A 50,865-nucleotide genomic window follows, 5' to 3' on the forward strand; every position below is an offset into this window, starting at 1 on the left:
TGATAGCTGATAGCTGATAGCTGATAGCTGATAGCTGATAGCTGATAGCTGATAGCTGATAGCTGATAGCTGATAGCTGATAGCTGATAGCTGATAGCTGATAGCTGATAGCTGATAGCTGATAGCTGATAGCTAACTCCTCACCTATATTTTTCACAAAATGATAGCGCTGTCATTTTAGTTTTTATATGATAGGAACGAATTATTAACAAAAATGAAAAATAGTACGCAGAAATACCGTACACTCAGGGCTTAAACGAGGAGAAAGTAATGGGTTTTAAAAAGTCACTATTCGCGGTAATGCTAGCGACTGCGCCTTTAATGGCTAGTGCAGCATTAACTCAATCACAAGTTGATCAGTTTGCGAAAGGTACCGAACTGTTGTTTTCGGTAGAAGATAACTTTCGTAATAAAGATGCGGGCTTTTTAGGAAAAATTACTCTTAATAATGGCTCTGATGTGGCGTTACCTGCGGGCGAGAGCGACTGGCAGCTTTATATTCACTCAGTTCGTAAAATCTCAACCGAACATGTTGCGGGCCTAAACATTGAACACGTTAATGGTGACTTGCACCGCATCGTACCAACGAGCTCTTTTAAAGGTTTAGCAGCAGATAAAAGTTTAGAGCTGCCGTTCGATGCGCAAGTATGGATTGTTGCTTATAGTGACTTTATGCCACGGGCATTTTTTGTTTCGGGTAAGAATAAACCAGCCGTATTTGCTAATACCGACACAGAAGACTTTAAACAGTTTGTGACGCCATTTACCCGTGAGAATCAGTTACGCCGTTACAATGAGCCAAAAGATTTATCGGTTTTAGCAACGGCAAAAGTACGCTTCGAGCGTAATAGCACAGATAAGGTGTCGATCAGTAAAGAGGATGCTTTAAAGCGTATTATTCCTAAGCCTCGTAAAGTCGATTTTAACCTTGGCAGTGCGACGCTAAACAATAATTGGCAAATCAGTTATCAAGGCCAGCTTAAGCACGAAGTTATGGTGTTTATGCAAGACTTACAAGATGACTATGGCATTAGCCTTAAAGCACAGCCTGATCATATCAATGTCGGTAAAGACAAAGTAATACGCTTAAAAGTTGACCCTAAACTCAATAATGCAAAAGCTGAAAGCTACACTCTAGAGATTGATGATGAAGTGATCACCATTGTAGGTAGCGATAACGCCGGTGTGTTTTATGCGATGCAAAGCTTATTAAACCTCATTCCTGCAAATAGCCAAGGCAGTGCCAGCTTACCGCAGTTAGAACTTGAAGACTCACCGCGTTATGGTTGGCGTGGTATGCATTACGATAATGGTCGTAACTATCATGGCAAAGAAGCAATGTTCAAGCTGGTTGAGCAAATGGCTCGCTATAAAATGAATAAGCTACACTGGCACTTTTCAGAAGATGAAGGTTGGCGACTTGAGATCCCAGGTCTACCAGAGCTTACCGACGTTGGCGGCTATCGCTGCTTTGATTTAGAAGAGCGCGAGTGCTTATTAACTCAGCTTGGCACAGGGCCATTTAAATCAGGCTCTGGCAACGGTTATTTGAAACGTGACGAGTTTGTTGAGCTATTAAAGTTTGCGAAAGACCGCCACATTCAAATCATCCCTGAAGTTGAAGGGCCAGGCCATGCGCGTGCCTCAATCAAAGCGATGGAAGCGCGTTATCACAACATGTTAGAAGAAGCTGAGAAAGCCGCTAAAAACAACATTAAAACGCGCTCTGCAAACAAAGAAATTCAACACATAGATATGGGACCAGCAACGCAATACTTGCTTACCGATCCTAAAGATACCTCTGTGTACATGACGGTACAAAACTACAAAGATAACTCAATGAATGTGTGTATGGACTCTACCTACGCATTTTTAGATAAAGTAACTTATGAACTTCAGCAGATGTACCGCGAAGCAGGTGTGCAGTTAAAGAACTTGCATATTGGTGGTGATGAAGTTGGTGCTGGTTCGTGGATAGGCTCGCCAATCTGTCAGGCGCTATTTGCCGATCCAAATAACGGTGTAGCTGGCCCCGCTGATTTAAAACCTTATTTCACACAACGTGTTGCTACCTTACTTGAAAAACGCGGTATTTCTCCGGGGATTTGGGAAGATGGCATCATGTATGACCGCGAAAACTCGTTTAAACGTGATGAGTTCCCTAATAAAACCTTTACCGTAAATACTTGGGATAACATTTGGGAATGGGGCGTTGCCGATAGAGCATACCGCCTAGCAAATGCCGGTTACCAAGTGGTGTTATCACACGGTACGCATTTGTATTTTGATCACCCATACGAAGCAAGCCCTGAAGAGCGTGGTTATTACTGGGCCACTCGTTACACAGATACTAAAAAAGCCTTTAATTACATGCCAGATGACGTGTATGCCAATGCCGATTACACCCGCACTCGTGAGCCAATCGTTAATTTAGAAGCGTTGGTGGGCCGCCCATTACCTAAACTTGAAAAGCCAGAGAACATTCTGGGTATGCAAGGTCAGGTATGGTCAGAAACAATCCGTACTGAAGAGCAAGTATTAGCAATGATCTTCCCGCGTATTCTGTCAGTGGCAGAGCGTGCTTGGCATAAAGCCGATTGGGAAGGCGAAAGTGTCGATATTAAAAAACAAGCAAAAGACTGGGCTGAGTTCTCAAGTGCAGTCGGTTTAAAAGAGCTTGAGAAACTAGCTAAAGATGGCATCAATCTGCATTTACCAGTACCTGGCGGTGTGATTGAAAATGGTAAGTTGTATGCCAACAGCGCATTTGCTTATTTGAGCATTGAATACAGTCTAGACAACGGCCAAAGCTGGCAAACTTATGCCGAGCCTGTGAAGGTTGATAACAATACAAAAGTTGCGCTACGCACCCGCTTAAACGCACAGCAAACCAGCCGCGTGACCGTTGTGGGTGAGTAATGTTTTTGCGATAAATAAATGTGACGCCTATAGAAGAATGTAGGCGTCATGTTTTGCATTAAAACTACTTCTATTCACAAAGAGGATAAGAGGGCGCTTCGCTTAAGAGAAGTAATATTGAGGTTCCCTCATTCTCTTCTCATTTACTCCTCTTTGTGCAAAGACATATTGAACCACAGAGAACACAGAGGCGCTGCGCGCTACACAGAGAAACCAAATTATCACAATGAGGGTAAGAGGGCACTTCGCTTAGAAGAAAACAAAAAAGCATTATTATTACTTCCTCATTTTCTTCTCATTAACTTCTCTTTGTGAATATATTTTCGCGCGAAATAAATTTCACGCCTACATCGAAGACATCTAATCGCACAAAGAGGATAAGAGAGCGCTTCGCTTAAGAGAAAATAATGTTTTGGTTTCCTCATTCTCTTCTCATTCACTTCTCTTTGTGAGTACATTTTCGCGCGAAATAAATTTCACACCTACGGTATCTAAAATAAATATGTCAGCGCTGTCATTTTTGTTGCGATAGTGTTATAAATATTTAATATCTCTTTTATATAATCATCTGAATGAACAGCGCTGTAGAGTCGAGATGTGCTGTTATGGGAAATGTTATGTCTGAAATAAATAAACAAAGCAGTGTAGTGCCGATGGCGATTGTTGCCACGCTGTTTTTTATACTGGGTTTTGCTACGTGGTTAAATGGCTCACTGATGCCATTTTTACAGCAAATTTTGCAGCTATCACCTTTTCAGGCATCGCTGATTATTTTCTCGTTTTATATCGCGGTGACTTTTACGGCTTTACCTTCGGCGATGATCATCAGAAAGGTAGGTTATAAAAACGGTATGGCGCTGGGTATGGCGACCATGATGGTGGCAGGTTTGCTATTTATTCCTGCCGCAAAAACACAAGTGTTTGCACTGTTTTTATTTGCGCAGCTTGTTATGGGGGCTGGGCAAACGTTATTACAAACAGCGGTTAACCCATACGTAGTAAGAATTGGCCCAGAAGAATCAGCCGCGGCTCGCGTTAGTATTATGGGTATATTAAATAAAGGTGCGGGTGTTGTTGCACCGATTGTATTTACCGCACTGATACTCAGCGACTTTAAAGGCTTTGTAGGTAAAGAGCTTAGCCAAACTGATATTGATGCCATGGCTAATGGCTTAATCTTACCGTATTTAGGGATGTCTATTTTTATTGGTATACTCGGCTTTGCGGTAACTAAAATGCCATTGCCAGAGTTAATTGATGACGACGTTGATGAACAGAAACCGGGGCAGGTAAAAGAAGCATTAAGCCATCCGAGTCTTGCCTTAGGGATAGTGGCACTTTTTGTCTATGTAGCTGTTGAAGTAATTGCCGGCGATACCATTGGTAGCTTTGCGTTGTCGTTAGGTATTGAAAAATACAGTGTTATGACATCGTACACCATGGGGTGTATGGTACTAGGTTACTTTTTAGGGATTTTACTTATCCCACGAGTGTTATCGCAGCAAACAGCACTAACTATTTCAGCGGTATTGGGCTGTGTGTTAACGCTAGCGATAGTTACAGGTAGTAATGAAACTGTATTTATATCAACATTGTTTGGCCTAAAATCGGTACTGCCTGATACCTTATTGCTCATTGCTGTGCTAGGCTTTGCTAATGCGATTGTTTGGCCTGCAGTTTGGCCGTTAGCATTATCTGGTTTAGGTAAGCTAACTAGTGTAGGCTCTGGTCTGCTCGTTATGGGTATAGCTGGTGGCGCATTCGGCCCATTATTTTGGGGCCTAGCAAGTGGCGGCGTAAAAAGCGCAGAAGCACAACAAATGGCTTATATTGTGATGTTGCCTTGTTATTTATTCATACTTTTCTATGCTGTTAAAGGCCACAAGATGAAAAGTTGGAAGTAATTATGAGTTTGAGGTTGGGCGTAAAATGCACCGCCTTGAACTTTGAAAAGCATTTCTAGTAAATAGAAATAATCCCGTGTGTAATGCCACCGAAAGGTGGCATTTTTTGTTTGAAATTTAAGGTTCTCGTTACACAGAGTAAACCACTTATATTCACAAAGAGGATAAGAGAGCGCTTCGCTTAAGAGAAAGTAATATTGTGGTTTCCTCATTCACTTCTCTTTGTGCAAAAGAAATATTGAACCACAAACAAACCCGAACAGCCAAAGCTGACGGCTTTTAGATCTGAAAACAGGTTTTAAAGATAAATCTTGAAATTCAAAATAAAAAATATTTAGGAAAATATAGGGATTTACTAAGGGGGAGAAGTGGGGCGACTGATGGGGCTTGAACCCACGACAACCGGAATCACAATCCGGGGCTCTACCAACTGAGCTACAGCCGCCACTGAGATACACCTCGTTTGGTGTGGCGCGCATATTACATAATTAACTTAGGCTTGTGAACCCCCTAAATTAAAAAAAGTAAAAAAAACTTACTTGCTTCAGAAAATTCAGAAAAGCAGGTTTAGTCAGTTAGTGTTCAGTTTCGGTATTTAGACTTGCGACTTTTGCAATTGAGCAATTACTCATTTTTTAGTTTGACTGTAATTTAATGATTTTTTAACCAAAGATCATATATAATTTGAACAGCGTTATGCTAAAAATGAACTTCAGGAGAGAATATGGATACAATAATGAACTGGATCAATGAGAATTCAGGTTTAATCATACATTACGCCGTTCAGGCTGTTCTTGCGCTAATCATTTTCTTCATCGGTGGTCGTATCGCAAAATTTTGCGAAGGGATGACTGAAAAAGCATTTGATAAAAAGAAAGTAGACAAAGCCGTAGGTTCATTTGTAGCAAGCATTGTATATGCTATTGTTTTTGCAGCAACTATCTTAATGGCACTATCTCAACTTGGTATTGAGACAACATCATTCATTGCTATTTTAGGTGCGGCTGGTTTAGCTGTAGGTCTAGCACTTCAAGGTTCACTGTCCAACTTTGCATCAGGTGTTTTAATCATCCTACTTCGCCCTTTCAAATCAGGTGACTATGTAGAAGCCGGTGGTAAAGCGGGTACTGTTAAGAAAATCGAAATTTTCTCTACAGAATTACGTACACCAGATAATAAAGTAATTATCATGCCTAACTCATCAATCATGGGCAGCCCAATTACAAACTTCTCTCGTGAATCAACTCGTCGTATCGATTTAGTAATTGGTGTGGGTTACGATGCAGACCTTAAAGAAGCAAAAGCAGTTCTTAAATCAGTATTAGATAAAGAAACTCGTTTATTAAAAGATCCAGCATACACAGTCGCTGTATCTGAGCTTGCAGATTCAAGTGTGAACTTTGTAGTTCGCCCGTGGGTTAATTCATCAGATTATTGGCCAACGTATTTCGATCTAATGGAAAACATTAAGATCGCATTAGATGACGCAAATATCACGATCCCATTCCCGCAAATGGATGTTCATTTGCATAAAGAAGATTAATCACAAGTAGTAAAGGTTATTTTTTAATGAAATTAAAAGCTTTATCAATTCTAGTTGCAGCAAGTGCTGCAACTAGCGCATTCGCAGCAGATGAAACCAAAACTTGGGATGTAACCAGTGAACTAGGTGCCATTATTACAAGTGGTAACACTGAAACAACAACACTAAAAGGTGGTGTTAAGGTTTTACATAACCTAGAAAACTGGAATAACGAGTACAAGTTAGACGGTCTTTATAAAGAAGATGAGATCGAAAACGACGACGGTGTTAAAGAAACACAACGTACTAACGAAAAGTACTCAATCTCTGCACAAGGTAACTACAAGTTAAACGAAAAGCACTCACACTTATTCATCTACGGCTCGCACGTATCTGATTACTTTGGTGCATATCGCAACGAATCAGTAATCTCAGCAGGTTATGGTTTACGCGTAATCGACCGTTCTGATATGTGGTTAAACGCTGAAATCGGTCCAGGTTATAAGTATTTCCAATACCCTGATGACAGCACTGAAGTTGATGAAAACGGTAACTCACTTGCCGGCGAGCGCGAAGGTGAAGTTATCGCGTTAGGTAAAGTTGATTATAACTGGCAGATTTCAGACAGCGCACGTTTTACTCAGTTAGTATCAGTTGAATATGGTGATACCAATACTAAAACACGTTCAGAGTCTGCAATTCTTGCCAAAATCAACGGCTCACTACAAATGAAAGTAGCTTACAACATCACTCACAACTCAGACGTTGCGGATGATAAAGAAAACACAGATACAGAAACTTCATTAACACTGGTTTACAGTTTTTAACTATATAAACCGTTTTGTTGACATTTTAATGACAAAAAGGGACGAAAGTCCCTTTTTTATTTCTTTTCATTTCAGGTAGAATACACAATCTTTTTTGACTGTAGAACTATGGATATCCCTACTTGTGATGTTTTTTAAAAGACTATTCCTTACTTTTTTATTTCTTACCACTTCATCGGTATTGGCATTTACTCCTACTGCAGCTCAAATAGAGCAATTCAAAAAATTACCAAAAGCGCAACAGGAAGCGTTAGCAAGACAATATGGAGTCGATTTATCTAGTATTGGAAATCAAGGGGCTTTAGGTAATGACATTGCTGAAGAGCCTGTTGCTACAGTCAAACCTCGAAAAAGTATTGAAGCGGAACCTCTTACAGATGAGCAAAAATTCAATCCTGAATTGAATAAAGTTATGCCTTTTGGTTATGACTTATTTGCAGGCGAACCAACTTCATTTATGCCAAGTGAGAATGCCGCTGTACCAGATACTTATCTTGTAGGCCGGGGAGACACTCTTGATGTTAACTTCTATGGAAAAGAAACTCAAAACTATAACGTAGTTGTTGATAGAGAAGGGCGTATAAGTATCCCTAATTTATCACCTGTACAGGTTGCTGGGCTTACTTTTGCTGAAGTAAAAGAGCTTATCAAAGCTAAAGTTGAACAAGAAATTATTGGTGTTAAAGCATTTGTTGCAATAGGTCAACTACGTAGTATTCGAGTAATGGTATTAGGTGAAGCTTATATGCCTGGTAGTTACAGTGTTTCATCACTTACAACTGTATCGCATGCACTATTTGTTAGTGGTGGAGTGTCTGATATTGCTTCATTACGTAATATTCAAGTTAAGCGTGCTGGCAAAGTTGTTGCTAATTTTGATTTATATGATTTATTGATCAATGGTGATAGTAGTAACGATATCATTCTTAAGCCAGGCGATGTTGTTTTTATTCCACCAGTTGGTGCGCAAGTCGCTGTTGAAGGGTTAGTTAAACGACCTGCTATTTTTGAGCTGAAAAAAGGCGAAACAGCAGCACAGTTATTAAAAATGGCGGGAGGTTTAAAACCGCAAGCTTATGCGAAAAAAGCAATTGTTGAACGCTTCAATAACAATAATATGAAGGAAGTGTTGTCGGTTGATTTTAGTGGAAATGAAATAGACTATACCCCTCGTGACGGTGACCGAGTTCGATTTAATCCCATAAGCTTACAATATCAAAATAGCATCAGCTTGATTGGTGCTGTTGCACGCCCTGGGCATTATCAATGGCATCAGGGTAAACGAATTGCTGATGTATTAACTTCGGTACGTGGTGATTTACTTCCTCAAGCTGATCTAGCTTATGGTTTATTGATACGAGAAGTTAATATTTCGGGTGATATTGAGGTGCATCAGTTTGATATTGCACAAGCAATTGTTAAAGTGCCAGAGCATAACTTAGCCTTAAAAGCTAATGATAAACTCATGGTATTTAGCCGCTACGAAAGTAGATTTGATGAAGACATTGCATTAAAGAACATGGCGCTGAGCGAAGAGCAACAAATTCAGCAAACAAAAGTAAAGCAGTGGCACTCATTTCAGCAATCAAAATTTGAAAAGTTTGTTGGTTTAAAATCGACAAAAGTTAAACAAGTTGATGAAACAGAAGAAAAATCAGTTGCTGAAATCTCTAAAAAGAAAGCAATAGAGAAAAAAGAAGGCCTTCAACCTGAAGATTATGCATTATTTAGTCGAAATAACTTATTAAAACCAGTTATAGCAAAGCTAAAACAACAAGCATCTGTAAAATCAGCTATTCAGCTTGTTGAAATAAATGGTCACGTAACATATCCAGGAGTTTACCCGTTAACAGTTGGAAGTGAAGTAAATGAATTAATAGCTGCTTCAGGTGGGTTACTTGAATCATCATATTTAGAGCAAGCAGAGATAACTCGAGTGGTATCAACTGCTAATTCTGAAATTGAACATATTAAATTTAACTTAAATGATGCAATGCAAGGGAAAGTCGCTGCCAATAAAGTACTGAAAAGTAAAGATAGCATTAATATTTTCGCAATACCTAACTGGCAAGAAAATGTAAAAGTTGAGCTCAAAGGTGAAGTTAAATTCCCAGGTATCTATACCATTCGTCGTGGAGAAACATTAACTAACTTATTAGAACGAGCAGGTGGCTTCTCTGAGTTTGCAGAGCCAAATGCTGCCATTTTTACACGTGAGTCAATTCGTCAACAAGAGCAAAAGCAATTAGCTAAGCTAGCAGAGGATTTACGAAGAGATATAGCAACGAAAAGCTTCGAAAAATCAGTTAGTAGCACGCGACTTTCTTATGATGAAATGAATAAGCTATTACTTGATTTGGCAAATGTTGAAGCCGTAGGTCGTTTAGTCATTGACTTACCTCTCATTGCGGAGAATAAACAAAATCTAGTGCTACAAAACGGTGATACGCTTTATGTTCCGAGTCTACGAGACTCAATCAGTGTAATTGGTGAAGTAAATTACACCACGTCACATTTATATAAGCCTGGAGTGAGTGTCGATCAATATATTGACCTAAGTGGTGGTCTAAAAGAGCGTGCGGACGAAGACAGAATTTACATCATTAAGGCAAATGGTTCTGTAGCCATACCGAATACAGGTACTTGGTTCGCTGTGAATGATTCTAAGTTATTAGAAGCTGGCGATACGATTGTTGTACCTATGAACTCTGACTATATGGATAACTTAACACTGTGGAGCACAGCAACACAGATTGTTTATCAGTTAGGTGTAGCGTTAGCTGCAATTAGTAGTATTTAGATTTTTGGAAAATTTTAAAATGCCTGAATTTAATCTAGCTCATAAACTTGATACTCCATTACTTAGCTCTCAGTTAAAAAAAGGCCGTTCGGTAAGAGCTCCCAAATATGCATATAACTCAATAGATGTGTATGTTTTTTGCCCTGAAGATAAACTGGAGTTACTTAAAAGATCTCTTATAAATTACGATGTTAATTTCATTTTTAATGACTATTCGTTAAAGAACTTAGATAAAAAAATTATTACTCACTTTGATAATTCTTCACTATCAGATGAAAAGAGAAACTTTCTAGTTGCAGCAACTGAGCTCGGTGCTTGGGTAGAGCCACTTGTAAGCTATTTAGATAAAAGGATGGGTTATACAGAGGTCACTTTGTTGCAAAGTAGCTACTTTTTGCATCAAAAAGCATTTTCTATACTAAACACAAAAAGAACTCAAGTTGCTAAGCGCATTATAGATCTAATATTAGCATCGATACTGCTCATATTATTTTCACCTATTGCATTAATTACATATCTATTCATTAAGTTTGATAGTCCAGGCCCTGCTATCTTTAAGCAAAAGCGAGTTGGCCAATATAATGAAGAATTTAACGTTATAAAGTTTAGATCAATGCGTATAGATGCTGAGGTTAATGGTGCAAAATGGGCGGAAAAAAACGATGAAAGAATAACAAAAGTGGGACAATTTATTCGCAAAACTAGAATAGACGAAATCCCCCAACTTATTAATGTTATTAGAGGTGAAATGTCTATTGTCGGGCCAAGGCCTGAACGTGAAGTTTTTATAGAAGAACTTGAAAAGGTTATCCCCTATTATCGTTTTAGGCATGCTGTTAAACCAGGAGTAACTGGTTTAGCACAAATTAGCTATCCATATGGTGCCTCAGTAGAAGATGCAATTTGGAAACATAAATACGATATTCATTACATTAAACACCATAGCACCATAGTTGATATGAAAATACTGCTTAAAACTATAAAAGTGGTGATCTTTGGTCAGGGTAGATAGTTACCATTTAGGTGAAGAATATAATTTAAGTTAATAAAATCAATAGCTTAAAAATTGAAATTAAAAGATGATTTATAGTTAATAAAATGACAATACAATTACAGAAACATGTATCTAAATCTAAGAATGAGCAGGTAAAAGAGCTCCCTGTAACATTTTTAGACCTTCTTGAGGCTATTTGGCAAGGAAAGTGGGTAATAACTATATGTGCTATTGCATTTTTATTGTTAGCTGTTGTGTACGCAGTATTACAGCCAAATATATATAAATCTACTTCTTTGCTTACGCCATCCCAATCAAACTCAGGATCTGCTCTAGGTAATATGTCTAGTCAGTTGGGGGGGCTTGCAGCTCTAGCTGGTGTAGAGCTAGGTGGCAGCGAACAAGATCAAGCTTCATTAGCCGTACAAATTTTAAAATCTAGAGAGTTTGTATCATATTTTATTAAAAAGTATGATCTGCTAGTTCCCATTATGGCCGCGGAAGGCTGGAGTTTAGAAACGAATGAACTTCTATACGACTCAGAAATATACAATGTGAACGAAGATAAATGGCTTAGAGAACCTTCAGGGTTGGTAGGTGCAAAGCCTTCACTCCAAGAAGCATATGAAGTGTTCATGGAAAAGTACTTTTATATATCACTAGATAAAGAAAATGGTTCATATACGATTTCCGTTGAACATTACTCTCCATATATAGCTAAAGAATGGGTAGAGTTGTTGAACTACGAAATAAATGAGGTAATGAGAGAAAGAGCAAAACAAGAATCAAAGGAAAATCTTAATTATTTGAACTCTCAGTTAGATAAAACTCGTGTAGTCGAGATGCGAAACACTTTTTATGAATTAATCAAAGAGCAAACAAGAAGTTTAATGTTAGCTGAAGTCCAAAAAGATTATGTTTTTAAGGTAATAGATCCTCCAGTTGTTCCTGAAAAAAAGGTTAAACCAAGTAGAGCTCTTTTAGCAATTGCAGGACTAATCTTGGGGTTAACGATAGGGCTTATGATCGTTTTTATTAGCTTTGTAATTAAGAATGACAAGAAATATTATTCGTAACTCAAGGCTAAGTTAGTAATGTACTTATTTACTACTTTTGTTTCTGTTGTCTATCTGTTTCTACTAGAAAGGAAGTTTCATAAACTAGCTTACTTGTTGGTCATATTGCCTGTTGCGCTTTTCTTCTATCAAGTGCCTGCATTTCAACTCGATGTGGGAACTGATTACATGTCTTATGTAGATATGTATAAGTATGGGTATAACATTGAATATTATTATAGTAAAAAAGAGTATGTTTTTTATGTTATATTAAAAATAGTTACAACTTTAGGGATGGGTGAGCAATCCATATTTTTGCTAGTATCAATAGTCTATACCTTTTTTTGGGTTTTTTTTATTTTTCTGCTTAAAAAGGAAAATTATAAAGTCTGGATACTTGTATTCCTTTACTTCACAGTTACTGGTATTTATCAAAATCAATTGAACGGCTTAAGGCAGTATATGGCAATATCGGTAATGCCTTGCCTTTTTATACTTCTATACAATAGAAAGTACTGGATTTCAGCAGTTTTAGTGATATTTGCATCTCTTTGCCATGCATCATTTATTATTGTTTATCCATTTTTAGCTTTTCTATTTATTAAACCCACACCAGTTAGAGTGGTAACTATCTTTTTCTTAACAGGTGTTGTGTATGCCTTAATACTACCAAAGCTATTACCCTTATTAGTTGAATTATTGTTTGGATCATATTTAGGTTACTTTGAGAGTAAACTATCAGCTAGTGCAAATCTTTTTTCTTTAATAACAAAGTTATACTATGCACCTCTAATATTGCTTTCTATGCATTGCTACTATCAGGATGTTAATAAAGGTTTATATAATAAAAATCATGATATGCTCATGTCATTTTTTATGATTGCGGCTGCAACATATTGGCTTTTTGTTGTTAACCTATATTTCGGGTTTTTCGGAAGAGTTGCTCAGTACTTTATGATTTTTTATATTTTTCCAATGTACTATTTAATTGATAGATATATAGAAAGAAAAAAAGTTTATTCAGTGGTAATTATTTTTGCTTATATCTTAATACCATATATTTTGAAAGTTACCGTTCTAGCAACTTCTGAATATGATTATCAATCAATTTTATCTGGTTTCTAATCCCATGAGCTCAAAAAAAGTATGTATAGTTGCACCAATTCACATTTGGAATGACGTGAGGGTTTTTAAAAAACAAGCTGTATCTTTAGAAAATAGTGGATACGAAGTTTGTTTGGTCGCTAGAATGCCGAAGGAACAGGATGGTTTAACAGTCAACAATATAAAATTAATTAGATCTAAGTTATCAGATAAAGGGAAAGTTTCTAGGATATTACTTATCTATAAAGTTTTTTTTCAGGCATTAAGTTGTAGAAGTGACATCTATCATTTACATAACCCAAATACTATCCCTATTGCTTTTTTGTTGCGACTATTTGGAAAGAAGGTTATTTATGACACACATGAGGACTTTTCTCAGAGATTGCTCTTTAGAGATTGGATCCCGAATAATTTAAAAAAAATATCTTGTCATATTGTTTCTATCCTAGAAGCTATAACAGCTAAGGTTTCGAATGGAGCTATAGGCACCCAAAGTGCAGTTGTGAGAAGGTTAGGTAATAAAGCTATTTTAATTGGTAACCAGCCACGCTTTAACGAGAGTTTGCTTAAGGAAGTCGACAAAATAAAGCATAGCTTAAAGTACGATAATAGTGTTTTTAGGCTTGTTTACCTTGGTAGTATTAATAGCTCGAGAGGAATTAGCGATATAGTTAATGCACTTGAACTTATTAACAATAAAAGCCCTGTAAGATTATGGTTATTAGGTGAAATAGGTAATGATTACCTGCAAGAACTGAAAGCTTTACAAGGGTGGAACTACGTAGATTATTTAGGTTGTTTAGACCAAGAGTTAGCTTTTTCATATGTCTCAATGTCAGATTTAGGAGTTATCTATATACATGACGTCGGAGATCATGCATTTACTGATCCAAATAAGTTATATGAGTATATGACTTTTGGTAAACCTTTTATTGCGAGTGACTTTAATCATTGGAAAGAAAAATTATTAGGTTTTGAGGCTGGTAGTTTTATTACACCTAATTGCCCCGGTTTATTTGCTGATAAAGTAATAGAACTTATAGGTAAACCAAATTTACGTAAAACTATGGGGGAAACTGGTCTACAATATGTATCTCAAAATAATTGGGATATTGAATTTAAAAAGTTAAAGAAGTTGTATAGTGAAATTGTTTAAATGAAAATATCATCATTATTTAAGATAGCTAAAACAAAGTTAACTACTATTGTGAATTATCATAAAAATATTAGCCTTTATGGTAAAGATAACTGTATTTTGGTTAACTATTTTAAAGGGGTTCCTAACTGGGGGGACGATCTTAATGAGTATCTAATTGAGAAAGTTTCGGGAAAAAAGGTTGTTATATATCCTTATTCTAAGAAAAAGCATATCCTAGGAATTGGCTCTATCTTACATCGTGCTAAAAATAACAGTGTCGTATGGGGTAGTGGATTTATTTCTGAGAAAAGTAGTACCCAAAAAAATCTCGATATTAAGCTTCTAAGAGGTCCCAAGACGGCCAAAAAACTAAATTGGTCTGGTTTAGAGTTTGGAGATCCAGGTATCTGCATTAGAAACTTTTATTTTCCAGATATAAAGAAAAAATATCGTTATGGCTTAATACCGCATCATGTGGACAAGATGCACCCAGCTGTCTTAAAGCTAACTAAACGTGAAGATGTATTGCTAATAGACATTCAGCAAGATATTGAACCATTTATTGATCAGTTACTTTCGTGTGAAAGAATTATTTCTTCATCTTTGCACGGGTTAATCGCTTCAGATTCATATTCGATTCCCAACTTACATGTAGTTTTTTCCGATAAGCTATTAGGTGGAAAGTATAAATTTGATGATTATGCGCTTGGGATATCCGGAAAAGTGCGAGAAGCTCATACAATAACAGAGGACTCTGATATTGAAAGTTTTGATAAAGAGTTTTACTTTAATGCTGTTTCAGATGAAAAGATAGCTCATATATTGAATCTTTTTCCGAGAAACGTTTAAACATGCATTTAATCAAACGGATCTTCCACGATTCCTTTTTCAAACAAACACTAGGCGTGTTCTTAATAAAGATAATCTCTTCTATTCTAGGATTTACAACTACAGTCTTACTTGTAAAAAAGCTGGGAGGAGAAGAGTCTAGCTCTTATTTTTTTCTAATAGCTTTAGTATCAGTTTGCACTGCTATAACAACTTTTGGTTCGCCTGATGCGATTTTAAAGTTTTCAGCTATAAATAGAGGAGTAGGAAAACTTGTTAGGCTAGTAATAAGAAAAACATGCATGTTCGCTTTTTCGGCATCAATACTAGCTGCTGCTGTTATATATTTTGTTAACAATATTGAATTGTTATCATCAGAAAAGCTGTTTGTTTTAACCGTTTTTATAATTTTACCTTTAGCTTCAGTTAACCTAGTACTCTCAGCAGCATTGCAAGGTATAGGAAGAGTTGTTTATGCCATGGTTGCATCTGGAGTCTTACAGAGTGCGTGTGTACTTTCAGCTATCTTTTTATTTGAGCTAGATTATTTAGGTGTAGTACTTGCCTTGGCTTTTGGATATTTTTTATCCTCTATCTTTTCAATCTACTTTTTAAAAATAGATTTGAATAACAAAGATAAAAAACACAATTTAAGCGGATTTAAATCTACATGTAAATCAATGTTTGTTAGTCAATGTGTCATTCAGTTTAATAATCATTCAGCTATTCTTCTTTTAGGGCTATTGTGGGTAGGCACCGATATATCAGTCATGGCTATTGCTATGAAACTTACTACATTAATATCTTTTATAATAATTGCTGTTAATAGAGTTTTAGCTCCACAAATCGCTTCTAAATATGAAAAAGCAGATATTGCTGACTTACAGTTGATTATAACTAAATCTGCACGTTTTATGTGGCTGTTTTGTCTACCCGCCATTCTACTGATAATAGTCTTTAGTAAAGAATTGTTAATTCTAATAGATCAGGCTTACGCCGAATATTCGAAGGTATTAATCATGCTTGCTATAGGGCAAGTAGTTAACGTCTTAACCGGAAACGTTGGCTTATTACTTTCAATGACTGGTCATGAAAAAGTCCAAAAGAATATACTAATAGTCAGTCTTTTAGTGTCGTTGGCTATGGGTTTTATGTTGGTTCCTGAATACGGCCCCTTCGGTGCATCAATCATGATGACCACAAATATTGCTTTGGTTAATCTTTCTTCTTATTTTTACGTTTTAACCAAGTTAAAGTTAAATACAATGAAATTGTTATAGGTTTTATGAAAGTTAAGGTTAGTGTACTCATTCCTGTATATGGTGTGGAAAAATATTTAGATACTTTTCTGCAAAGTTTAACAGAGCAAAGCTTGTTAGAAGCTGAGTTTATAGTAGTTAATGATGCTTCTCCCGATAAATCACACGAGATAATTAAAAAGTATCTCAAGAAAGACGATAGATTTATCTACATAAATAAAAAAGAAAATGAAGGACTTTATAAAGCTCGTCAGGATGCTTTTGATAAGGCAAGGGGTGAGTATGTCATTAATTTAGACTCTGATGACTACATATCTTCATGCTTTTTAGCTGATATGTGTAATTTTGCTGATGAAAATAAGCTCGATATAGCAGTTTCTAATGTATCCTTGGTAGATGATGACGGAAACCCTATAAATAACTCAAAGGCTAAAAACTATTCAAAAGATATTATTTTTTCAGATAAAAATATGACATCATTACTCACTTTACCTTACGCCACTTGGTGCAGATTGTATAAGCGAGAACTTTTAGTTGAAAATAGCTATCAGTATGAAAAGGGTGAGCTATTCTTAACTAACTTTCACTTTATAAATAGCATTCGCTCAGGGCTGGTTGCTAATGCAGTTTATTTTTATAGAATAAGAAACAATAGTATGTCATCTGCATCAAACTCTTCAAAAAAATTACAAAAAAATATGACAGAAGAATCTATCCTTAACTTTAAAAACGAATTGATTAGTCTAAACATTCAACATTCAAGAAAGCAGGTTTTTAACCTTTTTAATTATTTATCATTCGCAAAGCTAAACTTTATATCCTGTGTTTATGGCTGTGAAATAAAAAGGTATAAGCTGTTGAAAAGTAGGATAAGTAATTGTTTTCCAGTAGAGTCTTTTGAACTATCACAGAGTATAGGGCTACTGCCAAGAGAGTTAATGATTTTTTTAATATGTGAAAAGTTAAGGCTAACTCCGATATTGTTGTATATAAAAAGTAAAATGACAAAATAGTAAAAGGCTAATGAAGTTTTATGGTAGAAGAAAAGGCGTTAGTCTCGGTGATCATGCCGACCTACAATGCAGAAAGCTATTTAGCTGAGAGCATTAATTCAGTAATAGCTCAAACTTACAATAATTGGGAGTTATTAATAACAGATGATTGTTCGACAGATGATACAGTTGCTATTGCTAAAAAATATGCAGACTCTGATTCTAGGGTTAAGTTATTTATTCAGCCACAAAACCAAGGAGCAGGAGCAGCTAGAAATAATTCTATTATGAATGCTAAAGGGAAATATATTGCATTCTTAGATGCGGATGATTTGTGGTTACCTGAAAAGTTAGAAAAACAAGTCGCTTTTGCAACGAAGAACAACTACGCATTTACATATACAAGTTACCAAAAGTTTTCTAACGGTAAAGTTTCTACAGTTGTACACCCTCCTAAAAGCACGACATATAGCAAATTAATGTACAGTAATGTAATTGGTTGCTTAACTGCTATGTATGATGCAGAAAAACTAGGCAAAAAATATATGCCATTAATTCGTAAGCGGCAAGATATGGGCTTATGGTTAGATATTCTCAAAGAAACACCCGCAGCTTATTGCCTAAAAGAACCTCTTGCATATTACCGTGTAGGGGTTGGAATGAGCGCTAATAAAATTAAGATACTTTCATATCAATGGCGGTTTTATAGAGATGTAGCAAAGCTTAACTTTTTTAGAGCTATGTTTACCTTTAGTGTTTATGCACTCAAAGGATTTAGCAAACACCGTCAATAAAGCTGCTTTAGGAAGCAAGTTATTAGTGGGTGACATCAGGCCCGCTCAAGCAATCATTGCCAATGAAAAGCTTATTCAGCTTGAAAAGACATTGCTAAAAAATGAAAAAATTATAAATCTATAAATTAGTGGTTTGTTCTCGTAAAGGGTAATAACAATTTTGTAATAGACACGCTTAAATTCTCTGCGTATAATCGCCGGCTCATAAAAACCAATCCTTTAGGGTTGGTTTTAGGGAAAATGAGCATTTCAGGTGTGACTATGGAAAGTTGGTACTTACTTTTTTGTAAATCAAAACAAGAGCTAAGAGCTCAAACTAACCTTCAAAACCAAGGTTTTGAAGTATTCTTTCCCGAACATAAAATTGAGCGAATCGTAAAAGGTCGCCGATCAATTCGTACGTCTCCTCTTTTCCCTAATTATATATTCATAAAGTTATGTACGAAAAACTGTAACTTTTCTGCGGTAAAAAATACTCGAGGCATAAGTGGCTTTGTTACATACGGTCAGCAATTTCAGCTTGTTTCAGAACAGTTGATTGCGCAACTCAAATCTATGAATGATATGTGTGAGATAACTTCTGCGTTACCAAAAACGGGGGATGTTGTTTATTTGAATACAGAGTCATTTAAAAACGTACAGGCTATTTACCAAGAGCCAGATGGCGATATGCGCAGCATACTTCTCATTAATTTGCTGAATAAACAAATAAGCGTAAGTGTAGAAAATAAAGAAATCAGTTTATAAATCGTGCTCCAGCGCGATGTTTATGTAGGATCGGCTTTAGCCGTGAACATGCTTTAAATGTTCGGTGTTAAACCACCTCCTACAGAACGGGTAATACGTAGGAACGGCTTTAGCCGTGAACATATTCAAAATGTTCGGCGTTAAAACACCTGCTACAGAACGGGTAATACGTAGGAACGGCTTTAGCCGTGAACATACTCAAAATGTTCGGCGTTAAAACACCTCCTACAGAACGGGTAATACGTAGGAGCGGCTTTAGCCGTGAACATACTCAAAATGTTCGGCGTTAAAACACCTCCTACAGTGTAGGCTTTGTGCTTTAACATGAAAAAATAACAATAAAATCAGTACGTAGGAACTGCAACCTAGGGGCGGAAGCGTGCCCGAAGGGCTAGATAAGCAAATAGTTTTGCTTTCAAGCTGAAGCGAGAGGAGCTCTGCGACGAACTGGAACGGAAGCGTGCCCGAAGGGCTAGACAAGCAAATAGTTTTGCTTTCAAGTTGGAGCGAGAGGAGCTCTGCGACGAACTGGAACGGAAGCGTGCCCGAAGGGCTAGACAAGGCGTAGGCGTCACGCTTGCTTGACGCGTCTCAAACACGGCACTGCTGCGAACATTTCGCGCGATTTAAATTTCACGCCTACAAAATGATGAATGCCGAAGGGCTAGACAAGGCGTAGGCGTCACGCTTGCTTGGCGTGTCTCAAACACGGCACTGCTGCGAACATGTCGCGCGAAATAAATTTCACGCCTACATCAAAGACATTTAATCGCACAAAGAGGTTAAGAGGCGCTGCGCTGAAGAGTAAACAAAGAAATATCTGTCTTACTCATTTACTCTCGTTTCCTTCTCTTTGTGCTAAAAAGAACTAGTAAAGGATATTCACAAAGAGGCTATGAGACGCTGCGCTGAAGAGTAAACAAAGACGTTTTGGTTTTCTCATTTACTCTTATTCACTTCTCTTTGTGCTAAAAAGAACTAGTAAAGGATATTCACAAAGAGACTATGAGCTGCTGCGCGGAAGAGTAAGCAAAGAAGTTTTGTCTTACTCATTTACTCTCGTTTCCTTCTCTTTGTGCTAAAAAGAACTAGTAACGGATATTCACAAAGAGACTATGAGACGCTGCGCTGAAGAGTAAACAAAGAAATATTTGGTTTTCTCATTTACTCTTATTCACTTCTCTTTGTGCAAATTAGGTTTTAATGATTTACTTACAGAAGGCTTAAAAGTCATTCATTAAAATGAAGCGGGATGTTTTATGATAAATATGGATATTGATCATCTAACGCAAACAGTTATCGGGTATGCAATTGAAGTGCATAAACAACTAGGCTCTGGCTTGTTAGAGTCAAGTTACGAGGCTTGCTTGATGTACGAACTTCAGCAAGCAGGTATAAAAGTTGAACGTCAATTAACTTTACCAATTCGTTATAAGAATTTAGAGATAGAAGCTGGCTATAGATTGGACTTGTTTATACCTAATAAATTAGTTATTGAGCTGAAATCTGTTGATAAATTATTGCCAATTCACTCTGCACAGATTCTAACATATATGAAGCTCTCTAAAGTCAACGCGGGGCTACTTATAAACTTTAACGCGCTTAAGCTTGTTGATGGAATAAAACGGTTTAATTTAAGTTTATAAAAAACAATAATGAAGTAATAAGCCTCATTCATTTCTCTTAGTGCAACTAGAAACTAGTAAAGGATATTCACAAAGAGGCTATGAGACGCTGCGCTAAAGAGTAAACAAAGACGTTTTGCCTACTCATTTACTATCGTTTACTTCTCTTTATGCCAATAGGAATTAGTAAAGGATATTCACAAAGAGACTGTGAGGCGCTGCGCTAAAGAGGTAAACCAAGTATTTTGGTTCTCTCATTTACCCTCATTCATTTCTCTTAGTGCAACTAGAAACTAGTGATGAATATTCATAAAGAGGCTATGAGACACTGCGCTGAAGAGTAAACAAAGAAGTTTTGACTTACTCATTCACTCTCGTTTACTTCTCTTTGTGCTAATAGGAACTAGTAACGGATATTCACAAAGAGGTTAAGAGGCGCTGCGCTAAAGAGGTAAACCAAGTATTTTGGTTCTCTCATTTATCCTCATTCATTTCTCTTAGTGCAACTAGAAACTAGTAAAGGATATTCACAAAGAGACTATGAGCTGCTGCGCTGAAGAGTAAACAAAGAAGTTTTGTCTTACTCATTTAATCTCGTTTACTTCTCTTTGTGCTAATGAAAACTAGTGATAAAGCCTTAATTAATAGGCAGCTTAGAAGTCAACATACAAATTGTTCAGTTAAAGCTTCTTAGTTTCTCGTTTATACAAATAGGACTTCTAGACTAGTACTAAGTGAATGAGCCAAGAAGTACTTATTAACTATTTTGCAAAAAACTGTCACAAGTGAGCGTTTACTAAACACTCAGTCTTGCGAACATCTGGTTGCCATGCTTTAATTAGGCAGCAAAAAAATAAACAGATATGGTTTTATTTAAACTGGACGTTTTAAGAAAAAATTATTTGGGAAATAACAATGGCGCTTAGCTGTAAAACAATTGTGACGTCATTTGCGTTACTAGCAATGACAGGCTGTACAATCATCCCCGGCAGCCATTTCGAAGGAATCGAGTCGGGCGAACAAGTAGATAATGTAGAGAAGGAACTCGAAAAGGTTAATATTCAAATCATTGACTCTTCTTTAATAAATCAACAAAAGCAATCTCAAGTTAAAAACTTCACGCCTTCCAGTTTAGATGGCATAGATACATCTAATTATCAGTACAAATTAGGTGTAGGTGATGTACTTACAATTGGTGTTTGGGATCACCCAGAGTTAACCATTCCAGCAGCAGTGCAACGTACAGCTGAGTTTGATGGCTTTCGTGTACAAGCCGATGGCACAATTACCTATGCATACGCGCCTAATATTCAAGCCGCTGGTAAAACAGTACAACAAGTTCATAAAGAGCTTGTAAAGCGCCTAAGCCGAGTAATTGAAGAGCCACAGGTTGATGTAAAAGTGGTTGGCTTTAGAAGCCAAAAAGCTTATGTAACAGGCGAAGTAAACAAGCCAGGTGTATTACCAGTTACAGAGATCCCATTAACTTTAATCGATGCTCTAAACCAAGCCGGTGGCCTAACAGAAAGTGCTGACTGGCGCACCGTGACATTTACTCGCGGTGATAAAACAGAAATTATTAAGCTAGATGACTTTTATGCCCATGGCGATATTTCGCAAAACCGCTTATTGCAGCATGGTGATATTGTGCACGTAAGCCGTAATGATATGCAAAAAGTGTTTGTACTTGGCGATGTAAAGCGCGCTGGTACAGTGGGTGTTAATCGCTATGGTTTAAATTTAGCAGAAGCATTAAGCGATGCTGGTGGCCTAAACGAAAATACAGCCGACGCTAATGGCGTGTTTGTTCTTCGCAAACGCAACTTAAACACTGATGGTGTAATTGCTGATGTATACCAGCTTCATGCGAAGAATGTTGCTGCATTAGTGCTAGCTGAACAATTTGAACTTGAACCGCACGACATTGTATATGTAACGTCAGCGCCGCTTGCACGTTGGAATCGTGTAATTAGCTTATTACTACCATCAGTAAGTACGGTTGATTCAATCAACGACGTTGCAAACACAAACTAAAGGTAGGCTGTATGTTTGATTCTGTATTAGTAGTTTGTGCAGGTAATATATGCCGAAGCCCTACTGCCGAATATGTTTTAAAAAGTAAGCTAGAAGGTAAAAATGTAGCTGTTTCATCAGCAGGGTTGACTGCCCTTGAGGGTAAACCTGCCGATGCTCAAGCAAAGCAAATAGCCAACGCACATAATATTGATATGAGCGCGCACCAAGGCAGACAAATAACCTCAAATTTGGTGGCAAATAATAGCGTTATTTTAGTGATGGAGCAGCGCCATGTTAACGATTTGTGCGCACGTTACCCTCAAGCACGCGGCAAAACATTTTTGCTAGGCAAGTGGATTGGCGATAAAGAAATCCCCGATCCTTACCGCCAAAGTCAAGAAGCCTTTGAGCATGTTTACGCATTAATCGATAGCGCATGTAGCGCTTGGCAAAAGTATTTATAAGGAAAGGCTAGTACATGAATGCTCAGCCCACTGCATTAGCAGCAAACAATAAACAAAATAAAACAACGCAAGACCAGACCAGTCAAGAAATCGATTTAATGGCTTTATTAGGTGCATTAATCGACCGTAAGTATTTTATTGCAGCCGTCACTGCAGTATTTATGGCTGTAGGTGTGTTTTATGCGGTGTTTGCAACACCTGTTTACCAAGCAACAGCCATGATCCAAGTTGAAGACGGCGGCGCATCAGTCCCTGGCTTTGATGATATGGCCGGTATGTTCGAAAGTACCTCAGCTGCTGTAACCGAAATAGAGCTGCTTAAATCACGCTCTGTGATAGGCGAGGCCGTTGATACCTTAAAGCTTGATATAGTCGCTGAACCTAAACTATTCCCGGTGATTGGTAATAGAGCGTTTCGTAAATTTACCCCAATGGAAGCTGGCGATTTAGCAGAGCCTAGTGTAGGCGCATCGAGTTACGCTTGGGGTGGCGAGAGCGTTGATGTATTTAGGTTTGATGTACCTCGCTCAGCGATTGGTGCTGGTTTTACACTCGTTGCAGGTGAGGGCACTGATAAAAATAAAAGCTTTACTTTATTAAATGGTGAAGACGAAGTTATCTTACAAGGTAAAGTGGGTGAAGAGCTAAGTAATGGCAAGTTTAACTTAACTATTCGCAGTTTAGTTGCTCGATCTGGAACTGAATTTACATTAGTACGTAAAGACCGTTTAAATACTATTTTAGACTTACAAGCAGCTATTGACGCAAGTGAAAAAGGTAAAGACTCAGGTATAATAAACCTGAGTTTACAGAGCGAAAGCACACAATTTGCCGAAAAAGTACTTGATAAAGTAGCTGCTATTTATGTGCGCCGTAATGTTGAGCGAAACAGCGCAGAGGCACAAAAGTCACTTGAATTTTTAGAAGTACAACTACCTGAAGTTAAAAAGCAGCTTGAGTATGCTGAGCAGCGCTTTAATAACTACCAAATTAAACGCCAATCAATCAACATTACTCTAGAGACTCAAGGTGTGCTTGAGCAAGTAGTAGAGCTTGAAACTAAATTACAAGAGCTTGAACTAAAGCGCTTAGAATTGAGTCGTAAATTTAAAGAAAGTCACCCAACCTACCAAGGCGTACTTGAACAAATCGAAGCCGTACAAAAACAAAAGCAAAACTTAGTGGGTGAAGTGGGCAACCTGCCAGAAACACAGCAAGAGCTACTTCGTTTAAAGCGTGATGTAGAAGTAAGTAACCAAATTTACACATTACTTTTAAGTAAAACACAAGAGCTAGATATTGTTCGCGCAGGCACTGTAGGTAATGTACGTATAATTGACCACGCTGAGGTAAACACATCAAAGCCAGTTAGGCCAAAGAAAGCGCTAATTGTTGTAATGGCAACCATGTTAGGCAGCATGTTAGCGGTAGCAATTGTACTTATTCAAAAAGCAATTCATAAAGGGGTAGAAGACCCTAACGAGATTGAGGCTCTAGGCTTGCCAGTTTACGCGAGCGTACCTTATTCAGATTACCAAGATAAACTAACCGGTTTTAGCCGTGCGCGTAAGGGTAAAGACAAACCTAAGTCAATACTCGCGGTAGATAACCCAGCTGATTTATCGATAGAGGCGCTACGCAGTTTACGAACAAGCTTGCACTTTGCGATGATGGAGGCAAAAAATAACGTCATAGCAATATCTGGACCAAGCCCTGGTGTTGGTAAATCGTTTATATCGGTTAACTTGGCAACAGTACTTGCACAAAGTGGTAAAAAAGTATTGATTATCGATGCAGATATGCGCAAAGGTTACTTACAAACGCAATTTGGTATGAAATGGGACGATGGCTTAAGCGATTTGCTATCGGGCAGGCTTACGCTTGAGCAAGTAACTAAAACATCACAAGTACAAGATTTAGATGTGATAACTCGTGGCCAAATACCGCCAAACCCGTCTGAGTTATTAATGCATAGCAACTTTACTAAATTGGTAGAGCAGGTAAAAGATAAATACGACATTGTAATAATAGATACACCACCAATTTTAGCGGTAACAGACCCTGCTATTGTTAGTGCTCAAACAGGTACTACATTACTTGTAACACGTTTTGGGCAAAATCATTCCCGTGAAATTGAGCTAACACGGAATCGTTTTGAGCAAAACGGTATAGATGTAAAAGGTGTAGTATTTAATGGTGTAGTTAAAAAAGCCAGCAATGTATATGGGTATTATGGTTATTATAATTATGATTATAAATCATGATGTGTGGGGGTTATAGTAAGTGCTTATTAAAGTATGTTATATAATCTATAAGTGGTGTTTGGTTAAGAGCTTTTTATTTTGAAAGCTTTGGTTTTGGAGTCGTTAGGCTTTTATTTTGAGGGGTTTGACTTAGAAGAGCATGGAAATTGTTAGGTTGTGACTTTATTCTAAATTAAATGTGCTGATTCATAATCTTTAAAAATAAGTGGGATGTTAAACTAAAGTTTTATAAAATAAAGTTGTAGGTCTGCATATGCATAAAAATAAGAGAATTGTAAAGAATACAATGTTTCTTTACTTCAGAATGATATTAACTCTTATAGTTAGCTTATATACATCCCGTTTAGTATTTAATGCATTAGGTGTGGATGATTATGGTATATATAATATAGTTGCAGGTGTTGTAACTATGTTTAGTTTCATAAACGGTGCTATGTCATCATCGACTCAGCGTTTTTTAGCCTATGAAATTGGTATGGGGGATGTAGAGCGATTAAAGAAAGTATTTAATATCTGTTTTAATATACATCTAATTTTATCGATATTAATTGTTTTATTATGTGAAACTGTTGGTTTATGGTTTTTGAATTATAAACTTAATATACCGTCTGATAGATTAATGGCAGCTAACTGGGTATACCAATCAGTTGTATTCGGATTTATGTTTACAGTTATTAGTGTTCCTTTTAATGCTAACATAATAGCTCATGAAAGGATGCAGATATTTGCATATATTACAATTGTGGATGTTTTTTTGAAGTTAGCTATTTCATACTTATTATATCTAAATGTAGGTGATAATTTAATAGTTTATGCCATATCAATTTTAACAGTAAATATTTTAATATTTTTTTGCTATTTTATTTATAATAAAATTTTCTTTGATAATACAAAGTATTGTTTTTGTTGGGATAAAAGTTTATTCAAACAGGTGGGCAGTTTTACAGGGTGGAGTTTGTTTGGTAATTTATCATCAGTTGCTGCTAATCAGGGGGTGAATATCATATTAAATATATTCTTTGGACCTGCGGTTAACGGTTCTAGAGCGATTGCATATCAAATTAATAATGCTGTTGTAAACTTTATTTCAAGCTTACAAGTTGCAATAAATCCACAAATTATCAAAAACTACTCAAAGAATGATTATTCGGAAGTGAATAACTTGGTATTTAAAGGTGCGAAATATTCATTTTTTTTGTTGTATTTATTGTCTTTACCTGTTCTTATCAAAACTAATGAGGTTTTATCTTTTTGGTTAGGAAATGTCCCCGATTACGCAGTGGTTTTTTGTAGGTTAGCACTAATTGATGCATTAGTTGTTTGTTGGTCTGGGGGGTTAATGGCAGCTATACAAGCAACAGGAAAAATTAAAAAATATCAAATAGTAGTAGGTGGTATTTTGTTACTAAACATGCCAATTTCCTATTGTTTGTTAAAACTTAACAATGAGCCGTTTGTTGTTTTCATTGTTACAATAATACTTTCATTAACTTCGCTTGTAGCGCGACTGTTTTTTTCGAGGAAATTAAATAATTTGGATGTGATAAGTTTCTTTAAAAAAGTTATTTGTAGGTGTCTTACTGTTATTATAATAACAGTTTTAATGTTTTACCTATATGTTCCAAATACTAAAACTATATTATCAGAGTTGATTTTAACAGTTATCTATACTAGTTTTTGCGTATCTATAGCCATATTCTTTGTAGGTTTGGAAGGTAAAGAAAAAACTTGGGTATTTAACTTTTTAAAAAATAAAATTGTTGTAATAAAGAGAAAAGTATGTCGATAGAAAAGGCCATTGAAAATGGATTTTGTGTGGGTTGTGGTGTTTGTAAGCTTGCGCTAAATAATAATATAAAAATTAGTATTAATGAAGAAGGCTTCTACTCTGCTAACACGAGAAATGGTGAAAAACTAAATCTAGCATCAAAATTATGCCCTTTTTCTAATGACTCTCAAAATGAAACGGAACTTGGAGATAAAATTTATGAAGACGCTAAATTAAAGATAGATAGTAGGGTTGGCTATTATTCAAATGTTTATGCAGGAAGTGTTAAGGATATAAAGAATAAAGAAAATTCAAGCTCTGGGGGGTTAACCTCATGGTTTATACGAAAATTACTAGAAAACAAAGAGGTAGATGCTGTTATACATGTAGGCCAGTCAGAGTCTGATAGTAGTTTGTTTGAATATAAAATTACAGAGTCAATAGAAGGCGTTGAATTAAAAGGAAACAAAAAATCAAGGTATTATCCTGTCTCACTTGAATCCATAGTTGATATTATAGATTCAAGTGAAAAAAAATATGTGTTCGTTGGAATACCATGTTTTGTCAAAGCAGTTAGATTAGCGCAAACTGCTGGATATCTTAAAAATATTAAGTTTTGCTTATCACTGTTGTGTGGACACATGAAATCATCTGCATTTGCAGAAAATCTAGCTTGGCAAGTTGGTGTAAACCCAAAAAACCTTAGGGAGATAGACTTTCGCGTTAAAAGCCCTGACTTAAATGCTAATAATTACCTAATAGAAGTTATATCTGATGATGAGCGAAGGGTGTTAGAGCGAAATTTTAAGCTATTTGGAAGTGATTGGGGATATGGTTTTTTCAAGCACAAAGCTTGTGATTTTTGTGATGACCTGGCAGGTGAATTAGCAGATGTTACATTCGGAGATGCTTGGTTGCCAAAATACATAGAAGATTACCAAGGTACAAACATAGTTGTGTCCCGTAATAATATTTTTGACTCTTATTTATTAAAGTATAGTGATGAATTATTTATAGATACTCTAAATGTGGATGATTTTTTTGATTCCCAGGCTGCAAATTATAGACATAGGCGTGATGGTTTAAAAACTAGGATAGATAAAACTCCGGGCTGGCATCCCAATAAAAGATTAGAGCTTTCTAAGAGTAATATTTCAGAGAAGAGGGCTGATATTTATTTATATAGATATAACCTATCTAGAAAAAGTAACTTTGCATTTAGAATTGCAAAAAAATTAAATACTTATCTTGTGTTCAAGTTAATTATGTATCCTCTAGTTACAAAATACGAATATAAATTACGAGGATTCAAGTATAGCTTGAAGTATTTTTTAAGTCTTATCTTACCAAAGTTCATCTTGAAAATAGTTAAGAAATAAAACCGCTTTTATAAAATTTTTGCTTGGAATATTAGATGAAAAATAAAACTGTTGGAATTTTAACTTTACCACTAATTAATAATTATGGTGGCATTTTACAGGCTTATGCATTAAAAGAAGTATTTTTAAAACTTGGCTACAAGACATTAATAATTGACTATAGAAAATATCCACCAAGTAAGTTGCATGTATTTAACATGTCTATTAAAAATTTCATTAAGAGAACAGTACTTAAGTCTAGAAAATTAGAACTTGCTGTAACGCCAAAGATTGAAAGTGAAATCTCAATTAATGCAAGTAATTTTATTGAGAATGAATTAGGTCCAAGAACTAAACCAGTTTATAATTTTAGTGATTTAGTGGGACTTAATGACGAAGTTGATATTTTTATCGTGGGTAGTGATCAAGTCTGGAGACCCGAATATACTCCTAATATTAGGCGCTATTTTTTTGATTTTGTAAAAAAGGGTAAAAAGAAAATAGCATATGCAGCATCATTTGGAAGTGATAATTTGCGGTTTAGTAAAGATGATTTTAAAGACTGTAAGGTGTTAATTAATAAATTTGATGCTATATCAGTTAGAGAAAAGTCGGCTGTAAGTATTCTCAAGGAGCGGTTTAGTGCTAATAGTGAATTTGTATTGGATCCAACTTTATTGTTATCAAGAGAAAATTATTTAGAACTTATTGATAGGTATAATGAAAATAAATGCGATGGTAACCTTTTCTGCTATATTTTAGATAAAAATGAGTTCAGTCGATCACTTATAAATGATGTGGCTGAAGCTCTAAAATTAGAACCATTTGAAATTAAACCAAAGCCTGTTGACTTTGCATATGATAAGTCAAAAGAATACTACATTTATCCATTTATGACGAAATGGATTAGAGCTTTTTTGGATTCTGAATATGTTATAGTAGACTCATTCCATGGATGTGTTTTTGCGATAATTTTCAATAAGCCCTTTATTGCAATAGGTAATGCAAAAAGAGGTTTAGCTAGGTTTAAATCATTATTATCGGCTTTTGACTTGTCTGATAGATTGATTTTAAATGATGAGAGTTTTGATAAGAATAAAATAACTCGAGATTATGATTGGAACACTATAAATAGTAAAATTTCGTATTATCAGTCCCTTTCCAAAGAATTTATTTTAAATAGTATTAATGATAATGAATGATTGTTTTCTCTTTTCCGTAATTATTCCTGCTTACAATGCTGAACTTTACATTGAAAGAGCTGTCGATAGTATATTAAACCAGGGTTATAATAGTTATGAGGTTATCATTGTTAATGATGGCTCTACTGATAAAACTTTTCAGATAATTAAAGATAAATATGAGTTTCAAGGTAATGTAAAAGTTATAAATAGCAGTAACAATGGGGTATCTTCTGCTAGAAATTTAGGTGTAAAGGAAGCAATAGGAAAGTATATTATATTTCTAGATTCGGATGATTGGGTTGAACATGGGTATTTTAATTATCTAAGTGAGTTGCTAGTAAATAACGACTATGATGGAATTTTATTGGGGCATAAAAAAGATCTTGGTTCTCAAAGCACTTTTATTAATAATTTTAAAAATGATAGAATAGTTAATAATACAGAATATTCAGAACTGTTTGTCAATGGAGTTATAACAAATAATCCTTGGGATAAAATTTTTAAAAGAGATATTTTTGTTAACAATAATATTTGTTTTCCAGAAAAAGTGAAAATGGGTGAAGATTCTGTTGTATCTGCTTTATTAGGCCTTTACTCTAAATCTGTGTTTATTAGTGAGCGTGGCTTTGTTCATTATATGCAAGACACTGATGGAGTAACCCAGAAGAAAATTACTAACGAGTATATTATTGATTTAGATAAAGCTCTTACTACGATAATTGAAGAATACTCAGGGTTATTTCCAAGAGAAAAACTTAGTAAAATGTATGCCATAAAAATGGCTAACCTGTGTTCTAAAGATGATTTTGAAACTTTAATTATCTCGCCATGTTATAAATCTTACATTGAACATGTAAATATTGTAACGTTAAAAGATTTTGATGGGTGCAATGAGTTTTTTAAAATTTATCCTCTGTTCGTTTTTTCTAAACTTTCCTGGTTTAGGTTTTATAAAATTTATAATAGTTTTATAAGGTATATTTATAAAATATTTTCCTTTTTAAAAAATAAACTTCGAATATTTGCTTAAATCATTTCTGGGGATTTTTATGGGTTCTAAACCAATAGTCAATAATACAAGTCAAAAAAAAATAAGAATTGTTTTTAATTCCCGGATGGATGAAAAGCAAGGCAGTGTGAGAATATCACAACATGGAATTAAGTCAGAATTTGATCGTTTTGATGATTTTGAAGTATTTAAAAATATTTTTTCAAGGTATGACGAATTTGATGTTGCTATTTTACATGGTGATGAAGATGAAATTAAAGTCGCGAGAGAACAAAATAAAAATATCATTATTGGAGTTGTTAAGCCACACTTGGAAAGGACTGTTCATACTTTATTCCACCAGTTCAATTTAAAAAGTTTATTATATCAGCTACGTATGTTTAGATCAGATGAGAAGTCTAGGCTTATGTCTGCTAGATATCAAAAAATTTCTTTAGCTGATTTTGTAATAGCTGACACAATCCACTTGAAAAACTTATTTGAGTCAAGAGGTATTATGTCTATATATCTGAAACTATTAGAGTCACCAATAAAAATTGATAAATCGGATAATTTGAACTCCAATAGAAAAGAGGTTGTATTTGGCTACCATGGAAACGAACGGCACTTTCTTGAAAGTACAGAATATATATTTCCAGCTCTAAATTTATTATCACATGACTATGATGTTAAGTTAAAAGTAGTAAGCAATATCGGTTTGATAAAAAAAATACCTAAACATACTTTTAAATTAGAAATGTATGAATATTCTTTTCCAGGTATATATAATATTCTTTCTGATATTGATATTGGCTTAGTACCTAACCAAATAACGTTAAAGTATAGCTTTTTAAAAACGCTTTTTATAAGGTTTGGAGCATATTTTTGGAATACAGATCGTACAGTTGATTTGTTGTTTAGATATAAGCAGAGCGTTAATGCTGGGAGGGCGTTTATATTCTCTCAATTAAACAAGCCCTTCATAGCATGCCCTGTTCCAGAGGTTGTTTCTATATTCGGACCTGAAATGGAGGATTATTTCCCCTATACGCATGAAACTTGGGAATATGCTATAATTAAGTTAGCTAAAAGTAAAAAAGAACAACTTCGAATTAAAGAGTATTTGTATAATAAAAATGAGACTGATTTATCAATCAGTATTGAAGCATTAAAGTTAAGAAAATTTATTAAACAGCTTTTGGTAAAAAAGAAAGGGGTAGATATTAGTAAAAATTCGGTTCCTTCTCATGATTAAGAAGTTTTTTCTTTTTATACTTTTTTTCTGTTGGATATCACCTTTAAGTTTTAGTTTTTTTCCAATTAGTAGTGGGAATTTATCGGCTTTAATTTTTTTAGGTTATATTTTTCTGGAAATATTAAATAAATCATTGAATAAAATATATTTTAATATAGCTATAACGGCTCTCTTTGTAGCAATATATTATAGTTCAATTACTACTTTTAATGGTAATAATGATTACTCCTTAACTTATCTACTTTTCTTACATGTAGTACAGTATGCTGCTGGTGCATATTTTTTTTATGATTTGTTCAAAAAAAATCATATTAAAATCGAAACAATTTGTTACTACTTAGTTTTTTCAGGTTTAATATTATCAATTTCATCAATATTATCTTATTTATCCTATGAATTTAAGCTTTTTCTCTCTGAAATCCTACCCCAAGCAGGTAATATAGATCCATTACGATTAAACAGAGTCAGAGGGTTGTCAAATAGTGGTGGTGCTGATCATTCTATGCAACTCGCTATTTGTGGACTTGGATACATTTATTTTTATATATCCACTAATAAAATCGTACATAGGATAATACTGCTTTCTTTGTATAGTATTTTAATGTTTTCAACTATGTTTATAGCTCGAACTGGGTTTCTAGTTGAAATGCTAGCTTTAATTTTTGCAATTATATTTTTTGATAGAAATAAAGTTTCTACTTTATTTATTCTTTTTTCAGCTATTTCAATAGCTATATTTTCTATATTAACTTTTTTACCATTAATAGACTATATAACTAATGATGTTTTTTCTAATGAAACTTTACCTTGGTTTATTAGTCTTTTTTCGATTGTTACAGATGGTAAACTTAATGATTCAAATGTGGACTTATTACAGATGCTTTACTTGCCGGATGACTTTTTTTTATTGCTGTTTGGAACAGGTGGGTATGAATTTTTCTTAAATTATAATAGATCTGATTCTGGTTATGTGAAATTTATTTTCTCTGTTGGTTTAATTAATAGTTTGTTGTTTGTTTCTTTTGTTTTTTACTCTGCTTTTAAATTGTTTAATGCTCGAGGTGATAGTCTTTTTTTTGGAGTTTTATCTATATTTATATTTCTAGCAATTGCTTTAAATATTAAGGAACCTTTTTTGATTAAAATAGGAACGGTTAATATGGTTTATTTGAGTCTTTTTTTTGCTTGGTGTAGTACTCCGTTTAATCACAGTAAGAAATATACTTTACCATGAATTTAATGGTAGGTATTTAATGATTGTCAATGAATTGTTTATAGAAAAGGAACTATTATGAATTATGGCTTTGTTATCCCAGACTTCCGCGGTGGTGGAGCTGAACAAGTACTCATAAACATAGCAAATTTCTTGGCCATGAATAACGATGTATATTTATTTGTAGGTTCTAATTCTGGTAAATTACAAAACACAGTTTCTAACTGTGTAAAAGTTGTTGAGTTAAGTGGCTCCTCTTCGGGTTTACGTAATTTGTATAGTTTAATTTGTGCAGTTAAAAATTATAGAATTGGTTATTTGTGTGGTACGCTTTCAATGGCTTTCCTTGTTCCTTTAATTGGTCTGTTCAATAGGAAACTATTTACCGTATCAAGAGTTGGGAATACCTTATCAAGCGATATTAAAAACAAAAGCATAATTAAGTCTGTTTTATTTAAAGTGTATTTTCACACACTTTTATTTTCAGATAGTATTGTATGTCAAAGCGAATTTATGCGTAATGATCTTCTTGAGTTGTTGCCTTTGTTGAGCTCCAGTAAAGTGAAAGTAATAAAGAATCCCCTAAATAGGGATAAGTTAAAAGTTATTGATATCAAAAATAAAAGTAGGAAGTACAGAATCGTATCAATTGGAAGGCTTGAACATCAGAAAGACTACTATACAAGTTTATTAGTTATCAAAAGATTAATTAACTCTGGTTTTGACGTTGAATTTCTGATTTTTGGAGATGGCAGTTTAAAGGATATGTTAATTAAATATGTGGAACAACTACAGATCCAGAAGTATGTATCTTTTTTCGGGTTTGAACCAAATCCTCAAAACTATTTGGTAAATTCGGATTTGCTATTACTTACTTCTTTATATGAAGGATACTCTAATGTTATTATCGAAAGTTTGTGCCTCGGCGTGCCCGTAGTTGCTACTAACTCTCCTGGTGGAAACTCTGAAATAATTATTGATGGCTTTAATGGTTTCCTTTCTCCTGTAGGCGATCATTTAGATTTGGCTGATAAAGTTAGTTTGATTTTAGCGGAAAGTAAAATAAATATTCAAGCAGCTGATGTTGAAAATATTAAAAAATTACACTCTGTAGATGCTATTTCTCAACAATTTTTAGATTTGGTGGAATGAATGGTAGTATTTGACTTGTGTGGCACTCTTGTTTTCAAGAATACAACGTTTGAGTTTGTGTTATTTATATCAAAGAGGAATAAAAATTATATTAAATATTTAGTCGCAAGCGCGCTAAATAGCTTTTTTGGTAAAGCTCTATATTTGATATTTAAACCTTTTGGCTTTTCATTGAGGAATTCTTTTATTTATTTATTAAAAGGTTATACCACCAAAGAGCTTGAAGATTCTGCGGCTTTGTATGCAAATTATACCATCAAAAACTTTTCAAATAAACATGCTTTGGATAAGCTTCGCGAAATGCAATTAAGGAATGAGTTAATCCTAATCTCCTCAGCTTCCATTGAGCCAGTTGTTCGTGCTTTTGGTTCTATTTTGTGTGTTGAAGAAGTTGTTGCAACAAAGTTAGTGTTTTTCAACGATACTTGTAGTGGGAAAATTGATTCCTGTTATGATACAAAAGGATGCAAAGAACTGTACCTGAAAAATGATTTTTCAAATTTAAAATATGTTTTTACAGATAACTTAGATGATTATAATCTCTGTGCATTATCTGAAATTGCAGTGTTGTATAGTGATAATAAGAATTTGAAAAAATGGGATAGTATAATTAGCAACTACCTAAGTCATGTTGATGTTAAAGTTTTAGTTAAGGATTAGTTATGTTTAGTTTTTACATTCCTTTTTCATATTATAAATATACAAGGCTGAAAGGTAAGTTTGATTTACTGTCTTGGCTTGTTATTTATCCACTTTTTCTTTTGCTGTTTTTTTGTAGTTCGTCATCTTTTGAAACTTCTTCTATATTGGCTTTTTTGATAGCTTTTCTCGCTTTCTTTTCTATTTATGAAATCGGTTATTTTGAAAATGATCTTATTACTACTGATAATGAATCTTCTCCAACAGATAGGTTGGGTGAAAGGAAGGCGGATTTTTTAGAAAAATATAGAGGTTACACTTTTTCTCGATATATATTTTCCTTCGTATTTTTATATATTATTTATTTTTTGAATTATTTTGACTTTTTTGAAGTTGTTCTTATTTCATTTTACTTCATTCTTACTCGGTTTTTTTTCTTTTTTCATAACTCTATTCGAAGCAGGTTTAATATATTGACCTACTTCTCTCTTGCCTGTTCACGATATATGCTCGCACCTTTTTTATTGTTGTTGCATGGTGAGGCAAATTTAGGGGGGGTTGTTTCCATGCTTTTTTTGTTTCCATTGCTAAGAACCTTTGAGCATTCTTCGAAACCAAAATATGATATGCCTTTTAATAGAGTTTTTTTTCAACAAATAGACTTTATAAGAGTAGTATATTACTCCTTTCTATCTTTGTTTTTATATTTTTGGAGTAGTGAATATTTTATTTTTTCTCTCTGCTTTTTAATTTATCGTCTTTTAACTTTTTTAGTTTCTAAGCTTTTTAAAGTTAAGAGGACAATAAGCTCATCTTACCTTAAATGACTCGATGTTTTTTATTATGACATGGAAATTTTTTTTCTTACTAGTATAAATGGTGATTACTTTGAAAAAACATCTTTTGTTTGTAGTTAATGTTGACTGGTTTTTCATTTCACACCGTTTGCCAATCGCAAAAAAAGCTCTGGAAAAAGGGTACAAAGTTACCATTGCTTGTCGTTTCACTGAGCATAAAAATGAGCTTTATGCTATGGGGTTTAGCGTTGTCGATATCCCATTTAGCCGAAGTGGCGGTGGGGTTAACGCAGAGCTAAACACGATAAAAGTTATTAAAAGAGTTATTGACGATGTTGAGCCTAGCTTAATACATGCAATTACTATTAAACCAGTTCTTTATACAGGCTTAGCCTTGAAAACAGTTAATAAAGATATACCTTTTATAGCGGCAATTTCAGGTTTAGGTTATGTTTTTACTGCAAATACACTTAGAGCTAAGGTGACAAAGCTGATAGCCTCTGTATTTTATAAAATTGCCCTGTCACAAAAATTTAAAACGGTTATTTTTCAAAATACATCTGATGAGGCAATACTAACCCGAGTTGCTAAGCTTAATAGCACTGATAAAACTTTAATTAAAGGATCAGGTGCGGATCTATCTGTTTATAGATTTGAACCAGAGAACCTAGCTCCACCACTAAAGGTTGCTATGGCATGCCGTTTATTAAAAGAAAAAGGTGTATATCAATATATTGAAGCGGCAAGATTAGTCAAAAAGACTCACTTTGATGTTGAGTTTTTACTAATTGGTACACCAGATCTAGAGAACCCTAACTCTGTAATGCAAACAGAAATTGACTCTTGGGTTAAAGAAGGAGTCATCAACTATCTAGGGCACAGAAATGATATCCCCGATGTCTTTTCTAGTAGCAGTATTGTGTGCTTACCATCTTTCTACGGTGAAGGGGTTCCAAAAGTTTTAATTGAAGCGGCTGCATGCGGTCGAGCTATTGTAACAACCGATAACCCCGGTTGTAGAGATGCTATTATTGAAGGTGAAACTGGCTTGGCTGTGCCTGTGCGAGATTCAGAGAAGCTAGCTGAAGCATTAATTTGCTTAATCGAAGATACAAAGCTAAGGTCTAATATGGGGCTGAAAGCTCGTAAATTTGCAGAGCAAGAGTTTGATGTTAATAGCGTTGTTGATAAACATTTAGAAATTTATGATGCATTATTAGCAAGGAATAACCAATGATTGCTTTAACTGGTTATACAGGGTTTGTTGGTAATGAACTGTTGAAAACACTCGTCCCCGATGATGTTTTACTTTTAGGTCGTAAAGCGCTGCTAAGTTATCCCCATTTTAATTTTTTTGATTTATCTGATACGCAAAGCTTAAGTTTGCAAAATGCGTTACGTTCTGTTGATGTTTTAATACATAGTGCTGCACGAGTTCATATTATGGATGATACTTCGAGAGATCCACTCAAAGAGTTTAGAGCTATTAATACTGATGGTACACTCAAATTAGCTGAACAAGCAGCGCAAGCAGGTGTAAAGCGTTTTATTTTTGTTAGTTCTATTAAAGTAAATGGTGAGAGCACAACGGGTAAACAGCCTTTTTCAGATGCTGATGAGCCAGCACCAGAAGATCCTTACGGTATATCAAAAGCTGAAGCTGAACAGCAATTGTTAGAGTTAGGTGAGCAAACAGGTATGGAGATAGTTATAATTCGCCCTCCGCTAGTTTACGGTGAAGGTGTAAAAGCTAACTTTGCATCTTTAATGAAGTTAGTTGGTAAGGGTTTACCACTGCCGTTTAAGCTAATAACCAAAAATAAACGTAGCTTGGTATCAGTCTATAATTTAGTTGATTTAATTAAAGTGTGTATAGAGCACCCAAACGCAGCTAATAAAGTATTTTTAGCAAGTGATGATCACGACTTGTCTACTGCTGAAATGGTTGCACTGATGGCAAAAGTACAAGGTAAGCCCAATTTGGCTATACCCGTGCCTCTATGGTGCTTTAAGTTAGCGGGTAAGGTTTTCGATAAACAAGAGGTGATTGATCGTTTGACGGGGTCGCTTCAACTAGATATTACACATACGAAGAATACTCTTAATTGGACACCGCCATACACTGTTGAAGATGGTTTTAAGCTTGCTGCTAAAAATTGATATTTGGAATACATAATGATTCGATTACTTGACTTTTTATTTGCCTTATTTGGTTTGCTATTTGCTTTACCGTTTTTGATTGTTCTATATATTATTGGTTTATTTGATACTGGCTCACCTATCTTTACGCAAGAGCGGGTGGGACGGAACAAAAAACCGTTTACTCTTGTTAAATTTAGAACAATGAAGGTCGATACAGCTTCCGTTGCTAGCCATTTAGCAAGTACAGCTTCAATTACATCTTTTGGTGGCTTTTTACGTAAAACAAAATTAGACGAACTTCCACAATTATGGAATGTGTTAAAAGGTGAGATGAGTTTGGTAGGCCCGCGCCCAGGCTTATTTAACCAACAAGAACTTACAGCAGCTCGCGATGCTAAAAATGTTTACTCTGTACGCCCAGGTATTACAGGCCTTGCTCAAGTTAACGAAATAGATATGTCGACTCCAGAACTACTTGCAAAAACAGATCGTGAGATGATTGATAACCTAAACCTAGTTAACTATTTTAAGTTTATTTTAATGACTATAACAGGTAGTGGTAGTGGCGACAGGGTTAAATAAACAGTTAATAGCCAGAAAGGAAGCTTATTAATTTGTTTTTTATTTAAAAATCAAATGATAATGATAATGTATTAGAGTTGTGGCTAGATTTTCTGTTATAAGCTATAATTCATAAAAATTTAACAATCGTTAAGCTTGCTGTAAGCTTTGGTTGGTATCTTATTGACAAAAACAAGACAGGGAACTTGTTGTGGATAATTTTATTCGCTCTATCTTAAATTCATCTCGTGCAACTAAGCGTGGTATAACGCTTTTTATTGATTCATTATTTATAGTCTCAGCTTTTTGGCTTGCACTAATCGTTAGGTTAGACAGTTTTGCTCCTCTAAGTAAGCTTGATAACTGGATGTTGCTTACTTTACTTGTGCCCACAAGTTTATTTGCCTTTATCAACCTCGGTCTTTACAGAGCTGTACTTCGTTATATGAATGCTCAAGCTCTATGGGCAATAGTATTAGGTACATTAATAACCACCATAGCACTCGTTATGTTTGCTTTTTTTATTGGTATTGAAATACCGCGTACCATGCCATTTATTTTTGCTTGGCTATGTTTATTAACTGTTGGTGGTTCGCGAATTGTTGTACGAGCTATGATAGGTAAGTTAACTACGGCAAACAAAGAGTCAGTGATTATTTATGGGGCGGGCTCAGCAGGCAGACAGCTTGCCACAGCGCTAGGTACAGGGCCTGAATATTATGTTCGCGCTTTTATTGATGATGACGAAACAAAGCAAGGTTCTATTATTCAAGGTATTCCTGTATTGGCTTTTAAAGAAATTTATGAGTTAGTCAATAAGGGTAAAGCTAAAAAGGTATTACTTGCCTTACCAAGCGAAAGCAGAGCTCGCCGAAAACAGATTCTTGCACAGCTTGAGCCGCTTTCTGTTAAGGTGCTTTCTATACCAGGCATGGCTGATGTTGTTGAAGGTAAAGCTAAACTTTCTGAGTTTAGAGATGTTGAAATCGAAGATTTGTTAGGCCGTGATCCTGTTGCGCCAAAGCCTGACCTAATGGCCGCAAATATTAAAGATAAAGTGGTTATGGTAACAGGTGCAGGTGGCTCAATTGGCTCTGAGCTATGTAGGCAGATTGTAAAGCAAAAGCCGTCTAAACTTGTTTTATTTGAAGTTAATGAATTTGGCTTGTATTCAATCGAAAAAGAGCTTTGCGAATATATTCAATCTAACCAGCTGCAAGTTCAGTTAATACCTATTATGGGGTCTGTGCAGCGTATTAACCGCGTAGAAACGGTGATGATGGCGTTTGGCGTACAAACAGTTTACCACGCAGCTGCATATAAACATGTTCCCCTTGTTGAGCATAACGTTGTTGAAGGGGTGCGTAACAACGTGTTTGGTACTTACTATACAGCAAAGGCTGCTGTAAACGCTAAAGTTGAAACCTTTGTACTTATATCAACTGATAAAGCTGTACGCCCAACAAATGTTATGGGCGCGACCAAACGCATGGCAGAACTTTGTTTACAAGGGTTGGCGCAAAATAAAGGCGCCAAGCATAATACCCGTTTTTGTATGGTGCGCTTTGGTAATGTATTAGGCTCTAGTGGTTCTGTTGTGCCACTATTTCGTAGGCAAATACGTGAAGGCGGCCCAATAACATTGACCCATCAAGATATTACCCGCTTTTTTATGACGATACCTGAGGCTGCCCAACTTGTTATACAGGCAGGTTCTATGGGCAAAGGAGGCGATGTATTCGTGCTTGATATGGGGGAGTCGGTTAAAATAAAAGACCTTGCAAGTAAAATGATTCGCTTATCTGGTTTTGAAGTAAAAGATAAAAACAACCCCCATGGCGATATTGAAATAGTATGTACAGGTTTAAGGCCTGGCGAAAAACTATACGAAGAATTGCTAATCGGCGATAATGTAGGTGAAACATCGCATGAGCGCATTATGACAGCCAATGAGGTAATGTTACCCTTAGCCGAGCTAAATGTATTTTTAGAGGCGCTTGATATTGCTTGCCATAATTTTGAACATGAAACCATAAGGCAGCTCCTGTTAGATGCACCAACTGGCTTTAACCCAACCGATGGTATATGTGACTTGGTTTGGAATGTTAAGCAAAAAGCCACAAACCAGTTTGATAATGACTTTACTGAACAAGCTAAGGTTGTAAATTTAAAAAGCTAACAGAATATCTCTTATCTTACGGAAAGTTAGTAGTTAAGTAATTAAAGTTCAGGTTTAGAAAAAGGATGAAAATTTAATGAAAGTTGCAGTAGTGGGTACAGGTTATGTTGGCTTGTCGAACGCAATGTTATTAGCGCAGCATAATCAAGTAGTTGCACTTGATATTGACGAAGAAAAAGTTGCCTTATTAAAAGATAAGCAGTCTCCTATTGTAGATGTTGAAATTAGTGATTTTTTACAAAACAAATCACTTAATTTTACTGCTACAACAGATAAAACATTGGCACTTAAAGATGCCGAATTTGTTGTAATAGCTACCCCTACAGATTACGACCCAGAAACCAATTATTTTAATACGCGCTCTGTTGAGTCTGTAATTGCCGATGTATTAGCGGTTAACCCTAGTGCAACTATGGTTATTAAGTCTACGGTACCCGTTGGCTATACAAAATCGATTAAAGAGAAGTTTAATACTGATAATGTTATTTTTTCGCCAGAGTTCTTGCGTGAAGGTAAAGCGCTTTACGATAATTTGCACCCGTCACGTATTATTGTGGGTGAGCAAAGTGAACGCGCGCAAGTTTTTGCTGAGCTCTTGGCACAAGGTGCAGTAAAGCAAAATATTGAGGTGCTGTTTACAGACTCTACCGAAGCAGAAGCAATTAAACTTTTTTCTAACACTTACCTCGCAATGCGCGTTGCTTATTTTAACGAGCTAGACAGCTACGCTGAAAGCCATGGTCTTGATGCAAAGCAGATCATTCAAGGTGTTGGTTTAGACCCGCGTATTGGCAAGCATTATAATAACCCTTCATTCGGTTATGGTGGTTACTGCTTACCTAAAGATACTAAACAGTTATTAGCGAACTACCAAGATGTACCTAACAATATGATCCGTGCAATTGTTGATGCTAATACTACTCGTAAAGACTTTATTGCTAATTCTATTATTGCCCGAAGCCCTAAAGTGGTTGGTATTTATCGCTTAGTTATGAAGTCAGGTTCAGATAACTTTAGAGCTTCTGCTATTCAAGGTGTAATGAAGCGCATAAAAGCAAAAGGCATTGAAGTTGTTATTTATGAACCAAGTTTACAAGAGGATTCATTCTTTAATTCTCGTGTTATTAAATCGCTAGATGGGCTTAAACAAACTGCTGATGTAATTATTTCTAACCGCATGGCTGAAGAGTTAGAAGATGTTGCAGAAAAAGTTTATACACGTGATTTATTTGGTAGCGATTAAGGCTAAGTAGCTTTCAGCCGAATTTGTATATTCGCTGCAGAGGTGGTTGATGGCAGCGTAGGCATGAAATATATTTCGCGCGAAAATGTTTTCACAAAGAGGAAAGAATGAGAAGAGAATGAGGAAGTGATAACAATGCTTTTTGTTTTCTCTAAAGCGAAGCGCCTCATTATCTCTTTGTGAATATTTGGTTTCTCTATGAAGCCGCTCTTAACTCTCATTAAGTCAAATGAATTGGCAGCCTACGGGCTCAATAAGATAGGAATATAATGAAATATTTAGTTACTGGCGCTGCAGGTTTTATTGGTGCAGCTACAAGTCAAAAGTTACTAGCGCAAGGACATGTTGTTGTTGGTGTTGATAATTTAAATGATTATTACGATGTAAATTTAAAGCATGCGCGTCTGGCACAGTTTGAACAGCACGAGAGTTTTACTTTTATCAAGTTAGATATTGCAGATAGAGCGGCAATGGCAGAGTTGTTTGCGCGCGAGCAATTTGACTGTGTGATTCATTTAGCGGCTCAAGCCGGTGTGCGTTATTCAATCGAAAACCCAGATGCCTACGCTGACTCAAACTTAGTGGGTCACTTAAATGTTTTAGAAGGGTGTAGGCATAATAAAGTTGCGCATTTAGTTTATGCTTCGTCTAGTTCTGTTTATGGACTAAACGAAAAAACACCATTTGAAACCACCGACAGCGTTGATCACCCTGTTTCGTTTTATGCTGCGACAAAAAAAGCCAATGAACTTATGGCGCACAGTTACTCGCACTTGTATAACTTGCCGACCACTGGCTTACGCTTTTTTACGGTTTATGGCCCGTGGGGCCGCCCTGATATGGCGCCGTTTATTTTTACTAAAAAAATGCTTGATGGCGACACCATAGATATTAATAATAATGGCGATATGTGGCGTGACTTTACCTACATTGACGACATTGTTGAAGGTGTTGTTAGAGCTGCTGAGGTTGTACCAGAACGTGATAATAGCTGGAAGGTTGAAACAGGTTCGCCTGCATCAAGTTCAGCTCCATTCAAAGTTTACAACATTGGCCATGGTAGCCCGATTAACCTAATGAAGTTTATTGAAGCAATTGAGTCTGAGTTAGGTATTGAAGCGAAAAAGAACTTCCGTGAAATGCAAGCGGGTGACGTTTATAAGACTTATGCTGATACACAAGACTTATTTGCAGCAACTGGTTATAAACCAGCGGTTGGGGTAGAGCAAGGCGTGGCTGAGTTAATCAGCTGGTATAAAGGTTTTTATAATAAATAATTGCTTAGCATTGTGTGGCATTGGGAACGCATCTAGCAATCGCGGTGCCTAAGGCTATGTAGGCGTGAAATTTATTTCGCGCGAAAGCCTATTCACAAAGAGAAGAAAGTGAGAGTAAATGAGGAAAAACTTAATGGTTTTCTCTTTAGCGCAGCGCCTCTTATCCTCTTTGTGCAATAAAATGTCTTTGATGAAGGCGTGAAATTTATTTCGCGCGAAAGCGTATTCACAAAGAGAAGAAAGTGAGAGTAAATGAGGAAAAACTTAATGGTTTTCTCTTTAACGCAGAGCCTCTTGTCCTCTTTGTGCAATAAAATGTCTTTGATGTAGGCGTGAAATTTAATTCGCACGAAGATATTTGACAAAGAGAAATGAATGAGAAGTAAAAGAGTAAACCAAAAATACTTTGTTTGACTCTAAAATGCAGCGTCTCATAATCTCTTTTGAATATTCATTTTTAACGAAAAGCTAAATTAAAAACCATTCAGCTTGTATCTACTTTGGTACTGCTAGTTTGGTATTATTGTAGATTAAATTATTATATAAGGGACTAGTTATGAAAGCTGTTATTCCTGTTGCGGGCCTTGGTACTCGCATGTTACCTATGACTAAAGCAATTCCTAAAGAAATGCTACCTTTAGTTGATAAACCACTTATTCAATACATTGTTAATGAGTGTGTAGCGGCTGGAATTAAAGAAGTTGTATTGGTTACCCATAGCTCCAAAAATGCGATCGAAAACCATTTTGATACCAGCTTTGAGCTAGAAGCAACGCTTGAAAAGCGCGTAAAGCGTACTCTTCTAGAAGAAGTTCGCTCTATCTGCCCTGAAGATGTAACTATTATGCATGTTCGACAAGGCGAGGCTAAAGGATTGGGTCACGCGGTAATGTGTGCTAAACCAATTGTAGGTGATGACGACTTTGTTGTAGTGTTGCCCGATGTTATTTTAGATAGCTATACAGCTGATCAAAAAACCGAAAACGTTGCCGCAATGATAAAACGCTTTAACGAGGTTAAAGCAAGTCAAATTATGCTTGAGCCAGTACCACAGGAAAGCGTTCATAAATATGGTATTGCTGATATTGGTGACGTTAAAATTAATGCAGGCGAAAGTGCACCTATTAAAACCATGGTTGAAAAACCTAAAGCAGAAGAGGCTCCTTCTAACTTAGCGGTAGTTGGTCGTTATGTTTTATCTAAAGCAATTTGGCCACTGCTAGCTAATACCCCTGCTGGTGCAGGTGGCGAAATTCAATTAACTGACGCAATCGATGAGTTAATGAAACATGAAATTGTTGAAGCATTTCACATGAGCGGTTGTGCTCATGATTGTGGCGACAAGCTAGGTTATTTAAAAGCAATTGTAGAGTACAGTATGCGCGATGAAAAACTTGGCGCAGAGTTTACAGACTTTGTAACAGAAATGGTTACGCCAAACACAAGGCATTTAAAAGCGGTATAACTTTTAAAGCTAAATATTTAAAAAAGGGTAAGAAGTAAATTCTTACCCTTTTTAGTTTTAACATAGCAATTTATTTTTGACCCTAAAGGTTTAGTTTGGCTGATAGCTTCTTGTTTTTGTTTTCTGATGTTATATTTAAAACAATGAAGGAACTTATAACTTTAACTCGGATTTCCTAATGCCAAAATTGAATTTATTGTTTTTAAGCTGTGCCGCCGCACTTAGCTTGCCAATAGCCGCCGACGAAATAAAAAGCCACCAGTCTTTTTCTGGTTATACAGGGTTGATAAACACTCCGAATGCAGAAGCGCTCAGCTCTGGTAGTGTTGATATAGGCTATAACAATTTATTAGATTTTAAAGGGCAGCGATATTTAGATGGCCATAACTTTATATTCTCTGCAGGGTTATTTGAAGGTCTTGAAGTTAGTGGGCAAATATCCTCTAACTCAATACACGATAATTTGTTTTATAGCGAAGGCCGTGGGCAAACCCGAGATTTATCGTTCAACGCAAAATATCAGCTACCTTATATACCTAAAGACTGGTTTAGTGTAGCTATAGGTGCTAAAGATATAGGTGGTGCCGCTAACAACTATAAAACGTTTTATGCAGTGGCCTCAAAAGAATTATGGGATTTTCGTTTTAGTGCCGGCCTAGGTTCAAGTGATAGACTTACTGGTGAAATGAATGGCGCATTTGCTGGTATTGAGTGGCAACCGCTTGAGTGGTTTAGCTTACTCACCGAATACGATGCTGAAGCTGTTAATGCAGCAGCACGTATAACGATTCCTAAAAAGTGGCTATATGATATTGGTGAAATAACCTTTACTAGCCGTTTTTACAGCAGTACTGATTTTTCTGAAGATAAAGACACCTACTGGGGGATAAATGTTACCCTACCATTATCTGATGAAGCTAAAACTAATTATGAGCCTGTAAAGCCTGCACCTTATGTAGCCCCAACAAGCAATACACCTGCGGCTAAAGTAAACGATTATGGTTTAGGCTTTATTCAAACGTCAGTAGCGCCCAAGCTAGCTGAACAGCCTGATGCGTTAACCGTTACTAGTGCTGAGCAAAGTCAAACACAGAATTCACAAAAAGTTGTTAGTTCTAGCTTAAGCAAACAAGCAATTACATTGAAAGATGCGCTCATTAATGATGGTTTTGAAAACGTGGTTGTTGGTTACAACTCAACTACCGTATTTGTTAACTTTGAAAACTCAGTGTTTAACCGTAACGACATTGACGCTATTGGTGTAGTACTTGGTCGCATCGCCGAAAATATAGTTAATAAAAATACTCATTATAGCGTTCAGCTTTCGAAAACAGATATCCCGTTACTAGCAATTAGCGGCAACATCGACAATTATCGTTTGTTTATTGAAAAGGGTGTTAGCCCTGACTTAAATGTTCAACAAGACAAAGCCGTTATTCCCGAGGGTGTTACATGGGCTGGTAAAGCGCAGGCGAGCCCTTACTTTAAACCGCGTGTAACTTTAAGCCCTGCTATTAGTAATACGTACGCTACTGAGTTAGGTGTATTTGACTACTCGATTGCAATTAGAGCAGATGTCGATGTGCCTCTTTGGAAAGGTGCGGGTGTTATTTTAGGTGGACAAGTTAATGTTGAAAATAGTGACGACTATGATGAGCGAGGTCCATTTAGGCGTTATCGTCAAGAAACTGAATTTGATAGAGCTATGTTCTACCAAACATTTAAGCTGCCATTCGGTTTTTATAACCAAACGCAAGTTGGCTTTATAAAAGAGCGCTACGATTTAACAGGTATCACTAACGAAACAACTTGGCTGAGTGATGAAGGGCGTCACAGAATTAGTGCTCAGTTGGGTTCGTATAAATACGAAGATTATCGCGGCAGCAAAACATTCCAAGCCCTAAACTACCAATATAACTGGGTTGAACAAGACATTACCTTACATGCTCAAGCAGGTAATTATTGGTATGAAGATTCTGGCTATAAGTTAGAAAGCCGTTTTTGGTTTGGTGACAGTTACTTAGCTGTATATTACGAAGATACAAATACGACTAAAGCAGGTTTGGCATTTAGTATTCCACTTTCACCACGAAAAGATATGAAAGCTTATAAATTTGGGCAAATTAAAGGCACTGAATCTTACAGGCATACAGCGAGTACTGAGATTGGTGAAAGCACTAACCGTTTAGTGTTCAGTCAAGGCTTTATTCCAGGAAGTGCAATAAGCACCTACCGTACGTTCCTTAATCAGGGGCGTATGTCTAGTGATTATGTATACCAAAATCTTGCAAGATTAAAAGAGGCATATTTAACTTATCGGTAACAATTTATGTTGGGTTAAGTATTGTACAATTAGGTAATTTAGCTATATTATTGATGGGGTGTTTTAGATAATTTAAGAGCTTTAATGCCTCGTTTTTAATTTGTAAAAAAATTATGGTGCTGACTATACTTTTTGGAAGTTCGCGCTACTATTTTATAAAATGAGTAAATTCATTTACAAATGTTGATAAAGGAATAGAAGGACTCCCTATGTTTACTAACAAAAAATCGCTACTAGCGTTATCAGTAGCATCGGCTTTCGCTTTAACAGGTTGTTTTAGCGATGATGATAACAATAAACCAGTACCAGATGACGGTGGTGATGGTGGCGATGGTGGTGTTGTAATTGTAGCACCAGAAGCACCAGCGGCTTTAGACTTTGTTATCAGTGGTTCTGTTGTTGAAAACGAAGAGTTTAATGTTTTAAGCAATGCGACCGTTAAGTTTATGGAAAATGGCATGCCATCTTCAAACATTGTAGCTGTTGATGGTAGTAATGCTCAGTCTTTAACTGGCGCTGGTAACTTTGTTGTTACACTTAAAGAGGGCGCTGACCTTGATAATGTTACCGCGATCGTTTCTGCAGAAGGTTATATCAGCAAAGTATTTAATGTTGATTTAACAAACGAAGATGACTTCGATGTATTAACTGCACAATTTATTTTATTTACTGGCGACAGCGATGAAGTTAAACAGGAAGTTGTAAAGAAAACTCTTACAAGCGCTACTACTTCTGAAGAAATCGTGGCCGATGCAAAAATTGATACTACATCTCTTGCGACTGTAACTTTACCTAATGGTACTACACTACAAAATGGTTCGGGCGAAACTGTAGATCCAGGTGAGTTGTCATTAAGTGTTTTAGGTTTAGATCCTACCTCTGATACTAAGGGTTCTGTTATTCCTGAAGGCTTAAATGCTAACAATACAAGCGGTAATGTTGCTGTACCAGTATCTTTGGCTGATATCACAATGACTGTTGGTGAAACTAAGGTTAAAAAATTCCTTGGTGATACATTAAAAGTTACTCTTGCTGCTCCTTCAGATTTAGATGCAGGTGAAACTCTAACTGTTAAATCTTTAGATGAAGACACAGGTGTATGGAAAGATGAGTCGTTTGTTGTAACTAAAGGCACAGGTACTGTTAGTTTTGAAACAGACCACTTAACATGGTTCTCAGTAAATAAATCAGCTGCTGCATGTAGTACTGGCTTATCTACTACTGTAACAGGCGATGCTGTTCCGGCTGGAGGCTTACTGTTTATAGCGGCATCTAGCGATGGCTTAGGGTTATCTGTACTGCCAGAGGGTGCTACTTCTGAGGATGTATTCTCAGGTATTGCGCTTACTCGATATGGTTTCTCAGAAGATGCAATGGCTGATGTTTATGTTTTCGATAATGAAGGCGGACTTTGGTTTGAATCTGACGGTGAAGTAGAAGTATGTGGTACTGTACCAGTTGAGCTTACTCGCCCATATGAAGTAGTAAGTAAAACACTTACTCTGTCTGGCGTATGTGCACAAGATAATTCACAATCAGTAGATGTAAGTAACTCAGTTGTGACATATAACCGTGTAAATAAACGCGAAAAATCTGTACTGAAAAACGCTGATGGTAACTTTGATTTATCTGGCTTACGCGCGGGCGAGAACTACCAGGTTAAAGTTAACTTCCGTGGTTTACCTGTTGTTGGTTCAAATACATTCACATTAGAAAATGTTGATGATTCAGATGTGACACAAGAGTTTGAATTTACTTGTAACGAAGTGACTGGCTCAGGCGGTTCAGGCGGCTCAGGTGGCACTGGTGGTTAGTAACCATTTTTGTTAGTTCCTAAATAGGGATTAAATCTGAAAGCCGCATTTATGCGGCTTTTTTTATGTGCATTACGGAATTTTAATTGTTGCTGTTGCTAATCTTGTACAAAGCTCATTAGCCAATGCTTGTTTAGCTTGCTCGTCTCCGTGAACAATTTTAATTAAACTTGGCTTTTTGCGTATGCCAGTAACGAAATTTATTAACCCTTTTTGATCTGCGTGGGCGCTGTAACCGCTAATGGTATGAACTTGTGCTTTAATCATCACCTTTTTATTATCGATAAAGACGTATCCGCCGCGTGGGCCATATTTTTGAATATCTCGGCCTAAGGTTCCTTGCCCTTGGTAGCCAACAAAAATGACATCGGTTGTTTTGTCTGGTAAAAACCGTTCTAGATAATTAACTATTCTGCCGCCATTACACATTCCGCTGGCAGCTATGATTATTGCGGGCTGCTGTTTCGAGGCTAAAAAGTTTATTAATGCAAGGTGTTCTTGGTGGCTATCAATAGTGTGTAGTTGTTTAAAGTCGAGCGGGTGGCGGCCTTGTTTTACGCGCTTTTTTGCTTCGTTATCCCACAGCGCTTTAAAGTGTAAATACTCATTTGTGAAATTGACTGCCATTGGTGAATCAACAATAATTTGCAGCTTATGCCACATAGAGCGCTTACGTGCAGAGTGAATAAGCTGTTCAAATTCATACAGCAACTCTTGTGTGCGGCCAATACTAAAAGCCGGAATGAGTACCACGCCATTATCACTTACGGCACGTTCTATAACTTTTTTAAGCACGGCTACGCGCTCTTTGCGGCCTTGATGGTTTTTATCACCATAGGTAGACTCAATAACTAATGTATCGGCACGGTAGGGTGGTTTTGGCGTCGGTAACAATGGTGTGTAAGGCGCACCTAAATCACCTGAAAATACCACTCTATGCGTGTTTGGTCGTTTACCCAATTCAATTTCAACATAGGCAGAGCCTAAAATGTGCCCAGCACGTTGCAGGCGAATTTTATATAAAGAGTTTTGATTGCTTGAGGTTGCTTTTTCGGGGCTTAAGCCCACTCCTACGGGAATGCAGTACCATGTATTATAATCGAGAGAGATAATTTGCTGTTTTAGTAACTTTAAGCAGGTGCGGATCACCGCTTCATCGCGAGTTACACCTACTTTTAAGGCATCTTCAATCACCATAGGTAAGAGTTTTGCGGTGGCAATCGAGGTATAAATTGGGCCTTTAAAACCTGCGGCAAGTAAGTAGGGTATGCGGCCAACATGGTCTATATGACAATGTGTAACAATCAGCGCTTTAACTGTTGAGATATCAAACTCAATAGCTAGATCTTGTTTACTGTCTTCCCCTTGAAATAGCCCACAATCAACAAGTACAGAATTTGTGTCATCAATAAATAGCTGGTGGCAAGACCCAGTTACGCCTTTCACCGCTCCGTGGTGTTTTATATGCATAATATTCTCCTTTTTGAAGCTAATTTCAGCATAGAGGTAAATAACTCTTAGGGCAATGGAGGCAGGATTGAGATATTTGAAGGCGTGAAGTTTATTTCGTTGAAGGTCTATTTCACAAAGAGAATTGAATAAGAAGAAAATGAGGGAACCACAGGATCATTTTTTTACTTCCTCTTCAGCGAAGCGTCTCTTATTCTCTTTGTGCTATTAGATGTTGAGCGCCAGTTTGAAGCCGAGCGGTGTTGTTTTCGGGTCTTACCCAAAGGCTCATTTTGTAGGAGGTACTTCAGTGCCGAAAATATTTTTACAAAGAGAAGTGAATAAGAAGAAAATGAGGGAACCACAGGATCATTTTTTTACTATCTCTTCAGCGAAGTGCCTCTTATCCTCTTTGTGCTATTAAATGTTGATCTGTCAGTTTGAAGCCGAGCGGTGTTGTTTTCGGGTCTTACCCAAAGGCCCATTTTGTAGCAGGTACTTCAGTGCCGAAAATATTTTCACAAAGAGAGGCGAATGAGAAGAAAATGAGGGAACCACAGGATCATTTTTTTACTATCTCTTCAGCGAAGCGTCTCTTATCCTCTTTGTGCTATTAGATGTTGAGCTGCCAGTTTGAAGCCGAGCGGTGTTGCTTTCGGGTCTAATCCAAAGGCCCATTTTGTAGGAGATGTATGGACTCCTCCCCCAAACAGGGTGAGTACGGTATAAAGAGATTGGACAATTACTTTTACCAATAAGGAATCCATACATGTCAAAATTTAACCTAATTAGCATCGACTTGGCAA

37 protein-coding genes and 1 tRNA gene are annotated in these 50,865 nt (G+C 36.2%); 36 read left to right on the forward strand and 2 right to left on the reverse strand.

The window, feature by feature from the left end:
• The first annotated feature begins 270 nt into the window (after positions 1-270).
• Complete coding sequence (locus tag L1266_RS17530; protein ID WP_235378011.1) at positions 271-2,919, forward strand: family 20 glycosylhydrolase; 2,649 nt, start codon at positions 271-273, stop codon at positions 2,917-2,919.
• 617 nt (positions 2,920-3,536) lie between these two features.
• Positions 3,537-4,823 (forward strand): N-acetylglucosamine MFS transporter NagP, encoded by a 1,287-nt coding sequence (gene nagP, locus L1266_RS17535; protein WP_138601626.1) that lies wholly within the window; start codon positions 3,537-3,539, stop codon positions 4,821-4,823.
• 369 nt (positions 4,824-5,192) lie between these two features.
• Here the strand turns inward: nagP and L1266_RS17540 are convergent.
• Positions 5,193-5,268 (reverse strand) — tRNA-His (locus tag L1266_RS17540).
• A gap of 279 nt (positions 5,269-5,547) precedes the next feature.
• Between L1266_RS17540 and L1266_RS17545 the strand changes: the two genes are divergently transcribed.
• The 34 genes from L1266_RS17545 to L1266_RS17710 all read left to right on the forward strand — a co-directional run bounded on the left by L1266_RS17545 (position 5,548) and on the right by L1266_RS17710 (position 48,610).
• Positions 5,548-6,366 carry a mechanosensitive ion channel family protein gene (locus L1266_RS17545; protein ID WP_054552509.1) on the forward strand — a complete coding sequence of 273 codons (819 nt, stop codon included), beginning with the start codon at positions 5,548-5,550 and terminating at the stop codon, positions 6,364-6,366.
• A 26-nt stretch (positions 6,367-6,392) separates the two neighbouring features.
• Positions 6,393-7,172 (forward strand): DUF481 domain-containing protein, encoded by a 780-nt coding sequence (locus tag L1266_RS17550; RefSeq protein WP_054552510.1) that lies wholly within the window; start codon positions 6,393-6,395, stop codon positions 7,170-7,172.
• A gap of 127 nt (positions 7,173-7,299) precedes the next feature.
• On the forward strand, positions 7,300-9,972 hold the full coding sequence (locus L1266_RS17555) for an SLBB domain-containing protein (RefSeq protein ID WP_235378037.1): 2,673 nt from the start codon (positions 7,300-7,302) through the stop codon (positions 9,970-9,972).
• A gap of 19 nt (positions 9,973-9,991) precedes the next feature.
• Positions 9,992-10,984: an exopolysaccharide biosynthesis polyprenyl glycosylphosphotransferase gene (locus tag L1266_RS17560; protein WP_235378012.1), complete on the forward strand. Its 993-nt coding sequence runs from the start codon at positions 9,992-9,994 to the stop codon at positions 10,982-10,984.
• A gap of 86 nt (positions 10,985-11,070) precedes the next feature.
• Positions 11,071-12,042, forward strand: coding sequence for a Wzz/FepE/Etk N-terminal domain-containing protein (locus L1266_RS17565; protein ID WP_235378013.1), 972 nt, complete (start codon positions 11,071-11,073; stop codon positions 12,040-12,042).
• Positions 12,043-12,210: 168 nt separating this feature from the next.
• Entirely contained in the window at positions 12,211-13,146 is a 936-nt protein-coding gene (locus L1266_RS17570) for an EpsG family protein (RefSeq protein WP_235374328.1), read from the forward strand.
• Positions 13,115-14,281: a glycosyltransferase gene (locus L1266_RS17575; RefSeq protein WP_235374327.1), complete on the forward strand. Its 1,167-nt coding sequence runs from the start codon at positions 13,115-13,117 to the stop codon at positions 14,279-14,281. The genes L1266_RS17570 and L1266_RS17575 overlap by 32 nt, the downstream gene beginning before the upstream one ends.
• Complete coding sequence (locus L1266_RS17580; RefSeq protein ID WP_235378014.1) at positions 14,282-15,112, forward strand: polysaccharide pyruvyl transferase family protein; 831 nt, start codon at positions 14,282-14,284, stop codon at positions 15,110-15,112. It abuts the gene before it with no gap.
• 2 nt (positions 15,113-15,114) lie between these two features.
• The gene (locus tag L1266_RS17585) at positions 15,115-16,371 is read left to right on the forward strand and encodes an oligosaccharide flippase family protein (protein ID WP_235378015.1); all 1,257 of its coding nucleotides are present in this window, start codon (positions 15,115-15,117) and stop codon (positions 16,369-16,371) included.
• Positions 16,372-16,376: 5 nt separating this feature from the next.
• A complete protein-coding gene (locus L1266_RS17590; protein WP_235378016.1) occupies positions 16,377-17,363 on the forward strand; it encodes a glycosyltransferase family 2 protein in 987 nt (328 codons plus the stop codon).
• Positions 17,364-17,383: 20 nt separating this feature from the next.
• Positions 17,384-18,136 (forward strand): glycosyltransferase family 2 protein, encoded by a 753-nt coding sequence (locus L1266_RS17595; RefSeq protein WP_235373743.1) that lies wholly within the window; start codon positions 17,384-17,386, stop codon positions 18,134-18,136.
• A gap of 261 nt (positions 18,137-18,397) precedes the next feature.
• Positions 18,398-18,883 (forward strand): transcription/translation regulatory transformer protein RfaH, encoded by a 486-nt coding sequence (rfaH, locus tag L1266_RS17600; RefSeq protein WP_235373744.1) that lies wholly within the window; start codon positions 18,398-18,400, stop codon positions 18,881-18,883.
• A gap of 1,259 nt (positions 18,884-20,142) precedes the next feature.
• A complete protein-coding gene (locus L1266_RS17605) occupies positions 20,143-20,529 on the forward strand; it encodes a GxxExxY protein (RefSeq protein WP_323741553.1) in 387 nt (128 codons plus the stop codon).
• Positions 20,530-21,423: 894 nt separating this feature from the next.
• Positions 21,424-22,542, forward strand: coding sequence for a polysaccharide export protein (locus tag L1266_RS17610; RefSeq protein ID WP_054552523.1), 1,119 nt, complete (start codon positions 21,424-21,426; stop codon positions 22,540-22,542).
• Positions 22,543-22,553: 11 nt separating this feature from the next.
• A complete protein-coding gene (locus L1266_RS17615; protein WP_235378017.1) occupies positions 22,554-22,988 on the forward strand; it encodes a low molecular weight protein-tyrosine-phosphatase in 435 nt (144 codons plus the stop codon).
• A 14-nt stretch (positions 22,989-23,002) separates the two neighbouring features.
• Entirely contained in the window at positions 23,003-25,252 is a 2,250-nt protein-coding gene (locus L1266_RS17620) for a polysaccharide biosynthesis tyrosine autokinase (protein ID WP_235378018.1), read from the forward strand.
• A 253-nt stretch (positions 25,253-25,505) separates the two neighbouring features.
• Positions 25,506-27,041 (forward strand): hypothetical protein, encoded by a 1,536-nt coding sequence (locus tag L1266_RS17625; protein WP_235378019.1) that lies wholly within the window; start codon positions 25,506-25,508, stop codon positions 27,039-27,041.
• Entirely contained in the window at positions 27,032-28,399 is a 1,368-nt protein-coding gene (locus L1266_RS17630) for a Coenzyme F420 hydrogenase/dehydrogenase, beta subunit C-terminal domain (RefSeq protein ID WP_235378020.1), read from the forward strand. The genes L1266_RS17625 and L1266_RS17630 overlap by 10 nt, the downstream gene beginning before the upstream one ends.
• A gap of 35 nt (positions 28,400-28,434) precedes the next feature.
• Positions 28,435-29,580, forward strand: coding sequence for a polysaccharide pyruvyl transferase family protein (locus L1266_RS17635; RefSeq protein WP_235378021.1), 1,146 nt, complete (start codon positions 28,435-28,437; stop codon positions 29,578-29,580).
• Positions 29,567-30,592, forward strand: a complete 1,026-nt coding sequence (locus L1266_RS17640) for a glycosyltransferase family 2 protein (protein ID WP_235378022.1) — start codon at positions 29,567-29,569, stop codon at positions 30,590-30,592. The genes L1266_RS17635 and L1266_RS17640 overlap by 14 nt, the downstream gene beginning before the upstream one ends.
• Before the next feature lie 19 nt (positions 30,593-30,611).
• Positions 30,612-31,805 carry a hypothetical protein gene (locus L1266_RS17645; protein ID WP_235378023.1) on the forward strand — a complete coding sequence of 398 codons (1,194 nt, stop codon included), beginning with the start codon at positions 30,612-30,614 and terminating at the stop codon, positions 31,803-31,805.
• The gene (locus L1266_RS17650) at positions 31,798-33,039 is read left to right on the forward strand and encodes a hypothetical protein (RefSeq protein WP_235378024.1); all 1,242 of its coding nucleotides are present in this window, start codon (positions 31,798-31,800) and stop codon (positions 33,037-33,039) included. The genes L1266_RS17645 and L1266_RS17650 overlap by 8 nt, the downstream gene beginning before the upstream one ends.
• 57 nt (positions 33,040-33,096) lie before the next feature.
• Positions 33,097-34,170, forward strand: a complete 1,074-nt coding sequence (locus tag L1266_RS17655) for a glycosyltransferase (RefSeq protein ID WP_235378025.1) — start codon at positions 33,097-33,099, stop codon at positions 34,168-34,170.
• Entirely contained in the window at positions 34,171-34,830 is a 660-nt protein-coding gene (locus tag L1266_RS17660; RefSeq protein ID WP_235378026.1) for a haloacid dehalogenase-like hydrolase, read from the forward strand.
• 2 nt (positions 34,831-34,832) lie between these two features.
• A complete protein-coding gene (locus L1266_RS17665) occupies positions 34,833-35,636 on the forward strand; it encodes a hypothetical protein (protein ID WP_235378027.1) in 804 nt (267 codons plus the stop codon).
• Positions 35,637-35,688: 52 nt separating this feature from the next.
• Positions 35,689-36,843 (forward strand): glycosyltransferase family 4 protein, encoded by a 1,155-nt coding sequence (locus L1266_RS17670; protein WP_235378028.1) that lies wholly within the window; start codon positions 35,689-35,691, stop codon positions 36,841-36,843.
• Positions 36,840-37,766, forward strand: a complete 927-nt coding sequence (locus L1266_RS17675; protein WP_235378029.1) for a UDP-glucose 4-epimerase family protein — start codon at positions 36,840-36,842, stop codon at positions 37,764-37,766. Before L1266_RS17670 ends, L1266_RS17675 begins: the two co-directional genes overlap by 4 nt.
• Positions 37,767-37,781: 15 nt before the next feature.
• A complete protein-coding gene (locus L1266_RS17680; protein ID WP_209327706.1) occupies positions 37,782-38,330 on the forward strand; it encodes a sugar transferase in 549 nt (182 codons plus the stop codon).
• 190 nt (positions 38,331-38,520) lie between these two features.
• Positions 38,521-40,488, forward strand: coding sequence for a polysaccharide biosynthesis protein (locus L1266_RS17685; protein WP_235378030.1), 1,968 nt, complete (start codon positions 38,521-38,523; stop codon positions 40,486-40,488).
• 76 nt (positions 40,489-40,564) lie between these two features.
• Positions 40,565-41,731, forward strand: a complete 1,167-nt coding sequence (locus L1266_RS17690) for a nucleotide sugar dehydrogenase (protein ID WP_235378031.1) — start codon at positions 40,565-40,567, stop codon at positions 41,729-41,731.
• A gap of 269 nt (positions 41,732-42,000) precedes the next feature.
• On the forward strand, positions 42,001-43,008 hold the full coding sequence (locus tag L1266_RS17695; protein WP_235378032.1) for an NAD-dependent epimerase: 1,008 nt from the start codon (positions 42,001-42,003) through the stop codon (positions 43,006-43,008).
• 556 nt (positions 43,009-43,564) lie between these two features.
• Positions 43,565-44,473 (forward strand): UTP--glucose-1-phosphate uridylyltransferase GalU, encoded by a 909-nt coding sequence (gene galU, locus L1266_RS17700; RefSeq protein ID WP_235378033.1) that lies wholly within the window; start codon positions 43,565-43,567, stop codon positions 44,471-44,473.
• Between the two features lie 178 nt (positions 44,474-44,651).
• Positions 44,652-46,796 (forward strand): YjbH domain-containing protein, encoded by a 2,145-nt coding sequence (locus L1266_RS17705; RefSeq protein WP_235378034.1) that lies wholly within the window; start codon positions 44,652-44,654, stop codon positions 46,794-46,796.
• A 209-nt stretch (positions 46,797-47,005) separates the two neighbouring features.
• Positions 47,006-48,610, forward strand: coding sequence for a hypothetical protein (locus L1266_RS17710; RefSeq protein WP_235378035.1), 1,605 nt, complete (start codon positions 47,006-47,008; stop codon positions 48,608-48,610).
• Positions 48,611-48,682: 72 nt separating this feature from the next.
• Here L1266_RS17710 and L1266_RS17715 read toward each other — a convergent pair whose 3' ends face one another.
• Positions 48,683-50,080: an MBL fold metallo-hydrolase RNA specificity domain-containing protein gene (locus L1266_RS17715; protein WP_235378036.1), complete on the reverse strand. Its 1,398-nt coding sequence runs from the start codon at positions 50,078-50,080 to the stop codon at positions 48,683-48,685.
• Positions 50,081-50,865 lie beyond the last annotated feature (785 nt).

The organism is Pseudoalteromonas sp. Cn5-37 (assembly GCF_021532495.1).
Taxonomy (GTDB): domain Bacteria; phylum Pseudomonadota; class Gammaproteobacteria; order Enterobacterales; family Alteromonadaceae; genus Pseudoalteromonas; species Pseudoalteromonas simplex.

Bases quoted from the DNA above. Each gene is read 5' to 3' on its own strand.
- L1266_RS17530 (WP_235378011.1), top strand. From the start codon at position 271: ATGGGTTTTAAAAAGTCACTATTCGCGGTAATGCTAGCGACTGCGCCT.
- nagP (WP_138601626.1), top strand. From the start codon at position 3,537: ATGTCTGAAATAAATAAACAAAGCAGTGTAGTGCCGATGGCGATTGTT.
- L1266_RS17545 (WP_054552509.1), top strand. From the start codon at position 5,548: ATGGATACAATAATGAACTGGATCAATGAGAATTCAGGTTTAATCATA.
- L1266_RS17550 (WP_054552510.1), top strand. From the start codon at position 6,393: ATGAAATTAAAAGCTTTATCAATTCTAGTTGCAGCAAGTGCTGCAACT.
- L1266_RS17555 (WP_235378037.1), top strand. From the start codon at position 7,300: ATGTTTTTTAAAAGACTATTCCTTACTTTTTTATTTCTTACCACTTCA.
- L1266_RS17560 (WP_235378012.1), top strand. From the start codon at position 9,992: ATGCCTGAATTTAATCTAGCTCATAAACTTGATACTCCATTACTTAGC.
- L1266_RS17565 (WP_235378013.1), top strand. From the start codon at position 11,071: ATGACAATACAATTACAGAAACATGTATCTAAATCTAAGAATGAGCAG.
- L1266_RS17570 (WP_235374328.1), top strand. From the start codon at position 12,211: ATGTCTTATGTAGATATGTATAAGTATGGGTATAACATTGAATATTAT.
- L1266_RS17575 (WP_235374327.1), top strand. From the start codon at position 13,115: ATGATTATCAATCAATTTTATCTGGTTTCTAATCCCATGAGCTCAAAA.
- L1266_RS17580 (WP_235378014.1), top strand. From the start codon at position 14,282: ATGAAAATATCATCATTATTTAAGATAGCTAAAACAAAGTTAACTACT.
- L1266_RS17585 (WP_235378015.1), top strand. From the start codon at position 15,115: ATGCATTTAATCAAACGGATCTTCCACGATTCCTTTTTCAAACAAACA.
- L1266_RS17590 (WP_235378016.1), top strand. From the start codon at position 16,377: ATGAAAGTTAAGGTTAGTGTACTCATTCCTGTATATGGTGTGGAAAAA.
- L1266_RS17595 (WP_235373743.1), top strand. From the start codon at position 17,384: ATGGTAGAAGAAAAGGCGTTAGTCTCGGTGATCATGCCGACCTACAAT.
- rfaH (WP_235373744.1), top strand. From the start codon at position 18,398: ATGGAAAGTTGGTACTTACTTTTTTGTAAATCAAAACAAGAGCTAAGA.
- L1266_RS17605 (WP_323741553.1), top strand. From the start codon at position 20,143: ATGATAAATATGGATATTGATCATCTAACGCAAACAGTTATCGGGTAT.
- L1266_RS17610 (WP_054552523.1), top strand. From the start codon at position 21,424: ATGGCGCTTAGCTGTAAAACAATTGTGACGTCATTTGCGTTACTAGCA.
- L1266_RS17615 (WP_235378017.1), top strand. From the start codon at position 22,554: ATGTTTGATTCTGTATTAGTAGTTTGTGCAGGTAATATATGCCGAAGC.
- L1266_RS17620 (WP_235378018.1), top strand. From the start codon at position 23,003: ATGAATGCTCAGCCCACTGCATTAGCAGCAAACAATAAACAAAATAAA.
- L1266_RS17625 (WP_235378019.1), top strand. From the start codon at position 25,506: ATGCATAAAAATAAGAGAATTGTAAAGAATACAATGTTTCTTTACTTC.
- L1266_RS17630 (WP_235378020.1), top strand. From the start codon at position 27,032: ATGTCGATAGAAAAGGCCATTGAAAATGGATTTTGTGTGGGTTGTGGT.
- L1266_RS17635 (WP_235378021.1), top strand. From the start codon at position 28,435: ATGAAAAATAAAACTGTTGGAATTTTAACTTTACCACTAATTAATAAT.
- L1266_RS17640 (WP_235378022.1), top strand. From the start codon at position 29,567: ATGATAATGAATGATTGTTTTCTCTTTTCCGTAATTATTCCTGCTTAC.
- L1266_RS17645 (WP_235378023.1), top strand. From the start codon at position 30,612: ATGGGTTCTAAACCAATAGTCAATAATACAAGTCAAAAAAAAATAAGA.
- L1266_RS17650 (WP_235378024.1), top strand. From the start codon at position 31,798: ATGATTAAGAAGTTTTTTCTTTTTATACTTTTTTTCTGTTGGATATCA.
- L1266_RS17655 (WP_235378025.1), top strand. From the start codon at position 33,097: ATGAATTATGGCTTTGTTATCCCAGACTTCCGCGGTGGTGGAGCTGAA.
- L1266_RS17660 (WP_235378026.1), top strand. From the start codon at position 34,171: ATGGTAGTATTTGACTTGTGTGGCACTCTTGTTTTCAAGAATACAACG.
- L1266_RS17665 (WP_235378027.1), top strand. From the start codon at position 34,833: ATGTTTAGTTTTTACATTCCTTTTTCATATTATAAATATACAAGGCTG.
- L1266_RS17675 (WP_235378029.1), top strand. From the start codon at position 36,840: ATGATTGCTTTAACTGGTTATACAGGGTTTGTTGGTAATGAACTGTTG.
- L1266_RS17680 (WP_209327706.1), top strand. From the start codon at position 37,782: ATGATTCGATTACTTGACTTTTTATTTGCCTTATTTGGTTTGCTATTT.
- L1266_RS17690 (WP_235378031.1), top strand. From the start codon at position 40,565: ATGAAAGTTGCAGTAGTGGGTACAGGTTATGTTGGCTTGTCGAACGCA.
- L1266_RS17695 (WP_235378032.1), top strand. From the start codon at position 42,001: ATGAAATATTTAGTTACTGGCGCTGCAGGTTTTATTGGTGCAGCTACA.
- galU (WP_235378033.1), top strand. From the start codon at position 43,565: ATGAAAGCTGTTATTCCTGTTGCGGGCCTTGGTACTCGCATGTTACCT.
- L1266_RS17705 (WP_235378034.1), top strand. From the start codon at position 44,652: ATGCCAAAATTGAATTTATTGTTTTTAAGCTGTGCCGCCGCACTTAGC.
- L1266_RS17710 (WP_235378035.1), top strand. From the start codon at position 47,006: ATGTTTACTAACAAAAAATCGCTACTAGCGTTATCAGTAGCATCGGCT.
- L1266_RS17715 (WP_235378036.1), bottom strand. From the start codon at position 50,080: ATGCATATAAAACACCACGGAGCGGTGAAAGGCGTAACTGGGTCTTGC.